The following is a 52682-nucleotide window of genomic DNA, read 5'->3' on the forward strand; positions in this document are numbered from 1 at the left end:
AGATAGTGGCTCCCGAACGAGAGAAACCGCGAAATGGAAGACACAGCCCCTGCACGGCGCCAATCCATGCCGATTGGCGCAGGGTGAGGTTATCGATCCCCCGATCCTGGAGACGGGAAGACACAATGATCAACAGGCCGGCTGCAGCCAAGGCAGCGGCTATCAGACGCGAGTTGCCAAACAGATGTTCGATCTCGAAATTCGATGAATCAGCTACCACTACGTGCTTAATGAATTGCAGCAGCGCCACCCCCACGATACCGGTTGCGAGCGTTGCAACCAGTATGCACAGGGCGTTAGTGCGAAATGCCTGCCCTGAACTGAAATAGGTGGTGCGCCACGATTTCCAGAAATAGGCAATGACCGCGAACATCGTGCCGGTATGCAGCATGACCAGCAAAAGCGTCATTTGAGGCGCCGTTGGATCCAGCCCCATCAGCTTCTCGGCCGCAATGACATGGGCCGAGCTAGATACCGGCAGGAGTTCGGCTGCCCCTTGAATGACGGCAAGGACAAGAATCTGTAGCAAGTTCATCTGTGTGGCTTAGCGGTAATCTAAAATTGAAGCACGGGTGTAAAGGGTAGTACTTGGTATCGTTCAACTTGACTCGGCGCCCGACCGGGCGCACCGACTTTGCGTCCTGGTGGCCCCCAAGAGACAGATCACGCCAAGTGAAATCGCTACATCAGCCAAGTTGAACGCGGGCCAGTGCCACGCTCGCCAATAGAAGTCCAGATAATCGACGACCTGCCCACGCCCCATCCGGTCCGCTGCATTGCCGAGAGCGCCCGCGAGAATCAGCGCATAGGACACAGATTCCAATCGAGGCAACTTGCGGCGGAGCATCCAGATCAACCACGCAGATGCGGCGAAGGCGAGTGCGATCAAGAAATATCGTTGCCAACCGCCGGCCCCGGCCAGAAAGCTGAACGCCGCGCCAGGATTGCGCACATGCACGAGATTGAAGAACGGTGCGATCTCCAAACGCGTGCCGAGCGGTATGAAGACTGCCACGCCGAGCTTGACGGCTTGATCGAACAGCGCGATCAGCCCCGCCAGCAACAGCCAGCGCGGCCACTCGTCTGTTCGTGATGAATGAAGCATGACCATGGCGCAATCAAAGAGGTCCTTCCAGAAGCTTTTGCGGTGTCACGGTTGTCGCTGGTTGGAACTTCCCAGTCATTTGCGCAGCAACCTCAGCCCATTGCCGACCACCAGCAGGCTGGCGCCCATGTCGGCAAACACCGCCATCCACATGGTGGCCTGGCCGGTAAAGGTCAGCACCAGGAATACGGCTTTGATGCCGAGCGCCAGCGCAATGTTCTGCTTCAGAACACCCGCCGTAGACCGGGACAGCCGCACAAAGGCCGGGAGCTTGCGCAGATCGTCGTCCATCAGCGCGACGTCGGCCGTTTCGATCGCCGTGTCCGTCCCGGCGGCCCCCATCGCGAAACCGATATCGGCCCGGGCCAATGCAGGCGCGTCGTTGATGCCATCGCCGACCATGCCGATGGTCCCCTGTGCGGATAGCTGCTCGATTTCGCGCTGCTTGTCTTCCGGCAGCAGGTTGCCCCGAGCTTCGTCGATACCGACCTGCTGAGCGATCGCCTCTGCGGTATGCGGGTTGTCTCCGCTCAACATCAGGGTTTTGATGCCCAGCGCATGCAAGTCCTTGATCGCTTGGCGACTGCTGTCCTTGACGGTGTCGGCCACACCGAACAGCGCGCGTACGCCGTCCGGACCGATCAGCATCACGACCGTTTTGCCCTGAGTTTCAAGCGCGGCAAGGTTGGCTTCCAGCGCCGGCGAGCACACCGCGAGTTCCTCGACCAGGCGATGGTTGCCCAGGTGATAGAGCGCACCGTCGATATAACCCCGGACGCCACGCCCGGGCAAGGCCGCAAAGTCGGTAACGTCGCGCAGGGCTCGACCTTGGTCCCGCGCCGCGCGGGCCACCGCCTGGGAGACTGGGTGGTCGGAGCGAACCGCCAGACTGGCGGCGAGCCTCTCGGCGGCCGAAGTGTCCGCACCGCTCCAAGCCACGACGTCGGTCTGCGCCGGCTTGCCATGTGTGATGGTGCCGGTCTTGTCCAGCGCCAACCATTTCAGCTTGCGGCCTTCCTCGAGATAGGCCCCGCCCTTGATGAGGATGCCGCGCCGCGCGGCGGCGGCCAGACCGCTGACAATGCTCACCGGCGTCGAGATCACGAGGGCACAGGGGCAGGCGATCACCAGCAGCACCAAGGCCTTGTAGATCCAATCCAACCAGGAGGCACCGAATAGGAGCGGCGGGAAAATCGCCACCAGCAGCGCGACCGCAAACACGATGGGCGTGTACAACCGGGCGAACTGGTCAACGAAACGCTGCGTAGGTGCACGACTGCCTTGAGCGGCCTCCACAGCGTGGATGATGCGCGCCAGCGTGGAGTCGCTTGCCGCCGCGGTGACACGGTACTCGAACGACCCGGACTCATTGATGGTGCCGGCGAACACCGGGTCGCCTTCAGCCTTCTCGACCGGCAGGCTCTCGCCCGTGATCGGCGCTTGATTGACGGAGGAGCGCCCCTGCAGGACCGAGCCATCGAGCGCGATACGCTCGCCCGGCTTGACCCGCACCCGGCTGCCAACCGCAACGGTCTTGGCATCAACGTCGGACCAACTCCCATCGCTACGCTGAACCGTGGCGGTCTCGGGCGCGAGATCCATCAGACCACGAATCGCGTTGCGAGCGCGGTCAAGCGAGCGGGCTTCGATGACTTCCGCCAGCGCGAACAAGACCATCACCATCGCCGCTTCTGGCCAGTGGCCGATCACCATCGCGCCCGTGACCGCAATCGACATGAGGGCATTCATGTTCAGGTTGCGGTTCTTGAGTGCGATCCAGCCTTTCTTGTAAGTGGACAGCCCGCCGGTCAGGATCGCGGCCAGCGCCAGGATCACCACCACCCAGTGATTGCCGCCGTTGAGCCAGTAGACCACTTCTGCCAGCACGGCGTTCGCACCGGCAATGGCAAGCAGCCACCATTTGGTGGGCGCAGCATCCTGGACGTGAGCGGGTGCGGCAGCAGAGGTGTCACGGACCTCGGCATCGAAACCGAGCGATTGAATGGCAGCCAGCACTTGCGGTAGCGCGTCCGCAGCGTGCTGAACGGCGAGTGTGCGCTGTACGAGATTGAACTGCATGCCTGACACGCCGGGCATACCCGTCAGCTTGCCGCGAATCAGCGTTTCTTCTGTCGGGCAGTCCATCTGACGAATGGTCAGGACCGTGCTCTGCCCGGCGGGGCTTTCATCCGCGCGAACCGCCCGCATGCCGATAGCTGAGAGCGCCTGGTCGATCGGCGCCGGGGATGGCAGCCGGTGCTGGACGGCCAGCGAACGCTGCATCAGGTTGAACTCAAGGTTGACCACGCCCGGCAGCGCCGCCAGCTTATTGCGAATGAGCGCTTCTTCCGTCGGGCAGTCCATGTTGTCGATCCGGTAGCGAGATCGTTTCAGGTCGACAGCCGCCGTATCGCCGTCCGCCGGCGTCACCATGTTGGCGGCAGCACAACCGCATCCCTTGGAGCCGCAATCACTCACAGCATCTCCTTGTCGCTTGAAATGGATCGGACTCAAGTACACACTCTATAGTTACTATAGAGTCAAGATCTCCCTGTCCGACATCATGAGCATTCAGATTGGCGAGCTAGCCAAGCGCACAGCCTGCTCGGTTCAAACCATCCGGTATTACGAGCGCGAGGGCCTCTTGCTCCCGCCGGACCGCAGCTCGGGCAACTTCCGGCTGTATGGCGAGCGGCACATCGAGCAACTGCAGTTCATCCTCCACTGCCGGTCGCTGGACATGCCGCTGAACGACGTGCGGACGCTCCTGCGCTACCGCGAGCGACCAGACGAGGATTGCGGCGCGGTGAACACCCTCCTAGACAAGCACATCGAGGAAGTCGAGCGGCGTATCGACGCGCTGACGGTTCTAAAGCGCCACTTGTGCGTTCTGCGTGAAACCTGTTCCGATGGGCGAGCCGCTGAAGCCTGTGGAATCCTGCAGGGGTTGTCCGACGGCGGCTGCGCATGCGCTGGAGACGTCACGCACCCGCACTGACACGGGGGGGTGTGGCGAGGTGGGTTCGCAGCATGACCGCACCTCGGCCGCTTGTTTTTCGGTCAGCGCGATATCCGCGTCGCGAAACATGAATTACAATCATTCTCATTTAAAGCCATTTCTCCCGCTTCGCCGGTAGGCTCTTCATGCAACTGCAGCGCGTCGTCTCCCTCATCCTGTTTTACCTGCTGACATCGGTCTCAAGCGCGTACGCCGACACGCTGTCCACCCAAGACAAGACCAAGCAAGTCTGGCAGTTGCTCGACTATCTGGCGGTCGATTATGGTCGCTCCGTCAAGGACGGCCAGGTGGCCAATGCCGACGAGTACGCCGAAATGCAGGAGTTTGCGCATGCGGCGGAACGTCAGATTGCCGAGTTGCCGGCGGGGCCGCAGACGCAAGCCTTGCTCAAGGATGCAGGGGCATTGCGCACGCTCATCGCCGACAAAGCCGCACCCACCGTCGTCGGTGAACAGGCACATAAGCTCGCGGACAGCTTGCTGGCCGCCTATCCGGTGCCGATGGCGCCCAGCAAGGTGCCGGACCTCAAGCACGGGGCCACGCTGTATCAAAGCCAGTGCGCGTCCTGCCACGGCAGCTCCGGACACGCAGATGGCCCGCTGGCCGCCAAACTAAGCCCGCCGCCCATTGCCCTGGCCGACCATCAGCGGGCCCAGGAGCGCAGCGTCTTCGCGCTCCAGCAGATCATCACGCGCGGTGTTGAGGGCACCTCCATGCCCAGTTTCGCGCAGCTCACTGACGACGATCGCTGGGCGCTGGCTTATTTCGCGTCGACCTTGTCGTATTCCGATGCGGATCGGCAAGCCGGCGCCAAACTGTGGGCTTCCCGCCCGGAGCTGCATAGCGCAGTGCCCACACTCGCCAAGCTCAGCCAGACACCCGAGGCGTCGCTCGCCAAGACAGTCAGCCCGGATGCGGCACGGCAATTGACGGCGTATTTGAGAAGCGCGCCGGACGTGCTGAGCGCCTCCAATACAGACAGTCTCGCGATCGCCAAGGACAAACTGAAAGAAAGCGTGGCCGCCTTCGGCCAGGGCGATAAGGCAACTGCCTCACGCCTAGCGCTTTCCGCCTACCTCGATGGCTTCGAGCCGGTTGAACCCGCCTTGGCCGCCAAGAACCAGGCACTGTTCCAGGACATCGAAAAAACGATGGGCCTGTATCGCAACGCGATCACTACCGGTCAGGCCGAGCAGGTACGGGACATCGCGCAGCATCTGCAGACGATGCTGACTGAAGCCCAGGATGCACTGGGTGGCACTAACGATCCGCTCTCTACGTTCCTGGGCGCCTTGACGATCCTTCTGCGTGAAGGCCTGGAAGCGCTGCTCGTCGTGGTCGCCATGATGGCCTTCCTGAAGAAGGCCGAACGCACCGACGTGCTGCCGTACGTCCATGCGGGCTGGATTGTTGCGCTGGCCGCCGGTGGGCTGACCTGGGCCGTCGCTACCTACCTGGTGGACCTGAGCGGTGCCAGCCGCGAGATGACCGAAGGCTTCTCGGCAATCTTTGCGGCCGTGGTCCTGCTCGGCGTGGGCATGTGGATGCACCAGAAGAGCCTGGCCGGCCGCTGGCAGGCCTACGTGAAGCAGAAGCTGTCCTCCGCGCTGAACAAGCGCTCGGCGATCATGCTGTTCGTGCTGTCGTTCGTGACGGTGTATCGCGAGGTGTTTGAGACCGTGCTGTTCTACGCCGCGCTGTGGAGCGAAGGGAACGGCATCTACCTGCTGGCCGGCTTGGGTTCGGGGATTGCGATCCTGGCGGTCATCGCCGTCGTTCTGCTGCGCTCCTCCGCGCGCCTGCCGATCCGCCAATTCTTTGCCTTCAGTTCGGCCTTGGTTGCTGTCCTGGCGGTGGTGCTGATCGGAAAAGGGGTCGCTGCACTGCAGAAAGTCGGCTTCCTGCACATCACGCCGATTTCGATGCCACGCATCGACATGCTCGGCATTTATCCCTCCGTGCAGACGGTAATCGCACAAGTGGCGATCTTGTTCATTATTGCGCTCAGCATCGCGTATAACCTACGATCGCAGAAGGCATCGAGCAAAGCGTAGTCCCCACCTGTATTTGACAGTTCAATGGCGGATATCGACAGGTATTTGCAGGCTGCGACCCGCGATCACACGCGGCGCAGCTATCAGTCCGCCATCCGTCATTTCGAGCGGGAATGGGGTGGCTTCCTGCCGGCCAGCGCTGACAGCATCGCGCGCTATCTGGCCGAGCACGCGCAGGTGCTCTCCATCAATACACTGCGCCAACGGTTGGCTGCGATCGCGCAATGGCATGTTGCGCAGGGCTTTCCCGATCCCACCCGAGCACCGCATGTCCGCAAGGTGCTCAAGGGCATTCAGGCACTGCACCCAGCGCAGGAGCGGCGTGCCAAGCCGTTGCAGCTCGCCCAGTTGGAGCAAATGGTTGCCTGGCTGGATACGCAGATCGCCGCCTCGTCTGAGGGCAACGCCCATCAACTCCAGGTGCATACCCGCAACAAGGCGCTGGTGCTGATCGGCTTCTGGCGGGGCTTCCGGTCGGACGAACTGAGTCGGCTGCAGATCGAGCACATCACGGTGGAGCCCGGCCGGGGCATGACGATTTTCCTGCCGCGCACCAAGACGGATCGCAACCATGTCGGCACGACCCACAAGGCGCCCACGTTGTCGCGCTTGTGCCCAGTCGCCGCCTACGAGGCCTGGCTGGCGGCGTCCGGCCTGACTGAGGGCCCGGTGTTCCGCAGGATTGACCGCTGGAGCCGAATCGCCACCGATGGACTGCAGGCCAGCAGCATCGTGCCTTTGTTGCGCGCGCTGCTCCATCGCGCGGGACTGCCGCAATCGGACCGCTACAGCAGTCACTCGCTGCGACGCGGCTTTGCAACCTGGGCGAATTCGAACCAGTGGGATCTCAAGATGCTGATGGAGTACGTCGGCTGGAAGGACGTACGCTCGGCCATGCGCTATATCGACGCGGCCGACCCCTTTGCACAGCATCGGATCGAAGCAGCGCTGTCGGTCGCACCGCCGCCGGGCATTGCAGGCTGACAGGTTCGATCAAGCGGACCTCTTCAATTGCTTTGGCGAAGCGACCTTGCATGACCCGCTAACGGGCACGATTGGGGTTGACTAGGGCGCATGAGACGTGACGCCGCACCCGCACCAAGTTGTCCGTCACGCTTGGCTTGCGCGTCGCCGAGGTGCCGCCTCCAACAATGCGTCCTGGTACTGGTGGATCGGGAAGCTCAGAATGCCCCGGAAATTCACATGTGCGAAGTGTGCCGGCCCCATGCGTCGGAGCCAGTCATCGTCGACGCGTTGCCCCTTACCGCGCCATGCGTCGACTGTGACTTGCATCCGTTGCGTGTTCCAGCCGATCACCAGATTCGTCAGCAGCGTGAGCGATCCGGAAATCGCCATCATCTCGTCCTGACGCCGCCCACGATCGTGCTGGACTTTGCTGGAGTAGATGGCCCGCTGGAGCTGGTGTACCGATTCGCCACGGTTGAGCAGCGTGCGCAGCTCCCGCCGAAACTCGCTGTTGCTGAAGAAATCGCACAGGAACAGCGTGCGCAACAGCTTGCCGAGGTGATCGGCTGCCCGGTGGATCGGGTCGCCCTGGGCAGCACTGCCAAATCGCTGCAGCGCCACGATTGCGCTCACGCGCCCAGAGTGAATGGAGGCCACCAGGCGCAGCAAACCATCCCAGCCTTCACGGATCGCCTTGGGCGAGATGTCGAGCGAGACGGCACCCTCCAAACCGTCTGGCACCTGCAGGCCGCGCGGCAGGTACAGCTTGCGCTCCGACAGATTGCGCAGCCAGGGACACAGATCGAAGCCGAGCAACTTGGCTACCGCCATCCCCACGTTCGTGTATCCATGGGTATCCACGGCAAGACGGAGCAACCCGCCGTCGGCGCGGGTCTCGTTGTGGCGCATCACGCCTTCGATCGCAACGCCAGTCTGGCGCTCGTTGAGCACCATGGGCTGGTTGTAGACGATCCCGTGCTGGTCCAGCACGTGCGTATAGATCCCGACAGCATGGGTGCGGCGGCGTGGGTCGGCGCGAGCGTAGAACAGGTGGGGTGAGGTATCCAGGCTCATCGAATCGCTCGACGCCAGTTGCCCCGTTCCCCACAGCTCGGTGATCGGGTGCGTGCGCTGGAATTCCACCACCCGCTCGTTCGCACGGCGCAGCCGCCCAGGCATCTCCAGGGCGCGCATCGCGGTTGAGACGTGAGCGGGGTCCAGTTGCGGGATCATGGCCGCCACACCCTTGGCATCCAGTTCGGTGCCGTGGGCAATGAGCCCTGCGTAGAGCGCGATCAGTTCTTGCGAGTCTCTGGCCTTGCGGGCCAGCAGCACTTCACTGAAATTGGTACGCGCATCCATCTCCAGGATCATGTCGGCAAACTGCGCGTTGCCGATGTCCTTGAACAGCAGATCACGGGTGCGCGTGGGTATGCCGTCCGTGTCCGCCGCTTCGAGCGGCGACTGATGGAGCACGCCATTTGCATCAATGGTGAAGTGGCCGGCTTCGCGGGCCTCGTTCAGTGCGGCGAGACTCGCTTTCAGGTGGTCCGTCAGCCGGTTGAGATAGGTGTCCGCTTGGCTCGGCAAGCCGAGCGAGGACAGATACCGGTCACGTTCGGCATCCCACTGCGCAGGTGGGATCAGCAACTGATCGCGCTCACGGAACGACAGGCTGTGGTTGATCCACACCGTGCCGCGGCGCAGCCCTCGGCGCAAGCCCAGCATCGCGCTGGCTTCCATGGCGCGCATCGCGCGCTGACGGTCTTCGCTGTTAACCAAGTCGCGCCAACTGGCACTGACTGGCACCTGGCAGTCGGGCGGCAACTCCGTCGCCCCTCGATCATGCAATCTGCCGACGAACTCTAGCTGCTGCACAGCAGGATCGGCGCCGTTGCTGGCAAACTCCAAGCCGCGCAGAGCAGTCAGGAGATTGCGGATACGGTGTGGGTCTTCGGTGAGCGTCTCTCGCACACTGGCCGCGTGGCTCGCGGGTGGTTTGGTCGAGAAGCCCTCCAGCAACTTGCCGATGTCGGCCAGCCGGTCTTCCGCTGAACGACGGGTATCGTCAACCAGCGCTTTGATGTCGACCAACTGCTGCCGGTATTCAACCGCCGAGCGCACTTGCTTGGCCGTGGTCTTGTTGTAAGCCCGGCGGACCAGGTCGGAAACGCGCCGCCCGGATTGGTAGGCCATCGCATCCGTCAGCTCCAGCAGGGTCACACGCAGGAAGAACACCAGTTCGATCGTGCGCGTGGAGGTTTTCAGTTCGCGGACTTTGGCGGGGCGGCGAGCCTGGATGCGCTGGCCGTAGGCGCGCTGTTTTTCGATGGGGACAGCATCGAATGCCCAGGTATGTGCGCCGAGATCCTTCAGGAAGCGGATCTTGTCCAGCGTCTCGGTCATGGTTGACGGGCTGTGCCGGGCTGGTGGGGTCTTGAGCCATTCGAGTATGGTCGTACCCGATGTTGCATGCTGAACGAACACAGCCGCTTCGGCCTGTGCGATCTGCGTTAGCGGAACAACCGCCTCAATCATGGCCAGCAATTCGCGCTCGATGCCGGCCCAAATGGAGCGGGCAATATCCAGCAGTGCGCGGGTAGAAGGGATCAGAATCCGTCGCTCATACAGCCAGAAGTGAGCGTGCTGGAGCAACTCATCGATCGTCAGCGATTCGGCGGCATCCTGCCGCATCCAGGCTTCCAGCCCAGTCCACTGGTCGCCATCAAGCCGCGTCAGGCCAAGGTAGTCGCATGCCCAAACCTGATGTTCGTAAAGGGTCTTGTATCGCTGATAAATGGTGCGCAGCGAAGCAATGGTTGGCGTCGACACCCCCAGCCTTGCGCCGACATAGCGCAGCAACTGCCGGGGAAGGGTGTTGAGTTGGTCGAGGGTATGACCGCTGGCGCGAAGAAAGACCAGTTGGATGGCGGCTCCTGCGCGGCCGTCACGCCGGAATTTCTGGTTGATCGCGAAGATATCGCTCTCGGTCAGCGCGAAGTAGCGGTCGACGTCGAACTCTGACAACCGCGTGGGCAAGGAGTCCTTTCCCACATAGCGAAATTCCAAGCCCGGCATCTTCAGCCCCCATCAAGGTGGCGCGATCCGAAATCGCGGGCGAACATCGTACTCCTGAAGTCACTTGAGGACAGCAGACAATTGTCGACAAAGACCTGGGAGCCTTATGAATAAAGGCCTTGTGGGGAAACCGCCAGATTTTGCACGAAAAGTACGATTACCCCTGAACGGGTGACGTGCCAAGCGCCTGGATGTGGACATGCCGTCTACAAGCGAATCCATGTCGTCCGTCACGACGGTCTTGTCAGAGTGTACGGGTCCGATTGCTTTGATCGCTTATTCAGGCACATAACCAGGGCGAGTTCTCCTCGCTATGGCAGCACCATTGGTCGCTTGCTTAGTGCTGATGAGCGGCAGATTCTTGCGCAGAATGCAGAACAACTGGTCGCGCGATTTGAGGCGGAGTTTCAGCATGCGCAGGAAAGGTTGCGCCGCCACTCCCGCGGAGCGCGCCCGCTTGTTCAGTCCGTGCGGACAGGCGCAATGTTTATTGCGAGGCCGTCGGCTGCGCGTGACGTGCCGGCACCGGGACCAACAGCCGCAGAACTGGCGGCTGTCGAGAGCGAAGCAAAGCAGTTGGTGCGGGCAAGGTATGGTGTTGATCCTGACGCACCAGGCTGGCAGGGACTCGTCATGGCATGCCAACGCGAGTTGCTCGCAAAGCTGGCAGATACAGACGCCCTACGGGAACGGACCTCAACGATGGACGGGACGGGCAGTCGAGAATGAACAACTGCTTCCGTCCACCAGCACGTCGATGTGCCTGACAGTCGAAATGTGCTCTATGGTTAACATAATATACATTATGCGCGTCAGGACGGTAGGTTTACGGCTGTTGCGTTGCTGGGCGCTCGAGGCTGCTCTTTGGCGCTACGCTGACCTGGTTCACCGCTTCAGCTGCTCAAAATGGCTTAGTAAGTCAGATGGCAATGACTGCTTGATCGAGTTGAGACGGCCTGCAAAGTATCTCGCGTCAAAGTGAGCACCAAGTTCGCACAGGGCTCTGCACACATCCCACTTCTTTGTTTCAATGGCTTTTGCTAAGGGCGTGGAAAAATCAAGTGCTTGCACATTCAGGTCCGCGTATCTTGTCGACAATAAAAACACTGTCTTCTGTTCAAAGCCTGTCGGCTTGTAATCGTCCTCGCACAAGTGCCACAGAAGGTGTGTAGCAGATTCCTCTGAAAACTCTGGTTCGTGCTCAGTAATCAGGTGGCATAAGAGATCAAATCTACTGGCAATGGCAAGGAGATGTTCTAGTTCCACGCCGTCACTGTCGAGATGGTTTACGAGACTTGGTCGGTCGCTAAGAAAATGGACCGCTGCAGCCAGCATTCGCCTATCCAACAATTCTCGGTAAAGCACCGAATCGTCTAACGCCCTTCCGGGCTCCTCTACAAGTTGCTCCACCGCTTCCAAAGCAATCGTCAAGGCGGACTGCAGCGCAACCATTGGTGAGGACTCAGCGGCAATCACAACATCTCGCAGGTCGTCCGCCAATTCGTCTACTGCCTGGCTGTCATCTTCCTCTTCGAGGCCTGCTCTGAGATCCCCCATATGCTCATGGAAAGCAATAGCAAGCAACTGCGGCCCCAATACCTGCATATGCGGTTCAATCCACCGATTGAAGATGTCTGCCGCCCACCGCATCCTTTCTAGAACACTGAGGTTTTCGTTCCATGATCGAATTGCATCACGAAGCTCGGGCTCACGCTCCACGACTGCACTCAGGAACTCTGATTCCATTAACTCGCCGGGGCTAACTTCCAACTTGATCTCGCCCGTATCGATTTCGGCAACTAAGGCCCCAGGCAACCCAACGATAATGTCGCCTTCCGAGTCAATATCCTGACCAAGAAGAACTCCCCACTTGGCCAGATTTGGGTCTGCAAGTGGCGCAAGGGCTGCAAATGCGTCGAAGATGCTAGCGAACCTTGCAATGACTAAAGAAACCGTATCGTGATCCTTCGGTGGGATGTAACTGCTGACCTTCCATAATGTGTGATAGGGCCCCTGGATTGCGGTCTTGCCGTCCAAGGTTATGGCGTTCACGCACGGTTTAGACTCCATTCCGAAGCCTGCCGCCGACAATACACCACTGTCCAAGGCAAACGCCGCCTCTGACGTGGAAATACCGCCGATCATGCCCACGCTCGAAAACATCTTGGTGATGGCGAGGATCTCGCTGTCGGCACGCGCTCGATCAGACTCCTCGCGAAAGGCTGGATCAACTAATACTGCGATACCGTTGACGAGCGCAAGATCGAGTGACCGCTCCTCCAGGATGGCCTGGACTCCGGAGAAATCGGCAGCAATTCGGCGGATCTGCCCCGGATTTTGATGAACCGGAAGTCCTGTACTTCGAAGCCGCCTTCCTGGTTCATGGCTTCCAACCAAGAATCGCACATGCAGCTGAGCGTTGCCGAGTAGAAATGGCAGTGAAAGCAACCACTCGCCTTGATCGGGGAAAAAGTGATCTCCAAGGAGAGCGATGGTTAGCTCAGATTTCTGAGCGAGCCCGGGCCTGAATGTCATTATCCATAGTGCAATCGCAACCGGCAGCTCCATAGCAGCCATTGCGGCTTCAAGATCACGTTGCTCCACTGGAGGCCAAACTTCTGCCAAGTACTGCAGCGTCAGGGACTCTAATGACTGGTGCTTTTCAAGAGGGCTCATCGTTCGGATCAATAGTCTAGGATGCTGCTTTGAAGTTCAAAGTCGAGCCGTGAGAGTTTGCAGCAACCAAGCGTTGCTCGGAAGCATAGTGACAATCCAGAGCATGCCGCAAGAGTAATCGTGTCGCAGAACCTCGAGCGATGCCAACGCTATCGTGCGTCCCTAACTCAGGGGGCTTGAATAGGAGCAACCGGTTCCATGATCTGGAGTCCAGATTCATCGACGTACAACGACTCTCGTCCACTTCGCATCTCAAATTTAGGTGATTGACCAGTCATGATCCTGTTCGAGCTAGCACAATTCTCTGAACTCCCCTCGTTGCTAAATGACGAAACGCGCGCGATGTCGTTGTACGTCATGCAAAACATGCACGGGCTGATCAAGATCGGCCGTAGCGGCAATCCAGCTCAGCGCCAGCAACAACTGCGAGTGGTCGGCCAGTGTGCGATTAGCCTTGTCGCTGTTTTTCCTGGCGCTGGCCATTTCGAGGAGCTCGCTCACTCGCAACTGAGGAAGCACCGCGTTGCATTCGAATGGTTCCGAGGCGACCGTCTTGCTCGTCGAGCCGTCGAAGATTTGTTCGGTGAACAGTTTGTCTGGCCCTTTGAATACCAACAGGATGCGGCCACAGCTTGGATCGAACGCCAACTCGACGCAGGTGTAGATCGCTACTGGCGCCGCAGGGAGCGACGAGTGATCAAGCTGCTGAAGTCCGCTGCGTTGGGGATCGGCGTCTGTGCACAGTACGGTGATGGTCACTACCAGCTTGACGCGGACATTGGCTTGCTACAGGGCTACCCGACCGTCTGTATCGACTCGCGCAAGGGTGAAACGATCGTTACCGGGCAACGGGACGGCGATCGCAAGCGAAGCGAGGTTCCCCGATACACCCGCTCGATGGACGATGCACAGACCCTATGGCTACCAGACGTCGTAGTCGAACACCAGGCCACCTATAGGAGGCCTGTCGACTGTTGTCTCGCCGCGCTTTGTGATCGTTGGGCACTTGATGTTGAGCGCCTTGCGCCAGCAAGGGCTTGGAAATAGGCCGCGCGGAGTTCATTGGCTCGTCGCTTCGCACCTGCCCCTATGCTTGGTTGCGGGTGTTCAGCCGCGGAGCGGCGCAAGGTGTCTAGAGATTAAGCCTGCCCGTTAATTGCATTTGGTGTGCGCAGGGGGTATAGACGTCTACAGCGGCGACAGCCGATTCATTGCGCCTGGCTGTCAACTTTTTGCTCGACGCATCGGATTCCCGGCGGCTTCATCTAGGAGCCCAACTTGACTCCTGTGAATGCCACCTGGGCTTAAACAGGGCGCCGATCTTCCGTGGCCCATAACCCGCGTCGCCGGGCAATCCGAAACAGCTGGTAGTCGGTCTCCAGGCCCATCCAGGAGCGCAGATCGTTCTGACTGGTGTTCGCCACCAGGTTTCTGAGCGCGAAGGTATTTCTCAAGATCGCTGCGCCTTTGTCGGCGCCGGCATAGCCAACAGCGACGAGTGCGGTGCTAATCAACGAGTACACGCTGTTCTCAGCGAGAGGCTCATCGATTGGATCCGGATTCAATCCGCCCGTGCTGGATGGAAACAAGAAGGTCCAGTCGTCCCCGCGAAGATGCAGGCACTTAATCCAGTCGGCCAACGGCTCTACGCACCATTCAGCCAGCGGAACGTCGTGCACTTTTCGCGAGCCGCTAGGAGTGGCTGGAGTGACCAGGCGTTTTTTTTCACCCTTGGCCAAGTGAACATCTTGCAAACGCATATGAATGCCTTCGTACAGCGTCAGGCCGGCACCCGCAAACAACGCCAACATTGCCCGATTCCTGCAAGCGGTCCAAGTGTCGGTTGGCATTTGGAGAATGTGTCGCCGTAGATTTGCATCCTGCTCCGCATCAAGACACTCCGGAAGCTTGTCGGCCGACCTATCAGCACCTCGCTCACTAAACTGCTTGAGCAGTTCCGACGAAGGGTTCGAATCACGCAACCCAAGCGAGACAAGCTGATCGATCACGTCACTGATCAAGCGCACATAACGCTGGGACGTACTTCGATTCGGCTCACCGGTCCCTGCACTGTTGGTGAGCGACGCCAAGAACAATTCGATTTCTGCGCTACCAACGGTGAGTACCGAGAGAGGAACCTCACGCGCATATAGAAACTTCAGGAACTTGCCATACATGGCTAGCCGCTGCTTCCGCGTTTGATCGCTCAACGCTTTGCCGTTGGCATTGCAAAGCTCACTCTGCCACTGTTCGAAGGCGGCGGTGCTCGCTGAATCCCAATTCAAAGTCTGATCGCTCATTGCTCTCGGTTTCCGTCTGTGTTCGAGGCGGCTGAAAACGACGCTTTTGGACTAAGCTCGATGCTGAAGCAGTTGCTCAAGCCTTCCCGGCACGGCGCCCTTGTCGACACCCTTCGGAAGGAATGCGTCTGGATCGTTCGCAGCATCTCGCAGGCAGGCAACTACCTCATCAACCTCCGCGGGCCGATTCTCCAGCTTGCATGTCATAGCGAGTCCGACAAGCAACGCCCGATCGTGTTCGGGCAGGCTGTCGATTGCTGGTAACACGAGTTGCAATCTTTCCTTTGCTCGCTCCCCTGCACTACTACCGGCTTGGTGCCCCAAGAACGCGCCACCAGCTGTCAACAGGACAGCAAGAGCCAGGAGTCCTTTCCATTTCGATCGAATACTGTTCCACATAGTGCGGTCACCGCCTAAGAGCCGCCGGCCGTACGCTCAGCAGCGAAAAAAATATTCCGTTAGGAAAACACGTACACGTTGAAGAACTGACCAACCTTGCTGACGTCACGTTCCACCACAGCCGTTCTCAACATTTCAAGATGCTTGGCCATGGTCTCTAGTGAGTAGGCCGAGAGCCCAGGCTGCGCTTCGTCAAGTCGATCTTGATGCGTTTCGCGAAGATAACCTGCGTCATGCTCAGTTTCATCGAAGGGTTGCGCGAGCTCCTTCAGCGCGCGCGCTGCGATGGTCAGAACGCCAGGGGCACTAATCACCATCCCCCCTCCCCTGTTCGGACGACGTGCCGCTTCCAATAGAAGTTCTCCCAGGGCACGCATGTCAATGTTTCCGTTCCCACAAGCTGCTCGCGAATCCGTGCTTACGTCACTGGGAAGGCGCGGATGTTCCACTCCCTCGAATACACCAGGTGGAGCGTCAGGCCAATCCCGCCGGATTGCAGCGAAATCGCCCTCCTGCCAGCAGCGTAAGAACTCAATGCCTTCGGTCGTCTGCACTGCAAATTGAATCGCTGCAGTAGCGGCGCTGTCAGACTCAGCCATATTCTTCCTCTCCTCTATTCGCCAGCTGCAAGCGCAGTGCGAGCGGGCCCCTGTTCTTTGAAAGCTGGTTTTGGGCGAATCGGAGATTCGCCTCAGCTTTGGGTTACAAGCGCCTGTGCGTATATAACCCACCTTGCAGTAACCACTCAATCACCCTAGTGGAATCTCGGCACCGGCCGCAAACACTGCTTCGTAATCACCCATACACCGCTTCAAATTCTGCCTGTCAACTACGCGGATGCAAGTCTACTCAGCGCTGCCTCCGAAAACCCTTCGGTTCCTGTCAAGAATCAGCAGCGCTGGTGGCTAGGAGCTGACAATCTATTCAACCCTAGCCTGGTGCCCTACACTTCGTCGCGCAACCGCGTCGATTACATCGAGGAGCGTATGAACAGGAAGGATCTGGCCAAGGCAATTGCGAACCACAGCAACACTTCTTCAGCGCAAGTCATCCGCTGGTTGGACGCATTTGAAAAGGTGGTTGCCGATGCTGTTGCAGGGGGCGACGTTGTACAGATCATGGGCTTCGGCACGTTTTCGGCTACACGACGACGCGCACGAAGCGGCCGCAATCCTGGTACCGGAGAGAAGATTCAGGTTCCGGCTGTAACAACCGTTCGATTTTCCGCCGGCAGCCGTTTCAAGCAGGCTGTAAACCGCGAGCGGAATTCACCGTAGACAATTTTGTCCACGTGCTTATGCGGCCCAGCCAGCGCGAACATACCGGCGAGCCGATTCCTCGCTCCCACGAACGACGACTGACTCGTCGTTCAGCATTCCCGGGATGTCGTAATGCTCGACGAAGTCCGCCAGGCTCTCACTGAGTTCACGGTAGTTCACGCGCCTGGTGTCCAGGACATCGAACTTGAGTATCTCGCCAGCGTAGGAGCCCTCAGTGAGTTCCGCGCCAGCTCGTTCGATATCAGCAAACTTCGCCTCGATGACTCTCCCGACGGCGAATTGAATTGCTTCCGCATCGAATTCGGACGTGAGTCTTCGGGTACTCTCAGCAGTGGCGACTCCCTCAAGCGATTTGAGTACGAAGACGAGCGAAAACGACGGCGGAGTATCCGCCTCGTCGTGCCGCGCGATGATCCTGCCCCAGTCCATTGAGACCGTTGCAGCCGGCTGGCCAAGCTCGGCAAGGAGCCCCTGGCGACGTGCGTCATAGGAACGATGTCCTTTCCGAATGCCTAGGCACTCGAGTTCCTGAACGACAATGTCATCAAGCAGGAACTGAGGAAGCGCAATCTGTGGCCAGCGCCTTATGTCTTCGGGTTTCAGCCCATTGCGAATGAGTTGTGCAGCTTGCTCACGCGATTGAACACGGATCGCCATGTCTCTCCTGGGCCCTTAGCCTTGTACTGGTCTTTGTCTGTCGCCCCACCCGAGGGAGGCCGCAAGTATCTTCTCACCGGCTTCTTCCCCCTGCCATCTCGAAACGCGTCGTATTGGCGGGCTTTTTCCAACTGCAGTAGCACACACCTTTATCGATCTGGCACGAGAATGAAAAAAGGCCACCCCGGGGGGGGGGTGGCCTTGTTCACGCTAATACGATCAAGGATGCAGTTAGATGCATCCGTCGCAGGACTGCCGTCCTGAAGGGCAAGCGCTGCTTTACTGCGTCACCGGCAGTTCCCGACTGGGGATTGCCAATCCACGCTTAGGCGGAACCTCGCGCAACTTTGGTAGCACCAAGACGTTGCCGCGCCTCCGCGCAGGCGTCTGCAAGCAAACCGCGGGACAGCCCTTGGAAGTCAGTTTGCCCGACTAGATCCTCCCACCGGCCGCTCGATGAATGTCCGCCGCAGTGTGCAGAGCCGACTTCGATACCGGCATGCTCGATCACAACCGACACAGCGACTGCGCTGGAACGGCCATTGGCGAATTCGAACAAATCAATGACGTCGAAAAGCGCTTCGCCGCTCTCAGGGGCCGGGAAAAACTCGTCACGGTCGACGATCACCTTCGCCGTGATGTCCCCGATCTCCCGGCGCACCAGCACTTCAGCGCCATAAGGCGATGACTCGAGTATGGCGTACCCTTTGTTCCGTAGGTCCATTGAGACATTGACGATGTCTTCCTTGACCGACGAAAGCAAGAGACTCATGGCCTTATCCTCGGCCAGTGTGAGCTCCGTATCGAAACTGCGGTCAGCCTCCATCGAGTTCTCGTGCACATAGTTGCTACTACGCAGTGCAGAGATGCTGATCGTCTCACCCTTGTCGATCGCGGAGAGAGCGAGCCCAAGAAATACCGGGCGGTCGCGCAATAGCCGCTTTGCGACAACACGATCAGCAATCTTGCCAGTGAATCGCATGCCGTCACCCTGGCAGTGCGAAAGGCTCCACAGGATGTCATCGATCGGGTACCCCAAGCTCGCCAAAACGAACTGGAAATATTGCTTGATGATTTCGTTCATGATTCCGAATCTCCAAAACAATAGGGGCCGACGATCGTCGGCCCCCAATATGCACACGGGTTACTTCACATAGATCGCGTCACCGAACATCGCTGCTGCCGCGAGCAATGCCGGGAACGCGAAAACGACGAGTACCCCACCAAACACATGCACGTTCATTCACTTCTCCTAGAAGAGGCGAAGACATGCTCCCCGATGCTGGGGAACAAAGTCCCCGCAACGGGTTGAAAAATGTCATTAGAGCAGCCAGTTCACGGCCCCTTGGAGGGACGTAACCGTGAACACCAACTGCATCGCTAGCAGGCCGAACGCCCGCTTCTTCAGCGCGAACACGATCCAAAGGACGTTGGAAACGAGCCAGATAACCCAGCCGTAGGCTGAGTACGCAGACTTCTGCGCCAACACCTCCGCACCAAGTACGCCTAGGCCGGCTCCGCACCACTCAACGAGCAACAGCGGCCGCGCCCAAACTTCCGACTTCCACAGCCGAAGCCGTTCACCGATCGACCGCATCAATTGTGAGGTCATCGAGCGGCAAGCCCCAGGATCTCCTCATCAGAGAGCAAGGGAACGTCGTCATATGCCTCGATTGGGATGAATGCATGGATCTCCGCAGTAGTCTGCTCGGGCATGCTCTCCATCGACATGACAGTCGTGGGTTCCGAGAACTTGCCCGGTCGACGAGACTTGGCCACGCCTTTCTGAGCTCGCAGTTCTGCGCGCTGGGCACGCTCAATTCGGCGTTGCTCTTTCACATACTGCTTCTCGAACGACTTGCAGACCGTCGCATAGAAAGGGGCCGGATCGTAGTTCGGAACATCCATTGCGACCGTCGAAACCGTAAAGAAGTCTCGTCGATTTGATGGATTGCGCCGCGCCATTTCTGCTTCGAACGCCGACTCCTTCACCTTGCCCCTTGGGGGAGTTTGAGTAACAGGCATTACGCCTCCACGAAGTACTCGGCGAAAGGAGACGTCGGGACCATCTTGGTGAAGCCCTGACTGGAGAACTTGGTTTCGTCCAGCAGAAGCGACTCATCAACATGTGCCTCGAGGTCTTCTAGGTAGTGAAACCGGAGGAAATCGCCTTCCGGCTTCACGATCCCCTTGTCACCGATGACCTTTCCGAACTTAAAGCCCATAACGAGGGTTTCGCCCTCGGCGTAGGCCCTCAATGCTGCGTTATGGACATCCTGAAACTGCATGATCTTGATCCTCCTGTGTACGCCACAGGCAGACCCACTTCCCGCACGGGAAATGTGTCTCCCGTGGGGATTGACTGAATGCGTCAGCTCGCATCTCGGACATTTCGTCCAAAATTCCTTCCCGGCATTTTTTGCGCCTGTTGCCAGACCGGTTTGCCAATAGCCCTCGCTCGAAGGTCATTGGCGAACCCGGTCGAGGGTTCGCGGCAAGTCTTTCCGACGTCGCGTGTCAGCTCGTCTGGTTCAGTTCGCTACCCGGACGAGTCTCCACGTAGCGCGAATATGAGCCGTCTCCATTGAGAGTGCGCATGAACGCCGGCGCCGGACCATAGAACAGCTCCATGTGGGCAAGCTCAGCGGCGAAACAGAAAGCCGTCGGACAGCTGACAAGGATGCAATCACCCTCTGCGTAGGTGAACACCTTCCGCTGAATGACGTTGACCCACACGCCAAACCATTCGGCGTCCTGATCGGTCGAGTACCGTTGGTACTCACGCAGCGTTGCGTCGAACGTGAAGCTTGAGCTTGGCCTAAACCAGCGCTCGACCTCGTTGCCGCGCTGATTGGTTTCGCGCGGTGCGGACTTCAGTGCACGCTTCAAATGTCGGAGGCGTCGCTGGCCACGCGCGTAACTCAAACGAGTATTTGGTACACCAGGAAACCAAGGATAGTCAGCGCGCCGGCGGTACAGCTCTTGCCGGGCCAGTAGATCGTCGATCAAGCCCTGCAGCTCGGTCTTGTTGAGGCGGCGGGAACGGCTGCACAACCGCTTCGGTTTGCTGCTGAAGGAGTTATGAATTGAAGGCATGGTTTCTCGCTGGAAGATGCAGAGAAAGCCATACCCAGCGCGGGAATGGCTTCCCCGCTTGGGTGATGTAGATGCGATGCCGCAAAACAAAAACTGAGTTTTTCGGCGTGCGACGTGAAACTGCAGAAACTGTCGGCCGCGCAGCAACCTACAGTCTTAGGCTAGTGGCCCTAGCTGGCATGACGAGCGTCGTCGACACTCACTATGAGACGAGGATACCTCACCCTGTTCACGGGCGTCAACGAATTGAGTTCCTGTTAGGAAGCTCTATCGCGGCGCCAACCTGGCGGACAAGCCGGCTTCTGAACCGATCGGCTCGACGCTGCAGCAACGAAAGCCCCCCCTCTTTAGTTGGGTGCGCGCCGTCAAAACTTAGTTAACCGGTAAATATCGCTTAATACCGTCTTAAGCATCTTTTATTTCTGGACGAAAAAGGTGTAGATAACCTTATTACCCCCCTCCACCGGGGTATTAAGTTTAGTCTCGATAAGCTCGATATTTCGATCTATTAACATTTCCCTGGAATCGTGTTGATACCCAGGAGCCCCACTTCGGTGGGGTATCGAACCTAGCGGTAACTGAAAGGCAGGCCTCAAACACGGAAGTTACAACATTCGTCAAGTCGCGCAACTCGACGTTGACCCTATAGCGGTTGGAATACCCCCCAGCTTGGAAGCCGATTCGATGTTTCTCATCGAACGGCAGGCTGACAGAATCAGCCCATGATCGCATCTGAACTGTTCTTCATGGGCTTGATGGATGTCTCCCTGGATTCACGGGAGGGATATCGGTCGATCTTCCACTATTGGGAAAGCGAAAAGTACCGCGGCGTTGATGAAGTCGTGCGACAAGAAATTCTTGCCGCTCCGACATTGCGTGAACTCAGGAAGATGCTTCGGCGGCTACCTGAGACGTGGCGCAAAGATTGGAAACAAGTGCGCGGGCGGGTGTTTAGGAGTGCTCTCTTGTATGCGGTTGAGAGCCACCCCGACCTGCAGAATGAACTGGTCGAGCCCGGCAGCCTGATCGAAGCATGCAGTAGCTGGGGAATTCCAGATGCCTTCGTGATGAACGAACTCAAAGCCGTTCGTCAGGAGATCGAGAGTCCTTTCAGATTGTTGGCAATTGGGTCCGTCGACGCACCACCCGAACACGTTCAGGTAACGCTTGAGCGATTGATTGGCAAACGCAGCGACTGCCAGTACGTGACCTTTGCAGGGCGACGAATGGATGTCGGACTACATCTTTGGGCTGCCCAGAAGATGTACCCCATTCATTACGTTAGAACGAAGTTGAACAGTGGAATCGATGGACATGTTGTACAGCAACTCATTGCCAAAAGCACGCACGTTGTCTTCTTCACTCGTGAAGGCACAGCTCCTGACGCGGATTACATCGAACGAGCTCGACGGCAAGGCTGCTCGGTTCGACTCTCCCAGTACGCCCCGCCTAACGTTGGTCGATCCGTCACCGCAACGGGTGCCCGCACTGGACGCTCAGCCGCTGCCGGCACGTCCAGCACAACAACGCAGCGACGACCTCTTCGAGTCGTTCAAAAGTCGGGGGTTTAGTGTCTTGCGCGAAAGCGAAAGCGCTATCGGCCTGATCAAGCACGTGCGCTCAAAGGGCCGAATCGCCTACACGATTGACCTCACGATTAGCCTCGATAGCAGCGCGACAACGATTGCTGCCGAGGGCGCGTACTGCCTTGCGCTTGAGGATGACATGCAGTTTATCTGTCGCTCCTTCCCGCTCGAGGCGCCGGCCCGCGAGATCGAGGCCTATTTCGCCCGCGAATACGACCCGCAAAAGCACGCTCCGCTGGATTGAGTTCGCTTGGGCGGCAAAATCGCCTTCTTCCATCGGTGCATTGAGCAACAGCCTTCTGGCCAAACCGATGAGAGGATCATTTGTCCGCCAATCCTGAAGTCCGCATCGGAAGTCTCCGCATAAGACTCGCTGCCTTGCGCGAAGCGCCGGCACGCTACTCACACGCGTTCGCAGAGGCGAAAGTTGATCCCGGCCATGGCTGGTGCCTCTGTGGTCCAGTTCCCCAGCGACTGGTGATCCGACGCAAGTCAAACAGTGGCTCGGCTGCAGTTTTCTTCTTGGCCGGCTGGCCAGATGAAGGTGAAGCTCATGACGTTCTGAGCTGCCCCTTCTACAAGGAACCGGAGCATGAGTCGGGGCAGTCTTCCGAAAGCAAGTCATGCTTTTCTGAAGACGCAGACGGGACGTTCCACATCACTCCGGCCTACTCGGTGTCGCTCAAAATCAATGCGGCGACGCGCACCCCGGATCCCATCGAACAATCTGACAAACCCTCGACATCGACACGCGGATCCACGCTTCTCGCCACGCTCCAATATCTTTGGAACAAGGCGGGGCTGCATCGCTGGCGAGCAGGCTGGGAACGAGATTGGGGCCGAGTGCGATACGAACTGGAATTGACCGCGCAAACTGGGAAAATCGGGAAGCGCTCACTGCCTGACGTTCTGTACATTCCTCCACGATACTCGCCGGCATCGGCCGACCGGAACAAGGAGTTACTGAACGCTCGCCTTGAGCCGCTCTTCACTTCCACGAGAGCCTATCTGGACGCCCAAGCCAGGCTTGCAGCCGGCAAGTCGGCGACGGCCGTCAAGGAAACGCTCTTCATCATTGCTCCGCTCAGATCGGTCAAGCCGGGAAAGTACGGCAGCCATGTACTCCAACTCGGACACATGGGCCAACCGGTGTATTGCAAGGCGCCCCTTTTGGCGCGACTGGAACGAAGGTTCGGCCGGGTGTTGAACACACTATCGAGCGGAGAAGGCCACGTTGTAGGCATTTTCCAAGTCGAAGGAACGACGCACGGGAATCTACAGCTGATAGATGCCGGCCTCTTGCGCGTGTCGACTCGGTTCATCCCGGTGGAATCCTCGTACGAGGAAACGGTCGCAGACGCACTTGTAGCCGCCGGCCGCGACTTCACCAAACCCATCCGCCTTGAGATCAGCGACGACACCTTAGCCGGAAAGGTGCTCCCCGACTTCATTTTGTACGACACGTCCGCGCGCCGATGCTACATGGAGATTTTCGGGGTGCAAGGGCGCGAAGACTACGATGCGCGCAAAAAAGAGAAACGCCGTTTCTACGAACAGAAGGGTGTAATGCTGTGGGATTGGGATCTTTCCTCGACTGCTGAAATGCCCACACTCCCGACTCGAGTCGAGGGACGCGCAAGCCCCACCTAGGGAAGGAGCGTCGCCGGCCGCCTGGGCCGGTGTGGGGTGCTGCAGCATAGCGTCCTACTCGCTCTTGCACTCCCATTGCGCATTCGCTACAGTTGGCTCGGGCCTATCGCCCAGGGCCCTCGCCCCGAGTTGCAGCCGACTCCAGAGACGCGACCAAGTGTCGCGAAAAGCATTTCGATCGACAAGTGATCTCCATCGTGGGGCTTCGCTTCGTAATCGGCTGAAAGCGAAGAACAAGCGGAGATTTCTATGTCGTTCCAATTGCGCCGTCGCGCAGACCTTCGGGCGAGCATGCTCGCCATCAAATCGGCAATCGCCGAGAACATCCCTGTCAAGGAACACCATCTGAATGAAGCGATCGCGTTCGGCTATGGCCTGCCGACGTACGCATCGCTGGTTGCCTCCCTTGCGTCAGGTCACACTTATGCGCCAAGCGATTTCCGACACCTCGCATTTCTCGAGCACTTGGAGACGTTGTCGGACGACCGCCCTATGGCTGAGTCCGCCGCCGCAGCCGCCTGCGGTATCACTATCCAAATCGACATCACCAAACGCTCGCCGGAACGCCAACGCTCTGACGACTATCTCGACATCGCATACGACGTTGATCTGATGGTGAACGGACTGTCACCCGAATCGCTCGAGGCCTCCCCCACCTTTTTGGTCCCGTCGAATTTCGGCGGGCCACACATCCGCCTTGCGTCTGCTTCGACGCACAAGGTAGACGGTGAGTTTGCCGTTACGCGCAACCGCAACAAGCGCGACCTGGTGAGCGTGAAACTGATCCGTGGTCAGTGGGCGGGCGGTCTGTTCCTGGACATTCGTCCAGATGCGGACGCTGCACGCTACCTTCGCTCTGCCAAGGCGGCCCTAGTTCGGGAGATCATTCAGGTGGTGAATCCATGGGTGAACTGTCGAATTTTCCGTCCGGACGCGTACGATTACGGCGCGTGGCGCGTGGAGATGTCGCTTGGCCAAGCTGGTTTGGCCGCTCTCGGCTCCTCGCGGTTGGTGTTTGACATTCCCCGTCACCAGGAGCGCCTGGTCGTTCCCGACAAGGAATATCTGTTCGACATCAACCCTGCTCAGGCGAAGCATCTCGGACAGTTCCAGGACGGCATTTGGGCCGCTGATGTCTACTCGAACGGCATCTCTGAGGATGCCAACGATGTGAAGATCGACCAGCTTCGCAAGCAGTTTGTGCGCAGCGTGTACCAGAAGCTGGCGCCTGTTTAGGCTTGGCGCCAGAACCCCCGCTCACTGGCCAAACCAGCCGAGCGGGGGACGGTTCGGTCAGCAGGTACGTTGCGAGCCTACGCCTTTCGATGCATCTTCTGGCGTCTATTGTCGGTCGTACAATGCGCTGAAAGAGCCAACGGAGCGGCAATGAAAACCTCGACGACTTCCACCGGCGCCGCAGTGGCCATAGGGGTTCTTGCCATAACTGCTCATGCCCAGAAGATCCCCCCCGCGGACGTCTATACGCCTCCGGCTGGGTTCATCTCCGGAAGCCGTTTCGAAGCGTTACCCGCCCCGGCTCGGCTGCATTACCTGGAGGGGTTGATGGACGGCTTCTTGTTCGCACCGATGCTTGCAGCTCGAGGCGACCTCGACAACACGCGCACACAGAAACTCAGCCAATGCAACGAGGCCATTGGACTGACAGACGTTCAGCTACTCAAGATCGTCGACGAATACATGGCGAAGCATCCGCAAGAATGGGGGGCGCCGATGCATGACTTAGCCTATTCGGCAATCGGTCAAACTTGTTCAAAGGTCGGGCGCTCTATCTACTAGGCATGAAGGCAGGAAGCTCCTCCGAAGCCTTTCGAAGCTGCGGAGAATCACTTTCGGGGTGCCGATTGACCCGGGCCTTTCGATCGCCCAGCACTACATCAGCCAATAGGGGATATCACAGTGGGAGAAGCAAAACAGAAAAGGCTGCTGGCCGCAAGCGGCCAAGAAGCCAAAGCATCAGCAGTTGCGGGCCCCTGGCAACTAAGCGACTCGAATACACAACTCGAACTCGAGGCCTGGTTCAAACAGCGCGGCATCGACCCTTCAAAGCCCGGATTGCATGACACCCCGGCGTTTCTCGTCGCAGAAGCACAAGCTCCGGCGGCAATGAATCTCGTTGCTCGACTTGTCGAAGCAAGAAGCTACTCTCCTGACGAGCTAAAGCACGCTGAGCACAGGATCCTGGTGGCTGCGAGTGCCATCGCAAATCGTGTGGCTCGAGATGGCCGCCCTGGATTGTGCGTTACCGCGTCGAGCGTTCTCTCGAGGATTCTGGACGAGCTTCACGTCTGGAACTACACGGCGAAGAGCAATCTGACCATTCACTTCCCACACTCGGTATCGGCTAGGCCCCGCTACTTCTACTCCATTGATGAAGGCAACTTCATCGCACCTCACGCAATCGTGGTCGCCCCTCCATTCGCGGTGGTAGACGTCACCGTGAAGTACCAGGCATACGACAACCCTGCGATGTCGGCATATCTACCAGAGGTGGCAGCTTCGAAGGATTTTCGCCCATACAAAGTCAACCCCGATGAGCTAGCATCGCCCGTGGCACGCGCCCAACTTAGGCAACTAGGCATGACTGTTGAAGCTTTTATGACGCGCATGAGGTCCTCCACGGTGGAGCTCATGAAGCAGTTGCCACCGCGCGAAATCGAACTTACCGGCGGGCGCCTGGGTTACGCGGTGATGGGCGTGGCGGGCTACCAGGAACAACTCCGTGATCTTCCCTCCAACGCCATGATCGATGGAATGCTGCCGATGGAAATTTTCGAGAAGGACGTGCTGCCAAAGATCTGAATTCACGCAGCATGATGGCTCCCCACCGTCGCTGGCCGGGTGCAAGTCAGAAGCCTATTGCTTGGCAAGCCATTCCCTGTATCGCAATTCGAGCTCATGTTTCACGCCTGCGATCTGCTGCTGCACGGGTCGAGCGTCAGTACGAGCCTCTGCCACGCGCTGCGCTGAATTGATCACCTGCCATGCCGGGTAGTCATGGAAGGGGTTCAGGCCCATCAAATTGCCGTCGAGGCCATTCGGAAGCGGCGGCAGTATCTTCAGGCGGCAATAGAGAGCGCTCGCACGCTGCAGATCCCAATCGGATTTGTAGAGCAGCAACGCACTGAGCGCCAACAGTGCGGGTCCCATCGGCCCCCATTCGGTAGGATGCTTGTGAACTATCGCCGGCGGTTTCGATCCTGGACCGAAGAGATGGGTGGCAGCGAAGCTGGAAAGCTTACAGGCAGCCTCATACTTGTCCTGCAGACACGACGGGTCTAGCACGACCTCTCCGGCATACTGAGCCAACAATCGCAAAGGACGTTCGATCGACTGGCGCCTATAAAAGGCCCACGGCACACCTAGGCTGAATAGATGCTCGTTGCGACGTGCCCATTCGGCTTTGGCTGCAGCATCCCAATCAAAGCCAGGCAACGCGCCATGCTCCGGCGCGAATGGCAAGTTGCCGGGCGTCCATGCGCGCGTTGCCTGCATATCGACGCACCATTCGAGCAGCTCGGGCGTGACGTCGAGCGTTATAGCGTGAGCCTCTTTTTCCCGCAGGAACCATAAGCGCATGTCCCGCATGTCGGACTGACTGAATAGGCCCGCCGTGATCCCGCGGCATACCAGATCACGAATGGCCTTTGTGAGTGCCGTCTTGTCGCTGCCGAAGTCGGTCCGGTACTCTGCGCCTCTGACCTTCTGCTCGTCAAAGTAATCGCATAGCGGACTGTGAGGATTGGCGCCGTCTGCCGTGCGAAAGCGGAAGTGGCCTTGTGCGATCGCCTTGCCTGTACTTTTCGAGCGCGCACCTCTCACCAGCCTCGCGCCTTGCGCCCCGCAGCAACTGCATTCAATGTCGCTAGCTGCCTTCGATCGGACCTCTGGCGGCATGTTGACCAGTTCGGGATCGTCCTTGGCTTGATATGCGTTGAGCGCGAGCCATTGCTCTAAATCGAGCTCTCGCCGCGCCTCCCTCGAATACGCGGTGATTGGCATGGGGCCTCTCCTTGTGTCCGCTGTGCAATGAGTGCTTGGTTCGCTTCCCGGCAGGGGATTCCAGCCGAAAAGACGACAACCAGAATTTTCCCATGACAGCAACGGCTTGAGCCGCCTTGCTTCTCACTTTTCTGTGATCGGCGCCAAGGCCTCAGAATTGAAGCAATTCCCAGCCGTCCTCGGCCGCCATGTCACGCCTTGAACTCTTGAACAGCATCGTGTCGATCGGCTCACCGTCTTGACGGCAGCGCTGCAGGAAAACAGTAGCACCCAAAACGAGCAGGATCTTGCTGATGCGGCCGCAGTTTGGACCTCGTGTCTCGCGCCAGATTTGCCCACGCACAATCTGCATTCCTGACACCCCGATTCCTAGGTTGGAGGAAACTCCTGGAGTACAGTCTCCGTGCTTTCGATTCAGGCGCGCGGGTACAGAATGAGAAAGCCAACGAGGGTTGTGGCAACTCCGGCCCCGCCGAAGGAGACAATCTGCTCGAGGCCCGCACCGACATACGCCAGCGCCCCTGTTGCGAGCGCCGAAATGATGGCCGGAGGGGCGACAAAGGCCCAAAACGTCGATTTCCAAAACCTTCGGCGGCTCTCAGCCAACTGCCTCGCTGCCTCTCCGCTGGCCAACATCTGCGCTTGGTGCTCCAGCAGACTGGCATACAAGCGCTGTGCTTGCTTCGTTTCAAATTTGACTGCCGATCTCATCGTCTCCTCCCTACTTCGGATAGCGGCCAGTGAAGGCCACCGTCGCAAACCGCTTGGCGAGAGGCCAAGACGCCACGAAGTAGCCTGCAAGGCCAAGGCAAAGGGGAACGGAAGATCCAGTGACAAACGATCCCAAGGCGCCGGCGATCGCAAGGATCACACCTACTTTGAAGCCGCGTAGGCTGCGCGCGTCGGAAACTCGTTCGATGACTTTCATTGCTGATCTTTCCTAGGATTGGTTGGGTGCTGACTAAACATGCATTGGTCAATGCCGTTCCGCGAGGCGCCTCGCACCATTGCAACGGCCGCTACCATCTTCATCTCGATCAACGCTTTTCTGTCCTCTTGGCGTCTGCAATGTACTCGCCATTTGCACGCTTGAGCCGAAGCACTGGAATGCCATTTCGCTCTTGGCGGTCGACGGACCAGACCTCGGATGTCCGAGCCCCATCCGAACCGTAAAGGACGACGGGCACTTCTTGCGTGTTAGGTCCGATCACTACACAGCCCGAACCGTCCACCGGATGGCCGCCCATGAACCAGAGATGCGTTGAAGGTGGCACGGGAACACGAGGGCACAAATCGCTCCCCATCATGAGCCTATCGTGCCCGCCCACCTCAACCTGGTATCCCGGCGGGATCACGGTTGTCACGCTCGGCGCCCCCGCAGCTTTGTATGCCGCGGCCCCAATGTCGGTAAGCACACCCGCATTTGCCGCTATCGTGGATATGCATGCAGCCATGGCTACCAGCACATCGGCCGCCTTAAGATTCCGATTCATGTTGGACATTTCCCTTCCCATGATCTTTCCGCGTTACAGATCGGCAGCCTGAAAAATTGGCCGCATAACCTGCAAAGGCAGGAACCTGACGCCGCGTTTTCTGGCTTCGGCTGTCACCAACTCATGTCGGTTGATTCGCTTAGGATCGGCTGCAGAGTTTGCCTTGCGCGCGACCCGCAACAAATTTTCAGCAAACTCCCTTTCCAGCTTGTCTTGATGCTTTGCTAGTGCCCCGGATGATCCTTTACCGTGCGCGGCAATCTGAAGTTTGCTCATTCCTAGACGTGCTCAGGCATCTTGCGACGCCTCCATCGCACTTCCGTTCTAGTGGTTGAAAATCGGTTCGATGACCGCATAGAGTTCCGCAGCCTCCCTGCGGAGGGCTGTGCGTTGAATGTCTGTCATCTGTTCCCAGGTTCGCGTCTTGCTCGATGCAGTGAGTTCAATCCCGGATGCTTTGAGTAGATCTGTTCCTGGGTCGAGAAGTGCCTCGAGATAACCGAGCACAGCGTCGCAAAATGTCTCACCTCCGCCGCTACTGCGAAGATCGAGGCGATGTTCCTCCAAGCCAATATAGAAGCGCTCAGCGGCCGCTTTGTCGGCGCTGGAAATCGCGCAGCCAAGCGCGGCTAATTCCTCGTGAGGAAATTCCTTCAGGAGGAGGGAAGCTAGGACCGGGGAAAGAGGCCGTTGTATATCGATCATGGAGCGCTCTCCTCGAGTCTCAGTGGCAACGCACTTCATTCGAACGGGCGTGCTTGCTTTCGCTTGACCAAAGAAACGAGCGTGCCAGCGGGCTGGCTGGAAATCCGAGTCTCCGCCAGCTTCATGGTCCAAGCATCGTAAGCTCCGTGCACAGTACCGCCCGCGTCTACCCATCCACCTGCTGGCCCCATCAACTTCACGTACTCGGGCGCTTTGCTGACCGAAACCGCGCGGTCACTGACAAGCAGAACGTCCCCCAATGTCTCGGCGGCAAACGGTGTGTCTGTGAATCTTGACGCTATGAACTTGGCCTGTGTGCGACTACCGGTATAGCTCGTCGGCACATTGAGCTCAGCCACGGTGCGAGCGTCATCGAAATCGCAGGCTGTGGCAAGTTCAGATGAAATCGCCCAACCTGGTGCCTTGCACGGGTCTTGTCTTGCGTCTGCTGGTGCGAGTCCCAGAGCAATCAACAAAGTCAGAATTGCAGTCATGATTATCCTAGCCGTTGAGGCCTCGCCTCTCGGTTCAGCGGTCTGAACCGACTTGCTTAATTGGTGACGTCGTCATCACCGAAAAACCGCAGCGGGATCCACTTCCCTATTGGGCTTCTGCGCATCGACCAAGAGGGATCCTTCCCTGTCTGCTGCCGGACGTGATCCCCATAGGAGAGCCAAGCAGTCCCCCCTGTCCAGAAACCAAGCAGAAGAAGCAAAAAAGGTAGAACCGGCAAGGTCGCAAGAACCACAGCGCAGAGGATCGATGCGGCACTGGCGAACGCAAAGACTGCCGCAGCCTGAACGCGTGCCCCTGAAAGGTCAGCGTACGCTTGAACGGACTTAGTCGCCGGCGCGACTGCAGCCAAATATTTCCCACCCGAGTCATCAAAGACTCCGGCGGAAATCTGCAGTTCAGCGCGCACTTTATCTGGACCAAAAGTCTTCGCGAGTCCGACGACACCGCCCTCTTCCCTCATCAAAATGACGAATCCGGCATCGATACGCGCAGCGTGCCAGAGCTCTGTCAGGGCATCCCCTCGGGCCCAGCCAGGCGAACGTAGAACCCCTCCGGCCTGCATCTCGCTTTCAAGTGCGGCCCAATCCGGAAGGCCAAATCGGTGCGCCATTCGATCGCGCTCCCTCCACCACGGCCTCGAACTGAAATCTATCTCGTCCATGTTTGTTCCTGTCACCATTTCATTTGCGGCGCGGCCGGTGAACACGACGTGCTGGTCTGGCTTCCACCTTTCCTCGCTGGGCTCCGCGGAGATCTTTTGCCCCTTATGATGGGCCGATATGCCCTGAGGCCGGCCAGTGGCACAGCCTTTCTCGAAAATTTCTGCAGCTGCAATATCGTTTTGCACGGCTCATCTTGTTATTCCTGCCGGCCGCGCCTGGCGCGGTGAATCACCGCTTCTGCGACGCGCGCCCTATCTATGGCCTCCTTCGCTGCAGAACTGGCGGTCCGGCTCGCTACCGAAGCCATGATGAGCGGCAGATTGTCGTCGTCCAGATATGGCTTCAACTCGGCGAGCCTGCCTCTGAGATGGTCGAATTCATCCATTCAAGTTACCAATCAATGAAGGCGGGCATCGTTGCGTTCCACTGTCGTTTTGGACCACGCTTCCCAGGGAGATAGCCCGCGAGTTCCGGTAGACGAAGGTCACGCCTTTCTCTTACCGATTGCGGCGGCTGAGCACCACATGCTGATCGGGCTGCTCCCCGTCTTTTGCGAGTACGGCGCAGACCTCGTATCGCCCTTGATTTGTGGGGAAAATCAGCGGACTTTGAGTGGCTCCGCCCTTGTAGTAGACCTTCGTTCCTGAGTCTGGACGCTCCTCATTACCGACGTGCGCACCGGGCGGGAGATCTATCTGGACAGTCATTCCGGGAACTACACGCACGACAGCGACGGTGCCTTGTGCGATGCGTTCTGCGCAGCGTGGTTCACCGGCATGGCTCACCACGCTGAGCGTTGCGCTGGCAAGAAGAAGCGACATTTTTGCCTTCATGGCTTTTTCAATCATTCGAGGGTCAACCGGCAGAACTCTTCGATCAGCACCATCACCAGCAAACAAACGCCGATACCAAGCGGCGTGCTCAGGAGCACCACGATGTTACGTGACAAGCCCCACCCTAAAAGCTGAGCCAGGGCAAAACCAGATGCGCTCACGAGGATGCAAAGGACGGCGGCCGCAAGGGGACCGCGTTGGTATAGAAACAGCTTCATCTTCTCAGTCATGATCTTCCATATTTTCGACCGGTGGATAGACACCCTATTGGGGCGCTGCTATCCGAACTGCCAAGTCGATTCCTTCACAGGGGAACGTCATGGAACCTATCGAAATCAGGTCCGCCCGAACGTCATGAAACGTAATGAGGTGCGAAGACACCTAATTTGCGAACGGGTTCATTGCACGAACCACAGCGCCAACAACCTCGGCTCGAAACTCAGAATACTCAGCTGGCCACTTTCGAAAGCAACGTGCCGCAAAATCATCGTCGCGTTTGGAATTCGGCTTCCCACGCTTGCTGTTCTCCAAGATCGGCCGCAAGCGCGCCTTAGTCGTTTCGTCCATCCTTCTTCCTATACGGTGTTGAACGCGCCTGGCTTCAAAATCAAGTTCATGAAATGGTGCGTCGACAATTCAACACGGCGCTTCTTGGGCCGTTTCACGACATCGAAGATACCCTCTTTACTTTCAATTACTAGCCCGCAATCGAGGGGAACTTCAGCAGCGTCGATGATTCCAGGGGGAGCGGCGTAGTACATCACCTCAGAGATCGCGGCATAGCCACCGCGTTTCTCTGGCTTCGCCAAGTCGGATAGGAAATCGGACCGGCTGATCTTGACCTCATGCACACACGGATTGATCCGCTTGGCATCGTAGGTCTTCGCCATCGAAAACACGTCGGGGCGGATCGCCTGGCGCGCTCCTGTGGGAAGCTCAATGAGTAGCTCAATGTTCTCCCACGTTACGCGACTCTGGTCCCTCAGCCACGCGGCCAATCGGCCTGAAAGCTCATGATGGGGTTTCCGCCGCGTGATTTCGCGCTGTTTTTCCTCATGCAACTCTAGCTCCCCCGCATGAGTGATGACGAATTGAGCCCCGCCGAACTGGCGATCTATGCGAGCGATGAAGCCTGCAGCGACAAGGTCCAAGTCAATGTTGTCGGCAAGGCTCGCTGAGCCGTGATGGCCGCACCTGAAATACGCTCTCAGTCGACTGTAATGCTGTCGTGTCATCGTCGCCATGGCCCGAGGCATTTCTCCAGCGGTTTTGACGGTAGCAACCCCTAAAAGCTCAGTCTTCTCGATCGGATCTCTCGGCACTTTCAATGGAGCGAATGAATCAAGCGAACACGGACATATGGGTCGGTGCAAGTGTCGAGGGGTGGCCCGTCACGAATTTGCCAACAACAGATGCCCCACCTTGGCCTTCTGCGCTGCTGACGCCTCTTTATCTTGGGATTCAACTACCTGTCAGAGAGGACCACCATCCTCTGACTCTTTCACAATGTAAAAGTGATCCCCCATCGGACGGACAGATTTACCCGGGATGTGGGCGGAAAGCATTTCTCGGTCGGTCGGGTCATACTTCAGCGTATAAGCGACACCTGCTGACAAAGGTGCGGCGTCAAGCCCCCAACTCCAACTTCTTGCAAGAGACCCTGTCGCACCTGCAGTGCGTATCTCGTTCTCGTGCGAATACTTAACAAGTAGGAAGTGGATGCGATCGGGGTCTAATCCTGCTAACGAGAGCGCGAGGATCAAACTCCCAGACAAAAAGGGGGCGAGAAAGATGGACGCTGCACTTCGCCATCGGCCTTGAGTCGCATTTCGGATGGATCCGGCCAGCCAATACCAAGAAAGCGGCAGTAGGAACAGGACTGATACCACGGCGATGCAGGTCACAGCCTTACCTACTTCCCATAGGCCGATGCCTATGAATAGGAGGCACGACCACAACAAGAAATGTCGACTGCAAAATTTGTCATGGTTATCCGTCCCCCGACCTTTCGGAAGGTGCAATTTGGCGCACGCACGCACATCGTCTGCACCTTGGCGCCGCACCTCTGCCTCTCGCTTAACCGTCATCATTCGCTCAATGCGCGTTCTTTAGCCGGCCTGTAAGGGGCGCTTCCCACGCTAAGAGATTCTTCCATTCTGAGCCCCCGACGATTGTCGCCACAGCGCAGCGACATCGATCAAGAGCTTTCCGTTCGCTACTTGTGGGCACCGGACTGTTGAAGTGCGGCCAATTCGGAGAGCTTCGCCAGAATCTGCATATTCGTGATGTTCAGTTGATCCAGCTTCTTCTCAATACGCTCGCTGTCACTTTCGACAACGTACTGCCACGTCCCTGGGGCGCCTTTGGCGGAGCCAAAACACTGCATCATTCGACCGTTGGCGTCGGTACTGATGCTGCCGGCAGAAATCGGGCCCGATGCAAGGTCGCAATGACTTCCCTGAATAGGGACTTGCTTAATCGCCATCGCTGCGCCGGCCGCATTGGCGACGTTGATGCTTTGACCGCCCTGTGTTGTGGCTGTCGGTGTGCCAATGGCATTGATGGCCTTGGCTTCCAGATGTGCCGATTGGGTGGCCGTTTCGGCTTGCGCGGTTGCGGCACAAACAGCAATTGCGATCAACAGGAGTTGCTTCATTTTCTTGTCCCTTGTGAAGGTGTGTGTGATAGAGCTGAACGACCCACAGTTCTCTTGCATGGCGACTCGGGTTCTACTTCTTTTGTCAGCGGCGGAAGACGTGATACCTGGCGGCCGTAACGCAGGCCACAACCACTGAAACTGCACACATGCCCAATGCGAGCCTGTAAAGGGCGCGCGCCTCAACCAGCACCTGTATCGCCTTTTCATTGACCCCGCTTTCAGCGATGCGTACCAAGTCATCGAGGCTAATGGCACTCATCAGTGCCCAGATCAAGAGGGCAGCGCCGAATACCCATCCAGAGACAAAAACCATCGCCGTGAAGGCGATCTTCTCTGACGGCAAGCGCCGTTTCTCTCTTCTAGCCCTGGAACGCTCTCTGTTGGGCCCGATCGTGCGGCTTCCATCGGGGCCAAAGGTCTCGATCTCGACATGGGGTCGAGGTTGTGGTTGTAGATTCCCCATACTGCTCCCAGTCCTATGCGTTGCGAAAAAGAGCCTTCAAGCCGTGTACCAGCAACCGGTTGCGAATCGCGGCGCAACGGGCGCGCGACAGCGGCGTCAGTCGTTCGTCGTCCGCAAGGCGCATGAACCCGTCGAGGGTTCCATATGAAGCCAACACTGCCATGTTCAGCTTCAAGTGGCCCGTCTCGCGCAGCTCGACCAGGGCGGGGACTAGGGCCTCAAGTTGGTCGTCGATTTCCGCGAGGTGATCCAAGCTGTCGCCAACATGCGCGCTCATCTGGCGAAGAAGCTCCGCCAGCGTGTCCTCCGAGGCGCAGGCCAAGGGATTGAAAGCGATCGAAGGCTGGTTGCGGAGAACTTTGAACTGCATTGTCATTTTTCCTGCTAGCCAGCGCGGTTCGCCCGGGTGGTTGAAGTTCGCACCGTCGCGACAGCGGCGGTCGGGAGCAGTGAGCCGGCTCGGCGCACCGCAACCTTCACTTTCCGCGAGCCGTGGCGTCGCATGCGCTCTAACTGACGTAGCGCGCGATGTTCGAAAATCAGCACCATCGAGTGGCCCTTGTCAAAGGTGAAGACCTTTCCGCCACGGGCGCGAATCTTTTGCGCCATCACTTTTTGAATTACGGTCATGTTGTCGCCTTGCTCTTCCCTTTTTCCCGATCTGGTCGCAGATGGGTCCTAGGACCAGGAGCGCCGAATGATTGCTCGTCGCTTTCCTTAGATTGCTTGCAGCTCACTGCGATTCCGGCCATTTGAGCCCCCAGGCCTGGCAGATTGCGAGAAGGCGTGCGTTGCCGTCAGGGACCAACTTATAGAGGTCCGCTTTACCCCACCGTAGCGCGTCCAAGCACAACAGCATGTCATCACTGATAGTCACCTCCACGGCACGGAGATCGAACGGGTCCAGCGGGAAGGCCTGACCATCGAATGTCGATGCAAGGAAGCGCGCTACGGTGTGGACCTGCCCAGCGCTGCTGCTTTCGGCCAAACGCATCAGTCGGTCATACGCTTGGGCGGCCGATGCCTGAACCTTGCTTGCGCGCTCCGCCCATTCACGTTCCTGCCTGTCCAGCTCTTCAAAATTCATGGCTACCTTTTTCTGGTTAAGACCGCGGGACCCGCCCATGCCGATCGACAATTTCGATATCACGCGTATCGCCCTTAAGTCGGAAGCAAAATCCGACTCGCCAGTCCAGCGACGGACCAAACGCGTCGATCCAATTGCTTGCCCCCTCTTTCGATCGGAAGCCACGTCCGAAGTGCGTAATCCCACCTTGACGGACAAACCAACGGCACCTCTTCTGTACCGGAATGGCTTCGATATTCTGCATAGGCATCGCTATTTTCCGAAGGCTAGTGCTTCAACGCAATCTTTGCGTTTCGATTGCTAAGGCCTCTTTCGATCTCCGTGATGCTCGCCTTGCGCAACGCACTGGTGTCTGATCGTGCCGTAAAGACAGTCTGATAGATGGCAGTACCAGCGTCGGCAGTACGACCCATCGTTACCTCGTGGGCAGCCGCGTCTGCGTCATGATGGCTTTGGTCGTTTTTCATGTTCCTTGCCAAATAGCTCGGCTACCGGCCGGTTTGGAGCTGCTGCAGACAATACTTCCGTTCAATTGCGCGCTCCCACAGCAATTCAACAACGATGATCGCAGCGGCGACCGGGACGCCTATCCACCACGACAACCCGACGTATTTGCAAGAACCCAATACGGTGAGCGCGGCCACCATAGCGACTACATTCACGACCATCGTCCAGCCAGGCAGATGCACCTTCTCTTGTCCTTTTGGCACGTCTGAATGTTCTTGCCCGCGTGTCAACGGAACGAAGAACAAACTCCAGACGATGTAGGACATAAGTGCGATGCATCCAAGAGCTGCACCAACGAACCAAATGTCGCCAGCGTTTTGGGATAGGTTGTTTAGCGGGTTAATTGGCATGGCTTTTCCGTGGTCAGTTCGAGCCTGGCTCGTGGCCCAGACTGAACCTATCGTCTTCAGCGTTTTGGATAACCTTCGACTTCCACCAAACCCTCACGGAAAACCGCAAAGTGCTACCTTCGTCATCGATCATCATCTGATAACCAATGACTTCAAAGTCTTCCCCTTTGCACTCGGGGAGATCGTGCTCGACTTTCGCATTGAAACGTTTGTTGGCCGCGTCCGGCTCGATCTCGAGTCCGCCAAGCCCATGGATATGTGCAACCGGAACTCCAACCAGCCGCAATTTCTCGTAGGTGTCGAGCACTGCATGCTGAATGTCGATTCCATTAAAACTCTCGGGTGCACTGCCACCAAGAATTTCTCCGCGAGGTACGCGGCCGCCGAATGTGCAATCTCCGAACGCAGAAGCCTTCGCCCGACTCTGTGGCGCGGTACCAGCCACGATCAGCGCTTTCCAGGCCTCGCTAAAGCGCGTATCAAGCAATGCAAGATCTCGCTTCAGAACTGAGTCGGCTTTTTCTCGGCCCTTAGCGAGATTCCGAGTCGCCTCGCCTGCATCCTTCTCAAGAACTGACAGGCTCTGGGCATGGGCGGCGTGTGCGCGCTCCCTCAAACAGGCAATTTGATCGTCAACCATTCCGTATTCTCCGATTTCCCCATCAATCCCTCTCTCTTGCCGCCATGCGGGATTCCACTGCTCGCTTGGCTGTCTCGCGCGTCTTGAAATGGCGGGCCGACTGTTCGCTGACATGCGTGGATTGGTCGGAGACATCCCACAACTGACCATTGCACCAGCTAGCCGACCAACCGCCGGCTCCCAACCGTCGGATCTGGACGACGAGGCTTCCGTCAGCGTGCCCTGCCGATCCATTCGGTGCGTCTGTCCACTGAATCATGGCGACAGCCTTCCCTAACCGCTATTCGGCGAAAACTTCCTGCAAAGTCTGCAGGGCGCTCAACATCGTTTTATCGGCAACAACGCCCTCTTTCTTAACGAGGCGCACCTTATCCACAGCGCGTATCTGGTCCAGCAGGATCAGTCCACTCTTGCGCAGGAAGGTGATCGGTACACGGAACGGTGCGGGGCGGCCTTTGCTAGTCATCGGGGCAACGATGACAGTGCGCAGGTGATCGTGCATCTCGGGAGGCGAGACGACCACACACGGACGGGTCTTTTGGATCTCACTTCCTTTTGTCGGATCCAGGGCGACGAGCCAGATATCTCCGCGCGCTACCACGTCAGCTCCGCGTCATCTGCGTTGGAGAATTCGCCCATCACGAGCACATCATCATCAGCTGCAGCGACAGCGTGGCTGGCCTCGGCCCACCCCTCGCGCGGCTTCTTCTTCGGCTTGCGAATCACCAAAGCATCGTCCTCCACTGCCATGTCCACTTCATCCTCCAAACCCAGCTGGGCAAGAATGGGCTTGGGGATCAAGACCCCCTGTGAATTGCCCATCCTGCGAATCGTTGCTTTCATAATCCCACCGTAAGCACAATGTTATTCCATTGCCAAGGGTATGGCAACACAATGTTATTACACCGTTTCCGCCTTGTCTGCACCGCCCTTATTGGCATCGCATCCAGCGCAAGCGGCATGCAGATCTCGCAGCGATACCTCCGCGTATGGCTCGATATGCACCTCCTCGCCATGCGGGGCGGAGTCCGAAATGTTTCGCTGGTATGCCCGCTAAAGAGCATGGCGCCAAACAGAAAGCTTGCGCTATGCCGTCACAGCTCGTGTGGCATGCTGGCACCCAAAACCGGAATCAGGAGGCGGCATGACGGCAAGTGACGACGATTGGAGTGGCGCGGCGTACGCGCAAGACAGCCGTGGTGGAGACACTTTGGCAGCGCACCTACAGGCGGCCGGAATTCTTCCCCCTGGGCACGTCATCGTGAACGTGCAGATCTACCTGAGAGCAACCGTAGCGCCTGACGGCGTCGAAGGGCCTTACCTTACCGTCATGATGTTTGACGCATCAGGGAGCCGCGATCCGGCGGCGGCTTATCGTCAGGCAATCGCGGATGGTCAACGGATCTTCCCGATCAAGCACGTCCAGGTGAACGACGCGATGATCGAAGTGTTCAGCGACCTAATGCTCGATCTCACGCCTCGCGGCTTCGATGTTCCCCCTCAGGCGCCGCAAACGATGGTCTACAAGGCTTAGAACAGTTCACCGCTTTGCGTAGCGGCGTCTAGCTCGGGTTTTGCGCCGCGCGGTGCGCGCGGTGCCGGAGCTGTATCCATCAACTCCGCCGGGTACAGCGTCAAAAAGCTGCGCGCCGCCTCAGGATCTCGGCAGTGCAGCCAGTCGTCCCAGCGATTGCGCGGCACGATAACGACACTGCGCTTTTCTTTCCCGGGTGCGTGCATGCGGCGCATGATCGGATGCTCGTCAGCGTTGACCGTCAGCATCGTGAAACTGTTGCTTGCCGGCGTATTGTCGGCCACGCGCCCCTCCCAGGAACGCCATAGCCCTGCGATCGCAAAATCCGCCTCGTCCTTGAGCCAGATTCGGTACCGCGTGCTCTTCTTTGGATCGGCCTCGTAGCAGGGCTCAAACAGGGATTGTGCGGGGACCAAACATAGTTGTGCAGCATGCCAATACTTCGCGAAAGTCCGTTTCTGCCCGACAGTTTCCGAACGCGCGTTCGTTGTATCGAAGCTCACTCCGGCGGGCTGGCGACGTTTCGGCACGAACCCGAAGTTGGCCAGCACGCATTCACGCCCGCCGTCGGCCGTGTTGCGCACTATCGGCGCGGCATAGTCTGGCCAAGTCTCGCGCGGATACTCGTCCTCGCCGGCAGAGTCCACACGATACAGGCTACGAATAAGGTCGATCTCTGACGGCTTGTAGTTGTTGCACATTGAGCGCGCTCCCGTTTGCGTCGATGTCGTACGACGCATTGCTGGCAGATGCTGATCTTAAGCTGGCACAGCATAGCGCCAGCCCCGGGCCTGCTATGTGAAACTTGTCGTGGTTCGTCCGTATGGGCGACTGTCGCGTCCCCGCTAATCGCGGCGGAACACCCGTTGATTGCGCTTCTTGGTGCTGTAACGATAACGCCGCTTTTCCTTGATGATGTGCAGCGACGGCAGATTTTCCTGAAGGCACACCTCGCCGTCGAGCACCCGCTCCAGCTCGTCCAACACATAGTCGAAGCCACCCGGAATGAGTTGGTCTTTCAGGCCACGCGCACGGGCCACAGCGCCGGCGGTTTTCACCACGACGTGTAGGCAGTAAATCTCCCACACCAGACGGCGGACACCCACCGTCGGGTTATCGGCGTAGATGGCGCGGATTTCGGCCTGGGTAAGTGGCGGATAGCGCTTCCGCTCGGGATTCTGCATTTCCATGTACCTGTATATTTATAAGGGGTATCTATTTAGCTCCAGCAGCCCCATTGATACTGTGATTGTCGTTTTCAGAAGACGGCTGCACTGAACGTCAGAAGCCGACTGCACTATAGCAGCGGAGGGGTTGGATCCATCAGGCAACGACGGGCTGCTGCCGGCCATCAGCGGACGCAGGGAGGACTTTCCGCAACCGGCCGTTCGATGCGGCACCGATGGCCTTCGCGCAGGGGTAGTGAATCCGCCAGGATTGACTTGCGCTGCCCTACCTCTCACTAGTGAGGGGCGGCAGCGCATCAAGCGGTGAGCGCACTCCGGCACCGCCAACTTTCAGCACATGCGTGTAAATCATCGTCGTAGAGACGTCGGAATGGCCGAGCAGATCCTGCACGGTTCGAATGTCGTAACCGCTGCGGAGCAAGGCCGTCGCGAACGAGTGGCGGAGGGTGTGCGGTGTGGCGGGCTTCGTGATGCCTGCTTGTTCTACGGCACGTTTGAAGGCGCGCTGAAAGGTCTGGTCATACATGTGATGGCGACGCACGACACCGCTCCGTGGATCGGTCGAATGCGTGTGCTGCGCAAAAACCCAGAACCACGGCCAGGAATGCCCGGCGCGCGGATACTTCCGCTCAAGGGCGTCGGGAAGCGCAACGCCGCTGCGGCCCTCGGCCTGGTCCTTCAGCCACCATGCCCGTGCACGCGACAGCTGCTCGCGCAGGCTGGGTGCCAAGCTCTCGGGTAACATCAAGGCCCGATCCTTGGAGCCCTTGCCCTCCCGCACGATGATCGTGCCGTGATCGAAATCCAGATCCTTGACCCGCAGTTGCAAACCCTCACTGATCCGCATGCCCGTTCCATACAGAAGCTGGGCGAACAAACGATGCTCGCCTTCCAGAAAACCGAGGATGCGAACCACTTCATCCGGGGTCAGCACCACCGGCAAGCGCCGCGACGGCCGAGGTCTTCCGATCTCCTGAAGCCAGGGCAGATCCGTGCACAGCACCTTGCCGTAGAAGAACAGCAAGGCCGCCAATGCCTGACGATGCGTGGAGACCGAAACCTTGCGCTCGTTCGCCAGCCAGGACAGAAATGCCTCGACTTCGCTGCTGCCCAAGGTTGCCGGGTGACGCACACCGTGGAAACGGATGAAGGCACGAACCCAGTGGACATAAGCCTGTTCGGTTCGTAAGCTGTAATGCAAGTAGCGTATGCGCTCACGCAACTGGTCCAGAACCTTGACCGAACGCAGCGGTGGTAACGGCGCAGTGGCGGTTTTCATGGCTTGTTATGACTGTTTTTTTGTAAGGGGTATCTATTTAGCTCCAGCAGCCCCATTGATACTGTGATTTCATCCAGCAATGGTATCCGATTGGCTCTCCCCGGTGTTCTTGCTCACGACATCCCCATACGTCACTGGCGGCGTAACCACCGCTTGCTGCAGGCGCATGCGCGCGGCGACGCGCTGCAGGCAAGCCAAGTCGTCATGCCAGGGCGCAGCGCCGGCACGAAACAGCACCACGCCAAGACCGGTGGCCGCAGCTACCTGGTCGAGTTGCTGGGCCATGGTGGTGAGCGTGGCGTCGTCGCCGAAGTCGGCGCTGAACTGCACGGCAAGATAGCCCTGCGGGAACGTGCGCAACACCTGTGCCATCTCGCCACCGGCTGCGTGCTGACGTATCCGTGCGTCAAACAGCTCGGCCACCATCACCGCCGGGTCGGGCAGCAGATGCGCGGTGATGCCCGCTGCCGCCAGATGCGCCAGGGTCTGGCCATCGCGCACGCTCACTGCATCCGCCGCCTGCAGGTTGGCCAGTACCTCGGCACGCAGCGCCGGTTCACATGTGTCCAGCTGCACGCCACCCGCCGCGAGATAGGCCACCCGTGTCAGCGCGGGAAAAAGCGAGCGCGACAGCGTGTAGGGCGCCAGCGCCGCGCTGCCCACCATGCGCTGCACCCAGGCCGCCTGCTCCAGCGGCCGGGCTTCCAGGTAAGCGAGGGTGGCTTGCAGTTCGTCCGGTGGCAGCAGCATCACGGCCGCCTGCCAGGCGCTGCAGCTGAGGATTTCGCCCCCGACGTGGATCAGCGTGGCCGGGTGAGCATCCCAATCGGCAGCCAACTGCGTCAGGGCCTGGACCTGATGGCCGCCGTCGGCGCGCAGGTCTCGGTTGGCCAGGCCGGCGAACACCAGTTCCTGCCCCGGCAGCAGCGCCGCCGCGATGTGCGCCAACAGCAGGTCGCCGAAGTTGTGGCGGTCGAAGGCACCGAACAGGATGATGGGCCGTGTCATGGCCGCATCGTAGGTCATGGCATGCAAAAGCGCCGCCACAGTGGCGCGCGCGTCGGCGCGAAACTAGGCGGCTTCTTCTGGGGAGGCCAGCAAGACCTCGATACCAAGGGCTTCCAGTGCCTGGCGTGTTGCGGGCGCAATGCCGGTATCGGTCACGACCCGGGTGACACGGTTCATTTCACAGATGCGGAAGATCGCCTGCGAGTTGAACTTGGATGAATCGACGAGCACGTTGACGGTCTGGGCAGCCTCGATGAAGGCGCGGTTCATCGCGGCTTCTTCCGGCGACAGCATGCCGATGCCGGCCGGCGAGATGCCGTGCACGCCGAGGAACGCGGCCCGCACCGTGATGTCGTCGAAGCTGCCCGGCGCCGGCCGGCTGACCGAGGTCATCTTCCTGAAGTCCACCATGCCCGGCAGCAGGTAGACCGCGGCGTTCTGGCTGCGTGCGAACTCCATGGCCACTGTCAGGCCGTTGGTGACAACGTGCAGGTTCTGGTGGCCGCGCAGCGCCTCGGCCAGGTGGCGCGAGGTGGTGCCGCCGTTGACCAGGATGCAGTCGCCGTCCGACACCAGTTGCGCCGCCAGTTCCGCAATGGCGCGTTTTTCACGGAACTGCTCGCGCTCGCGCTCGGCGTAGCTGATGCTCTCGTAACGCGCCCAGCCCTCGGCAATCACCTCACCGGAGACAGCGCCGCCGCGCGTGCGCTCCAGCAGGCCGCGTTCCTGCAGCTCGATCAGGTCGCGCCGGATGGTGATGGGCGAGGTCTGGAAACGCTGTGCCAGGGCATTGACTTCGACGATGCCGCCGCCCTGGACGAGGGCGACGATTTCCTTGTGGCGTGCGGCTTTGAGCATGGGCGGCGGGGCAGTTCAGACGGTCAGATCGGGCCGTGCAAGGCCCGGGCGTACGGCCACTATAGATTCAGGCTGAGTCATCAAAATGACACCTTCTGTTCATAACATGGCTAATATGAACAGAAACGATCATATCCGAGCAGTCGTCTTCGATGTCGATGGCACGCTGCTCGACACCCTGCCTTCCCTGGCCGCGGCGGCCAATGAGGTGCTGGCCGAAGCCGGGCTGCGCACGGTGCCGGCGGACCGGTTGCGGCCGGCGCTCAGCGAGGGATTGGGGCCGATGTTCCAACACGCGCTGGCATTGCAGGCCGAGGCGGCCGCGGCCGAGCAGGCCAGCGCCCTGGAGGCCAGCTACTTCACCCGTTATGCGCAGCACTGGCTGGCCCAGGCCACGCCTTACGCCGGTGTGCCGGCCCTGCTGGCGGAACTCAAGTCGCAGGGCCTGCTGCTTGGCCTGTGCAGCAACCGCGACCGGCCTTCCATTGAAGCCCTGCTGGCCTGCACCGGGCTCGACATCGGTTTCGATGCCGTGGTCGGGCTGGGTGATGCTGCGCGGCCCAAGCCGGCGGCCGACCCGCTGCTGCGCGTGCTGCAGCAGCTCGATGTGCCGGCCGCGCAGGTGCTGTTCGTCGGTGACTCGGCCATGGATGCACGCTGCGCCGAAGCCGCCGGCGTGCGTTTCGCGGCCCACCGCGCGGGCTACGCCGGCCAGCCGGCCGACCTGCTGCCCCAGGTGACGGGCTTCGACCACTACGACACGTTCACTCCCTGGCTGCTCGGCCAGCTGTCCAACGTCCTGACCTCTTCTCCGGAGAACTGCCATGCCTGACATCCACATCCACGGCCTGAGCAAACAGTTCGGCGCCACCCACGTGCTCAAGGGCCTGGACCTCACCGTGCGCGACGGCGAGTTCCTCACCCTGCTCGGCTCCTCGGGCTGCGGCAAGTCCACCCTGCTGCGCCTGATCGCCGGCCTGGACCAGCCCGACGCCGGTACCCTGCACCTCGGCGAGCGGGACCTGTTGCCGCTGTCGCCCGGCGAACGCGACTGCGCCATGGTGTTCCAAAGTTACGCCCTCTACCCGCACATGACGGTGGGCGAAAACATCTGCACGCCGCTGCTGATGCGCGGCCTGAACTTCTGGCAGCGCCTGCCGGGCATGCGCTGGCTGCTGCCGGCGGTACGGCGCCAGCATGCCGCGGCCGAGGCCAGCGCACGCAAGGTGGCGCAGAGCCTGGGCATCGACGCGTTGTGGGGGCGCAAGCCGGCGCAGCTCTCGGGTGGCCAGCGTCAGCGCGTGGCCTTGGCGCGCGCCATGGTGCGGCACCCGGCGGTGTTCCTGTTCGACGAGCCACTGTCCAACCTCGACGCCAACCTGCGCCAGGCCCTGCGCGCCGAGATCCGGCAACTGCACGACCAGCTCGGCGTCACCTTCATCTACGTCACGCACGACCAGCACGAGGCCATGTCCATGTCCGACCGTGTGGCCGTCATGCGCGAAGGCCGTGTGCTGCAGCTCGGCACGCCGGACGAGATCTACCGCCAGCCGGCGCACGTGGAGGTGGCGCGTTTCGTTGGCGCACCACGCATCAACCTGCTGCCGGCCGAAATTCGCGGCGCCGGCATCTGGGTGCAGGGCCAACAGATCGGTCATGTGCCGCCGGGCCAGGAGGGCGCAGCCTGCCAGGTCGGCTTCCGGCCGCAGCTGGGCCTGCAGGATGATGACAAGGGGCTGGCGCTGCAGGGTCGCATCAGCGGCGTGGAATACACCGGTGCCGAACTGATCGTCACCGTGCAGCTGACGCAAACCCAGGCCCAAGCGCAGGAGCAGGTGGTCTTCTGCCTGCCGGCGCAGCAAGCCGGGCTGCGCGTGGGGGAGCCACTGCAGGCCTGGGTGCCGTTGGCCCAGCTGCACGTGTTCGGCGCCGACGGCCAGCGTCTGGCGTTCGAGCCGCTGTCAACGCAGCCAGCGTCTGGCGTTCGAGCCGCTGTCAACGCAGCTGGACGCAGCGGCCTGAAGGCACGGGGCTGACCATGCGCGTGCATCCGCTCAATACCCTGCTGCTGCTGTCACCGGCCACGGTGCTGCTGCTTGTGTTCCTGCTCGGGCCGGTGGCCGTCGTCGCCATGCTGTCGCTGACCGACTGGCAGTTCGGCGCCGCCACGCTGAACTGGGTCGGCCTGGCCAACTATGCCGAACTCTGGAGCGACCCGGTGTTCCGCCAGTCGCTCGCCAACACGCTGCTCTACCTCGTGCTGGTGACTGCCGGTGCCGTGGCCATCGGCCTGGGGACGGCGCTGCTGATCGAATCCGACACCCAGCTGCGCGGCTTCTACCGCACCGCCTTCTTCATGCCGGTGGCATCGACGCTGATTGCCATGGCCGTGGTCTGGCAATTCCTGCTGCACCCGAGCGCCGGGCTGGTGAACCACATGCTGCAGTGGGTCGGCCTGCAGCCGCAGGACTGGCTCAACAACCGCCGGCTGGCGCTGTACTCGCTGGCGGCCATTGGCGTGTGGCAGATGGCCGGGCTGGCGATGGTGCTTTTTCTTGCCGGCCTCAAGAGCATTCCGCAGGACGTGCGCGACGCGGCGGCGCTCGACGGCGTGACGCACCCGTGCGAGCGTTTCCGCCGCATCACCTGGCCGCTGCTCGGGCCAACCACGCTGTTCGTCGTCACCGTCTGCGCCATCCGCGCACTGCAGGTGTTCGACACCGTGCACGTGCTCACGCGCGGCGGTCCCAACAAGTCGACCGAGGTGCTGCTGCACACCATCTACGCCGAAGGCTTCGGCTTCTTCCGCATGGGCTACGCCAGCGCCATGACGGTGGTGTTCATCGCCGGCATCTTCTTCCTGACCCAGGTGCAGCACAGCGCCATGGAACGCAAGACCCACTACGCCTGAAGAACGCCCGATGATGCTCACCTTCTCCGCACGCACCTTCCTCTTCCGCGCGCTGCGCCACCTGCTGCTGATGGCGGGTGCGCTGGTCTTCTTGGCGCCCTTCATCTGGATGGTGCTGACCTCCCTCAAGCCGATGGACGAGGTGTTCACGCGCGAACTGACGTTGTTGCCCACGCGGCTGGCGCTGGTGGAGAACTACACCGAGGCGCTGACGCGTGTGCCCCTGCTGCGTTACCTGTGGAACGGCCTGCTGGTCTGTACCGCCATCCTGGTGCTGCAGATCGTGGTGCTGCTGCCGGCGGCCTACGCCTTTGCCAAGCTGCAGTTCCGCGGCAAGACCTGGGCCTGGCGCCTGGTGCTGCTGGCGCTGATGATCCCGCACCAGGCCACGGCCATTCCGACCTATGTGATGCTGCACCACCTGGGCATGCTGAACACCATGTCGGCGTTGATCGTGCCGTTTTCCATCTCGGCCTTCGGCATCTTCCTGATGCGCCAGTTCTTCCGCACCGTGCCGGACGACCTGGTGCACGCCGCGCGCCTGGACGGCATGAGCGAGTTCGAGCTGGTCTGGCGTGTGATGTTGCCCACTGCCGTGCCGGCGCTGTTTGCCTTCGCCATCTTCTCGGTCGTCTGGCACTGGAACGATTACTTCTGGCCGCTGCTGGTGATCTCCTCCCCCGAGCTGGCCACGCCGCCGCTGGGCACCATGTTCTTCCGCAACGAGGAGGCCGGCATCAACTACGGCCCGCTCATGGCCGGCACCGTGCTCATCACGGCACCGCTGCTGCTGCTGTTCATCGCGGCCCAGAAGCGCTTCATCGAAGGCGTGACGCTGACCGGCGTCAAAGGCTGATCTTTCCTCTTTCCGTTTCCCTTTCTTTCTCCCTTCATCCATCAAGGAGTGCATCCCATGAAACGAGTTGTCCTGAAATCCATCGCAGCCGGCGTGCTGCTGGCTTGCGGCTGGGCGCATGCGCAGCAGCCGCTGGAAATCGTCGTGGACTACCCCTACCCGGAAATCTTCAAGGACGTGCACGAGAAGATCGCCAAGGACTTCATGGCGAAGTACCCGCAGTACAAGGTGGTCTTCCGTGCGTCCACGCCGGGCTACGAGGAAGCTACGCAGCAGGCGCTGCGCCAGGCGGTTACCAACCAGTTGCCCGACGTGTCTTACCAGGGCCTGAACCGCCAGCGCGTGTTCGTCGACCGCGGCATTGCCGTCGACATGACTCCGCTCATCCAGGCCGAGAAGGACTGGGGCAAGATGGGTTACGACAAGGCGCTGCTCTCGCTGGGCCAGATCGGCAGCAAGCAGGTCGGTATCGGCTTCTCGCTCTCCACCCCCATCGTCTACTTCAATGCCGACCTGGTGCGCAAGGCCGGCGTCACTCCCGAGCAGTTCCCCGCCACCTGGGACGGCATCGTCGAGGTAGCGAAGAAAGCCAAGGCCGCCAACCCCGGCACCCACAGCCTGCACATGGACTGGGAGATCACCGGCAACTGGATGTGGCAGGCACTGGTCTTCTCCAACGGCGGCACCATGCTGACGCCGGACGAGAAGAAGGTGGCTTTCGACAGTGCTGCCGGCAAGACCGCCATGCAGACCTTCGCCAAGGCCGTGAACGAAGGCGAGATGCGCAACATCTCCTTCAGCAACGCCAACCAGGACTTCATCACCGGCAATCTGGCCGTGCTGGTCACCTCCACCTCGCGCCTGGGGCTGACCACCAAGCAGGTCGGCAAGCGCTTTGACCTGCGCACCGCGCGCATGCCGATCGAGAAGAACGGCCGCCTGCCCGCCGGCGGCAATGTGGCAATGCTGTTCGCCAAGGACCCGGCCAAGCAGAAAGCCGCCTGGGAATACATCAAGTTCGCCACCGGCCCGCAGGGCGCCACCGTCATGGTCAAGGGCACCGGCTACTTCCCGGCCAACGCCCTGCCGGCCAACGACCCGGCCCTGCTCAAGCCCTTCTACGAGCAGAACCCCAATTACCTCACCGCCATCAAGCAGCTGCCGGTGCTGACCGGCTGGTATGCCTTCCCGGGTGAGAGCGGCCTGAAGATCACCGACGTCATCAAGGACCACATCCAGACCGTGGTGGCCAAGGACGTGGCCCCGGACAAGGCGCTGGCCACCATGACGCGCGACGTGCAGGCCCTGCTACCGCGCTGAAGAGGAGAGACCGCATCGTGTTCAAGTTCATCCACATCACCGACACGCACCTGGTGGCGCAGGGGCAGGCGCTCTACGGGCTCGACCCGTACCGCCGCCTGGCCCGCTGCATCGACAGCGTGATCGCAGAGCATGGCGACGCCGCGCTGTGCGTTGTCACCGGCGACCTGGCCGACACCGGCCACCCGGACGCCTACCGCCAGCTCGCGCAGCAGCTCGGCCGCCTGCCCATGCCGGTGTTTCCCATCCTGGGCAACCACGACAGCCGCGAGCGCTTTCGCGAGCACTTCCCGCAGGTGCCGGTGGACGCCAACGGCTTCGTGCAGTACGAGGTGGCCATCGGTGGCTACCGCGGCCTCTTCCTCGACACCAACGAACCCGGCGTGAGCCACGGCGTGCTGTGCGAACAGCGCGCGCAGTGGCTGGCCGAGCGGCTGGCGCAGAGCGACGAGCCGGTGCTGCTTTTCATGCACCACCCGGCCTTCGCGCTCGGCATCCCGTCCATGGACCGCATCGCCCTGCTCGACCCCGCACCGCTGCGGCGCGCCCTGCAGGGGCAGGAGCACCGCATCCGCCACCTGTTCTTCGGCCACGTGCACCGGCCCATCTTCGGCTCCTGGCTCGGCATCCCGTACTCCACGTTGCGCGGCACCAACCACCAGGTGGCGCTGCGGCTGGACGACACGCCCAAGATCGGTGGCAGCCACGAGCCGCCACAGTACGGCGTGGTGCTGCTGGGTGAAGACACGGTCACCGTCCACGTGCACGACTTCCTCGACCGCAGCGAACGCTTCTGGCTCGGCGAGTAAGGCGGGGCATCGGCGCTGCGGCTCCGTGCTGGTTGGGGCGGCCAAGACGGCACCTGTGGGTGCTGTCTTTTTCCAAGTCAAATCGGTCGTTTGGGCTTTTTAAATAAGCGCCACCAGCTATCAAAACAGGAGCGGCTCTGGGATGTGCGACGATCCGGCAGGGCCCGCCCCGTCGCGAGCTCCCTTCGGAGCCCAACATGCAGAGCAAGACCTTCACCAACGGGCGCATCCGCCGCGCCGACTACGACGCCAGCACCCAGCAGCTCGAGCTGCACTGGGACGACAAGACGGTGCGCGCCTACAAGCACGTGCCGCAGGAAGTGTTTCGCCGTCTGTGCAGCGCGCCGTATCCCACCACCTATTGGGAAGACCGCATTGCGGAGGAGTATCCGAAGGGCACGCCGATGAGCAAGAACACGGGTGCGGAAGATGCGGCTCAGAAGTTCCGGGATCTGTTTGGCGGCGGGGAATGAGGCCTCGCGATTCAGCCGGCACGCGCGTTCCTGCGGTTGGCAGGGTCGGTGATGTCATCACGAAGGCCGGAGGCTGGCGGCATTTCAGCTATAAATCAGGCACTCGACAACAAAGCGGGCGGCCGGCATGAGGTCGCCGGTTCCAGGCGTTCCGTACTTCGCGGTCCGCATCACGTCGGGCGGCCATCCGCCCTCATGGAGTTGCAATGTCCATCAAATCCGTACGGATAGGAAATTCAACCGCATGAGGCCAAGTATGGCACGCGTTTTGGGCCTCGAAACACGTTCGACACAAGCAGTTTGAGCGCTCGCTTGCCGCTCAATGGCAAGAGCTTGGGAGGCAATATGCGTTTGGGTCTGGCGCGCACGCAGCTACTCACCGCAGCGATTGATACCGCCGCTTCACTGGGTCACCAATTGACGCGCTGGTCCACCTCGTAATCGGGTGCGGGTTGAGCTGCCAGATCCCAATCGGGCTCGCCTTGCACCCCGTCATCCACCGGCGCGTCGCAGTCCTCCCACAGCGGTGGCCCGCGTGCCGGGGTTATGTGCGGTGGCTGCGAGTCCACCCCGATGTGGTTCAGGATGTGGCGGATTTCGGCGCTGTGCGTGATGAAGGCAATGATGCGCATTTGCCCCCCGCAGTTCGGACACAGCAGTGGGAAGACCTCGTAGATGCGGGCAATCAGCACCGCCCATAGGTAGTGCGCTGGGCGTTTGGGAGGTGCTGCAGGTTCTGGTGTGGGTGTGGCCGCGTTGCCCGGCGCCGCCACCCCAGGTACGCCCACGCCCACGCCCGCGCCAGATTGTGCAGTCTCGACCGTGGCTGGTTGCGCCGCAGCAGGCTGGGCCAGAGCCGTCACCGCCTCCCTCAGCGGCGAGTTCGGTGCCAGCACGCCAAAGTAGCGGTGCCGGTGGGTGCGTGGTGGGGGTACCAGGGCGGCAATGCGGTCGATGAGCTCCAGCGGTGTGAGGTGCAGTTCGTCTGCCTTGGCACCGCGCTGGTCACTGGTGGGCTCGCTGCGTTGTTTGGCACAGCGGTACACCAGTTCGCTTCCCTCTTTGCGCAGTCGATCCATGGAAAACGGTGGACGCGCGCAATAGCGCAGCAGCCGCTCCAGCGCAGCGCGGTCGTGGGCTTCGATGCAGACACCGGCGTCCACCGAGAAGCCGCTGTGTTTGTAGCCCAGCAGGTCTTTGGCGTCACAGTTCTCCAGCAGGCCCCGAGCAACGAAGGCGCGCAGGATGCGTTTTTGCAGTGTGGTCTGCACTGGGGCCACGGTAGCCGCATCGATGCCGGTGGCCGCGTGAAAGATGACACCCGGCGATGAGATTCGAGGGGTCGCATCAGCATCGCCCTCGCCCTCCACTTCCTCAAACACCCCGTCCACCACACAAACGTGGAAGTGGACGTGTTCATTGAGGCTGGAGCCGAATCGGTGAATGAAGGCGATGGCACCGATGTGCAGGCCTGCCTTGTCCATATGGGCCGCACCGGGGCTGTGGGTCTGCAGAGTTTGTGCGATCACCCGCAGAAAGATGCGCAGCACCATGCTCAGCACCGCTCCGTCGCGTTGCATGAAGTACCGCAACCTCTTGGGCACGGAGAGCACCCACTGGCGCACCGGCAGGCGGGGGAAGACGTGGTCGCTCAGGTGTGCCGCCGTCTCCACCATCCGCCGCGTGGTGCACGAGGGGCAGACTCCCCGGCCTTTGCAGGAGAAGGCTACAAAGTAGTCGTGCCCACAGTCGCCGCAGCGAGCGCGGGCAAAGCCATGGGCAAAGATGCCGCACTCAAGATACTTGGCAAACGCTTTGCGCACGAAGGGCTTGGGGGTGTGGTGGTCGCCCTGGCCGTCGAACTGACCCGCGCTGGCCAACTCTAGCCAGGTCTCGTAGTGCTCGGCTACCGTTTGGTAGAGCAGCGTGCGTTCGGGGTGGCGTGGGTTGTAGAGCTTGGGCTTGGAAGTGGCTGACATGAATACTGTACAAATGCAAGGGGTATCTATTTAGCTCCAGTGACGTGAGAATAGCTGGATGGAAACCCAGATGCTAACGCCAACTCCTGGAGGGGACTACCCCCGCACCTGGAACGAATTTCTTGACTGGTTTGCCACCGAAGAGGCTTGCCAGGCGTTCCTGGAGAAGCTTCGGTGGCCCCAAGGCTTCGTCTGCCCGCGTTGCGGCAACGCTGGCGATGTGTACCGCGCCAGCCGCACCCGCCTGATGTGCCGCTCATGCCAGTACCAAGGCACAGTGACATCTGGAACCATCTTTGACAAGACGCGCACACCGCTGCGTGTCTGGCTGGCTGCAGCTTGGTACCTGACCAATCAGAAACAAGGCGTGAGCGCCCTGGGGCTGCAGCGCGTATTGGGTTTGGGGAGCTACCAGACCGCCTGGACCATGCTGCACCGGTTTCGACGTGCCATGGTCCGCCCGGGCCGGGACAAGCTCAAGGGGCTTGTGGAGGTGGATGAAACGTACCTGTCCATCACGGATCGCAAGAATCCCGCCACCCCTGCAGGGCGCAAGAGCAGCACCACCAAAGTGTTGATGGTCATGGCGGTGGAGATCGTGGAGCCCAAGGGGTTTGGGCGCATCCGGTTACGCCGCATTGACCGAGACGCCGCCACCCACGTAATC

General features: G+C 59.9%; 60 protein-coding genes and 1 pseudogene (1 of these 61 only partly in view). 21 read left to right on the forward strand and 40 right to left on the reverse strand.

All coding sequences use genetic code 11. From position 1 onward, the window contains the following. The 3 genes from DOD19_RS27100 to DOD19_RS27110 all read right to left on the reverse strand — a co-directional run. Positions 1–535: the 5' portion of an undecaprenyl-diphosphate phosphatase gene (locus DOD19_RS27100; RefSeq protein ID WP_024979358.1), read on the reverse strand. Its footprint begins 314 nt before the window's first position; the window shows 535 of its 849 coding nt (coding positions 1–535); it begins with the start codon at positions 533–535; the stop codon falls past the left edge of the window. Between the two features lie 63 nt (positions 536–598). Then, positions 599–1111: a signal peptidase II gene (lspA, locus tag DOD19_RS27105; protein WP_064809139.1), complete on the reverse strand. Its 513-nt coding sequence runs from the start codon at positions 1109–1111 to the stop codon at positions 599–601. 69 nt (positions 1112–1180) lie between these two features. Beyond that, positions 1181–3538 (reverse strand): heavy metal translocating P-type ATPase, encoded by a 2358-nt coding sequence (locus tag DOD19_RS27110; RefSeq protein ID WP_231973577.1) that lies wholly within the window; start codon positions 3536–3538, stop codon positions 1181–1183. A gap of 130 nt (positions 3539–3668) precedes the next feature. Here DOD19_RS27110 and cadR point away from each other — a divergent pair, with 130 nt between their 5' ends. The 3 genes from cadR to DOD19_RS27125 all read left to right on the forward strand — a co-directional run bounded on the left by cadR (position 3669) and on the right by DOD19_RS27125 (position 7162). Next, positions 3669–4103 (forward strand): Cd(II)/Pb(II)-responsive transcriptional regulator, encoded by a 435-nt coding sequence (gene cadR, locus DOD19_RS27115; RefSeq protein WP_024979355.1) that lies wholly within the window; start codon positions 3669–3671, stop codon positions 4101–4103. A 146-nt stretch (positions 4104–4249) separates the two neighbouring features. After that, positions 4250–6178, forward strand: a complete 1929-nt coding sequence (locus tag DOD19_RS27120; RefSeq protein WP_024979354.1) for a cytochrome c/FTR1 family iron permease — start codon at positions 4250–4252, stop codon at positions 6176–6178. Between the two features lie 24 nt (positions 6179–6202). Beyond that, positions 6203–7162: a site-specific integrase gene (locus DOD19_RS27125; protein WP_045220193.1), complete on the forward strand. Its 960-nt coding sequence runs from the start codon at positions 6203–6205 to the stop codon at positions 7160–7162. A 126-nt stretch (positions 7163–7288) separates the two neighbouring features. Here the strand turns inward: DOD19_RS27125 and DOD19_RS27130 are convergent, their stop codons facing one another. Together DOD19_RS27130 and DOD19_RS27135 are read right to left on the reverse strand one after the other, a co-directional pair. Beyond that, positions 7289–10222, reverse strand: a complete 2934-nt coding sequence (locus DOD19_RS27130; RefSeq protein ID WP_024979352.1) for a Tn3 family transposase — start codon at positions 10220–10222, stop codon at positions 7289–7291. Positions 10223–11107: 885 nt separating this feature from the next. Continuing rightward, the gene (locus DOD19_RS27135; protein WP_024979351.1) at positions 11108–12898 is read right to left on the reverse strand and encodes a hypothetical protein; all 1791 of its coding nucleotides are present in this window, start codon (positions 12896–12898) and stop codon (positions 11108–11110) included. Positions 12899–13174: 276 nt separating this feature from the next. Between DOD19_RS27135 and DOD19_RS27140 the strand changes: the two genes are divergently transcribed. Continuing rightward, the gene (locus tag DOD19_RS27140) at positions 13175–13945 is read left to right on the forward strand and encodes a GIY-YIG nuclease family protein (protein ID WP_024979350.1); all 771 of its coding nucleotides are present in this window, start codon (positions 13175–13177) and stop codon (positions 13943–13945) included. A 257-nt stretch (positions 13946–14202) separates the two neighbouring features. Here the strand turns inward: DOD19_RS27140 and DOD19_RS27145 are convergent, their stop codons facing one another. Continuing rightward, positions 14203–15198 (reverse strand): site-specific integrase, encoded by a 996-nt coding sequence (locus DOD19_RS27145; protein ID WP_024979349.1) that lies wholly within the window; start codon positions 15196–15198, stop codon positions 14203–14205. Positions 15199–15258: 60 nt separating this feature from the next. Between DOD19_RS27145 and DOD19_RS27150 the strand changes: the two genes are divergently transcribed. Beyond that, entirely contained in the window at positions 15259–15462 is a 204-nt protein-coding gene (locus DOD19_RS27150) for a hypothetical protein (RefSeq protein ID WP_024979348.1), read from the forward strand. A gap of 194 nt (positions 15463–15656) precedes the next feature. On the opposite strand, the gene DOD19_RS27155 is transcribed toward DOD19_RS27150, so the two are convergent. Then, positions 15657–16196 carry a hypothetical protein gene (locus tag DOD19_RS27155; RefSeq protein ID WP_024979347.1) on the reverse strand — a complete coding sequence of 180 codons (540 nt, stop codon included), beginning with the start codon at positions 16194–16196 and terminating at the stop codon, positions 15657–15659. A 387-nt stretch (positions 16197–16583) separates the two neighbouring features. On the opposite strand from DOD19_RS27155, the gene DOD19_RS27160 reads away from it, so the two are divergent. Continuing rightward, positions 16584–16874: an HU family DNA-binding protein gene (locus DOD19_RS27160; RefSeq protein WP_080693743.1), complete on the forward strand. Its 291-nt coding sequence runs from the start codon at positions 16584–16586 to the stop codon at positions 16872–16874. Positions 16875–16892: 18 nt separating this feature from the next. On the opposite strand, the gene DOD19_RS27165 is transcribed toward DOD19_RS27160, so the two are convergent. The 6 genes from DOD19_RS27165 to DOD19_RS27190 all read right to left on the reverse strand — a co-directional run bounded on the left by DOD19_RS27165 (position 16893) and on the right by DOD19_RS27190 (position 20630). Next, positions 16893–17534: a hypothetical protein gene (locus tag DOD19_RS27165; RefSeq protein ID WP_024979346.1), complete on the reverse strand. Its 642-nt coding sequence runs from the start codon at positions 17532–17534 to the stop codon at positions 16893–16895. A gap of 325 nt (positions 17535–17859) precedes the next feature. Further along, positions 17860–18618, reverse strand: coding sequence for a hypothetical protein (locus tag DOD19_RS27170; RefSeq protein ID WP_024979345.1), 759 nt, complete (start codon positions 18616–18618; stop codon positions 17860–17862). Between the two features lie 237 nt (positions 18619–18855). Continuing rightward, positions 18856–19146, reverse strand: coding sequence for a hypothetical protein (locus DOD19_RS27175; protein WP_024979344.1), 291 nt, complete (start codon positions 19144–19146; stop codon positions 18856–18858). Continuing rightward, positions 19143–19559, reverse strand: a complete 417-nt coding sequence (locus DOD19_RS27180) for a hypothetical protein (RefSeq protein WP_024979343.1) — start codon at positions 19557–19559, stop codon at positions 19143–19145. The genes DOD19_RS27175 and DOD19_RS27180 overlap by 4 nt, the downstream gene beginning before the upstream one ends. Continuing rightward, positions 19559–19822 carry a hypothetical protein gene (locus tag DOD19_RS27185; protein WP_024979342.1) on the reverse strand — a complete coding sequence of 88 codons (264 nt, stop codon included), beginning with the start codon at positions 19820–19822 and terminating at the stop codon, positions 19559–19561. The genes DOD19_RS27180 and DOD19_RS27185 overlap by 1 nt, the downstream gene beginning before the upstream one ends. Before the next feature lie 229 nt (positions 19823–20051). Next, a complete protein-coding gene (locus DOD19_RS27190) occupies positions 20052–20630 on the reverse strand; it encodes a hypothetical protein (protein ID WP_024979341.1) in 579 nt (192 codons plus the stop codon). A gap of 722 nt (positions 20631–21352) precedes the next feature. On the opposite strand from DOD19_RS27190, the gene DOD19_RS28100 reads away from it, so the two are divergent. From DOD19_RS28100 to DOD19_RS27215, 6 genes are all read left to right on the forward strand, one after another. Beyond that, a complete protein-coding gene (locus DOD19_RS28100; protein WP_231973456.1) occupies positions 21353–22201 on the forward strand; it encodes an NADAR family protein in 849 nt (282 codons plus the stop codon). 4 nt (positions 22202–22205) lie between these two features. Next, positions 22206–22460 (forward strand): hypothetical protein, encoded by a 255-nt coding sequence (locus DOD19_RS28105; protein WP_231973457.1) that lies wholly within the window; start codon positions 22206–22208, stop codon positions 22458–22460. Positions 22461–22594: 134 nt separating this feature from the next. Beyond that, a complete protein-coding gene (locus tag DOD19_RS27200) occupies positions 22595–23866 on the forward strand; it encodes a DUF1173 family protein (RefSeq protein ID WP_231973587.1) in 1272 nt (423 codons plus the stop codon). Positions 23867–24115: 249 nt separating this feature from the next. Next, complete coding sequence (locus DOD19_RS27205) at positions 24116–25102, forward strand: hypothetical protein (RefSeq protein WP_024979338.1); 987 nt, start codon at positions 24116–24118, stop codon at positions 25100–25102. Between the two features lie 150 nt (positions 25103–25252). Further along, entirely contained in the window at positions 25253–25663 is a 411-nt protein-coding gene (locus tag DOD19_RS27210) for a hypothetical protein (RefSeq protein ID WP_024979337.1), read from the forward strand. Positions 25664–25783: 120 nt separating this feature from the next. Beyond that, a complete protein-coding gene (locus DOD19_RS27215; protein WP_231973459.1) occupies positions 25784–26686 on the forward strand; it encodes a hypothetical protein in 903 nt (300 codons plus the stop codon). A gap of 54 nt (positions 26687–26740) precedes the next feature. Here DOD19_RS27215 and DOD19_RS27220 read toward each other — a convergent pair whose 3' ends face one another. The 21 genes from DOD19_RS27220 to DOD19_RS27330 all read right to left on the reverse strand — a co-directional run bounded on the left by DOD19_RS27220 (position 26741) and on the right by DOD19_RS27330 (position 38644). Beyond that, entirely contained in the window at positions 26741–27886 is a 1146-nt protein-coding gene (locus DOD19_RS27220) for a hypothetical protein (protein WP_048932977.1), read from the reverse strand. 151 nt (positions 27887–28037) lie between these two features. Then, positions 28038–28238 carry a hypothetical protein gene (locus DOD19_RS27225; protein ID WP_024979651.1) on the reverse strand — a complete coding sequence of 67 codons (201 nt, stop codon included), beginning with the start codon at positions 28236–28238 and terminating at the stop codon, positions 28038–28040. Between the two features lie 62 nt (positions 28239–28300). Then, positions 28301–28597, reverse strand: coding sequence for a hypothetical protein (locus tag DOD19_RS27230; protein WP_024979650.1), 297 nt, complete (start codon positions 28595–28597; stop codon positions 28301–28303). Between the two features lie 10 nt (positions 28598–28607). Beyond that, a complete protein-coding gene (locus DOD19_RS27645) occupies positions 28608–28814 on the reverse strand; it encodes a hypothetical protein (protein ID WP_048932976.1) in 207 nt (68 codons plus the stop codon). 598 nt (positions 28815–29412) lie between these two features. Further along, the gene (locus DOD19_RS27240) at positions 29413–29655 is read right to left on the reverse strand and encodes a hypothetical protein (protein ID WP_024979648.1); all 243 of its coding nucleotides are present in this window, start codon (positions 29653–29655) and stop codon (positions 29413–29415) included. A 48-nt stretch (positions 29656–29703) separates the two neighbouring features. Beyond that, positions 29704–30084 carry a hypothetical protein gene (locus DOD19_RS27245; RefSeq protein ID WP_024979647.1) on the reverse strand — a complete coding sequence of 127 codons (381 nt, stop codon included), beginning with the start codon at positions 30082–30084 and terminating at the stop codon, positions 29704–29706. 35 nt (positions 30085–30119) lie between these two features. Further along, complete coding sequence (locus DOD19_RS27250; RefSeq protein WP_024979646.1) at positions 30120–30578, reverse strand: hypothetical protein; 459 nt, start codon at positions 30576–30578, stop codon at positions 30120–30122. 56 nt (positions 30579–30634) lie between these two features. Then, positions 30635–31447 (reverse strand): hypothetical protein, encoded by an 813-nt coding sequence (locus DOD19_RS27255; RefSeq protein ID WP_024979645.1) that lies wholly within the window; start codon positions 31445–31447, stop codon positions 30635–30637. Between the two features lie 11 nt (positions 31448–31458). Next, complete coding sequence (locus tag DOD19_RS27260) at positions 31459–31647, reverse strand: hypothetical protein (RefSeq protein ID WP_024979644.1); 189 nt, start codon at positions 31645–31647, stop codon at positions 31459–31461. A 112-nt stretch (positions 31648–31759) separates the two neighbouring features. Then, complete coding sequence (locus tag DOD19_RS27265; protein WP_152543768.1) at positions 31760–32110, reverse strand: hypothetical protein; 351 nt, start codon at positions 32108–32110, stop codon at positions 31760–31762. Continuing rightward, complete coding sequence (locus DOD19_RS27270; protein ID WP_024979642.1) at positions 32107–32325, reverse strand: hypothetical protein; 219 nt, start codon at positions 32323–32325, stop codon at positions 32107–32109. The genes DOD19_RS27265 and DOD19_RS27270 overlap by 4 nt, the downstream gene beginning before the upstream one ends. Positions 32326–32670: 345 nt before the next feature. Next, the gene (locus DOD19_RS27275) at positions 32671–33339 is read right to left on the reverse strand and encodes a hypothetical protein (protein ID WP_231973461.1); all 669 of its coding nucleotides are present in this window, start codon (positions 33337–33339) and stop codon (positions 32671–32673) included. Positions 33340–34310: 971 nt separating this feature from the next. Then, positions 34311–34751 carry a hypothetical protein gene (locus DOD19_RS27285; RefSeq protein WP_024979640.1) on the reverse strand — a complete coding sequence of 147 codons (441 nt, stop codon included), beginning with the start codon at positions 34749–34751 and terminating at the stop codon, positions 34311–34313. A gap of 85 nt (positions 34752–34836) precedes the next feature. Then, on the reverse strand, positions 34837–35097 hold the full coding sequence (locus tag DOD19_RS27290) for a hypothetical protein (protein WP_048932975.1): 261 nt from the start codon (positions 35095–35097) through the stop codon (positions 34837–34839). A 133-nt stretch (positions 35098–35230) separates the two neighbouring features. Further along, the gene (locus tag DOD19_RS27295) at positions 35231–35593 is read right to left on the reverse strand and encodes a hypothetical protein (protein ID WP_152543767.1); all 363 of its coding nucleotides are present in this window, start codon (positions 35591–35593) and stop codon (positions 35231–35233) included. Between the two features lie 8 nt (positions 35594–35601). Further along, entirely contained in the window at positions 35602–35847 is a 246-nt protein-coding gene (locus DOD19_RS27300) for a hypothetical protein (protein ID WP_024979637.1), read from the reverse strand. Positions 35848–35950: 103 nt separating this feature from the next. Then, positions 35951–36367 (reverse strand): hypothetical protein, encoded by a 417-nt coding sequence (locus DOD19_RS27305; RefSeq protein ID WP_051541601.1) that lies wholly within the window; start codon positions 36365–36367, stop codon positions 35951–35953. 425 nt (positions 36368–36792) lie between these two features. Beyond that, the gene (locus DOD19_RS28110; protein WP_231973463.1) at positions 36793–37077 is read right to left on the reverse strand and encodes a hypothetical protein; all 285 of its coding nucleotides are present in this window, start codon (positions 37075–37077) and stop codon (positions 36793–36795) included. A gap of 97 nt (positions 37078–37174) precedes the next feature. Further along, positions 37175–37801: a hypothetical protein gene (locus DOD19_RS27320; protein WP_024979633.1), complete on the reverse strand. Its 627-nt coding sequence runs from the start codon at positions 37799–37801 to the stop codon at positions 37175–37177. Between the two features lie 280 nt (positions 37802–38081). Further along, positions 38082–38402 (reverse strand): type II toxin-antitoxin system PemK/MazF family toxin, encoded by a 321-nt coding sequence (locus DOD19_RS27325; RefSeq protein WP_024979632.1) that lies wholly within the window; start codon positions 38400–38402, stop codon positions 38082–38084. Then, positions 38396–38644: an AbrB/MazE/SpoVT family DNA-binding domain-containing protein gene (locus DOD19_RS27330; RefSeq protein WP_024979631.1), complete on the reverse strand. Its 249-nt coding sequence runs from the start codon at positions 38642–38644 to the stop codon at positions 38396–38398. Before DOD19_RS27330 ends, DOD19_RS27325 begins: the two co-directional genes overlap by 7 nt. Positions 38645–38945: 301 nt before the next feature. Here DOD19_RS27330 and DOD19_RS27335 point away from each other — a divergent pair, with 301 nt between their 5' ends. Then, on the forward strand, positions 38946–39335 hold the full coding sequence (locus DOD19_RS27335; protein WP_024979630.1) for a hypothetical protein: 390 nt from the start codon (positions 38946–38948) through the stop codon (positions 39333–39335). Here DOD19_RS27335 and DOD19_RS27340 read toward each other — a convergent pair. The 5 genes from DOD19_RS27340 to DOD19_RS27365 form a co-directional block, all read right to left on the reverse strand. Next, on the reverse strand, positions 39332–40036 hold the full coding sequence (locus DOD19_RS27340) for an SOS response-associated peptidase family protein (RefSeq protein ID WP_024979629.1): 705 nt from the start codon (positions 40034–40036) through the stop codon (positions 39332–39334). The two genes, DOD19_RS27335 and DOD19_RS27340, sit on opposite strands and share 4 nt — an antisense overlap. A 144-nt stretch (positions 40037–40180) precedes the next feature. Next, on the reverse strand, positions 40181–40519 hold the full coding sequence (locus tag DOD19_RS27345) for a hypothetical protein (protein ID WP_152543766.1): 339 nt from the start codon (positions 40517–40519) through the stop codon (positions 40181–40183). Positions 40520–40787: 268 nt separating this feature from the next. Next, entirely contained in the window at positions 40788–41801 is a 1014-nt protein-coding gene (intI1, locus tag DOD19_RS27355; protein WP_000845048.1) for a class 1 integron integrase IntI1, read from the reverse strand. Positions 41802–41870: 69 nt separating this feature from the next. Beyond that, positions 41871–42809, reverse strand: a complete 939-nt coding sequence (locus DOD19_RS27360; protein WP_124383998.1) for a polysaccharide pyruvyl transferase family protein — start codon at positions 42807–42809, stop codon at positions 41871–41873. Between the two features lie 63 nt (positions 42810–42872). Then, positions 42873–43667: a DeoR/GlpR family DNA-binding transcription regulator gene (locus DOD19_RS27365; RefSeq protein ID WP_066705054.1), complete on the reverse strand. Its 795-nt coding sequence runs from the start codon at positions 43665–43667 to the stop codon at positions 42873–42875. Positions 43668–43782: 115 nt separating this feature from the next. Here DOD19_RS27365 and DOD19_RS27370 point away from each other — a divergent pair, with 115 nt between their 5' ends. From DOD19_RS27370 to DOD19_RS27400, 7 genes are all read left to right on the forward strand, one after another. Beyond that, positions 43783–44499: an HAD-IA family hydrolase gene (locus DOD19_RS27370; protein WP_066705053.1), complete on the forward strand. Its 717-nt coding sequence runs from the start codon at positions 43783–43785 to the stop codon at positions 44497–44499. Beyond that, positions 44492–45703: an ABC transporter ATP-binding protein gene (locus DOD19_RS27375; protein ID WP_112189110.1), complete on the forward strand. Its 1212-nt coding sequence runs from the start codon at positions 44492–44494 to the stop codon at positions 45701–45703. The genes DOD19_RS27370 and DOD19_RS27375 overlap by 8 nt, the downstream gene beginning before the upstream one ends. 2 nt (positions 45704–45705) lie before the next feature. Next, positions 45706–46578, forward strand: a complete 873-nt coding sequence (locus DOD19_RS27380; RefSeq protein ID WP_066705051.1) for a sugar ABC transporter permease — start codon at positions 45706–45708, stop codon at positions 46576–46578. A 10-nt stretch (positions 46579–46588) separates the two neighbouring features. Beyond that, positions 46589–47434: a carbohydrate ABC transporter permease gene (locus DOD19_RS27385; RefSeq protein ID WP_066705049.1), complete on the forward strand. Its 846-nt coding sequence runs from the start codon at positions 46589–46591 to the stop codon at positions 47432–47434. 57 nt (positions 47435–47491) lie between these two features. Beyond that, positions 47492–48754: an ABC transporter substrate-binding protein gene (locus tag DOD19_RS27390; protein WP_066705047.1), complete on the forward strand. Its 1263-nt coding sequence runs from the start codon at positions 47492–47494 to the stop codon at positions 48752–48754. 17 nt (positions 48755–48771) lie between these two features. After that, the gene (locus DOD19_RS27395) at positions 48772–49563 is read left to right on the forward strand and encodes a phosphodiesterase (RefSeq protein ID WP_066705045.1); all 792 of its coding nucleotides are present in this window, start codon (positions 48772–48774) and stop codon (positions 49561–49563) included. Between the two features lie 197 nt (positions 49564–49760). Beyond that, on the forward strand, positions 49761–50036 hold the full coding sequence (locus DOD19_RS27400; protein ID WP_066705043.1) for a KTSC domain-containing protein: 276 nt from the start codon (positions 49761–49763) through the stop codon (positions 50034–50036). 410 nt (positions 50037–50446) lie between these two features. On the opposite strand, the gene DOD19_RS27405 is transcribed toward DOD19_RS27400, so the two are convergent. Further along, positions 50447–52015 (reverse strand): IS91 family transposase, encoded by a 1569-nt coding sequence (locus DOD19_RS27405; protein ID WP_112189113.1) that lies wholly within the window; start codon positions 52013–52015, stop codon positions 50447–50449. Positions 52016–52073: 58 nt separating this feature from the next. On the opposite strand from DOD19_RS27405, the pseudogene DOD19_RS27410 reads away from it, so the two are divergent. Beyond that, positions 52074–52682: pseudogene (locus DOD19_RS27410) on the forward strand (IS1595-like element ISCsp2 family transposase); the annotation flags it as partial.

This window comes from Ralstonia sp. GX3-BWBA, from assembly GCF_003290055.1.
GTDB classification, from domain to species: domain Bacteria; phylum Pseudomonadota; class Gammaproteobacteria; order Burkholderiales; family Burkholderiaceae; genus Ralstonia; species Ralstonia holmesii.

Coding starts and splice junctions, on each gene's coding strand:
- lspA (WP_064809139.1), bottom strand. CDS start 1,111: ATGGTCATGCTTCATTCATCACGAACAGACGAGTGGCCGCGCTGGCTG.
- DOD19_RS27110 (WP_231973577.1), bottom strand. CDS start 3,538: ATGGTGACGCCGGCGGACGGCGATACGGCGGCTGTCGACCTGAAACGA.
- cadR (WP_024979355.1), top strand. CDS start 3,669: ATGAGCATTCAGATTGGCGAGCTAGCCAAGCGCACAGCCTGCTCGGTT.
- DOD19_RS27120 (WP_024979354.1), top strand. CDS start 4,250: ATGCAACTGCAGCGCGTCGTCTCCCTCATCCTGTTTTACCTGCTGACA.
- DOD19_RS27125 (WP_045220193.1), top strand. CDS start 6,203: ATGGCGGATATCGACAGGTATTTGCAGGCTGCGACCCGCGATCACACG.
- DOD19_RS27130 (WP_024979352.1), bottom strand. CDS start 10,222: ATGCCGGGCTTGGAATTTCGCTATGTGGGAAAGGACTCCTTGCCCACG.
- DOD19_RS27135 (WP_024979351.1), bottom strand. CDS start 12,898: ATGAGCCCTCTTGAAAAGCACCAGTCATTAGAGTCCCTGACGCTGCAG.
- DOD19_RS27140 (WP_024979350.1), top strand. CDS start 13,175: ATGATCCTGTTCGAGCTAGCACAATTCTCTGAACTCCCCTCGTTGCTA.
- DOD19_RS27145 (WP_024979349.1), bottom strand. CDS start 15,198: ATGAGCGATCAGACTTTGAATTGGGATTCAGCGAGCACCGCCGCCTTC.
- DOD19_RS27150 (WP_024979348.1), top strand. CDS start 15,259: ATGCTGAAGCAGTTGCTCAAGCCTTCCCGGCACGGCGCCCTTGTCGAC.
- DOD19_RS27155 (WP_024979347.1), bottom strand. CDS start 16,196: ATGGCTGAGTCTGACAGCGCCGCTACTGCAGCGATTCAATTTGCAGTG.
- DOD19_RS27160 (WP_080693743.1), top strand. CDS start 16,584: ATGAACAGGAAGGATCTGGCCAAGGCAATTGCGAACCACAGCAACACT.
- DOD19_RS27165 (WP_024979346.1), bottom strand. CDS start 17,534: ATGGCGATCCGTGTTCAATCGCGTGAGCAAGCTGCACAACTCATTCGC.
- DOD19_RS27170 (WP_024979345.1), bottom strand. CDS start 18,618: ATGAACGAAATCATCAAGCAATATTTCCAGTTCGTTTTGGCGAGCTTG.
- DOD19_RS27175 (WP_024979344.1), bottom strand. CDS start 19,146: ATGACCTCACAATTGATGCGGTCGATCGGTGAACGGCTTCGGCTGTGG.
- DOD19_RS27180 (WP_024979343.1), bottom strand. CDS start 19,559: ATGCCTGTTACTCAAACTCCCCCAAGGGGCAAGGTGAAGGAGTCGGCG.
- DOD19_RS27185 (WP_024979342.1), bottom strand. CDS start 19,822: ATGCAGTTTCAGGATGTCCATAACGCAGCATTGAGGGCCTACGCCGAG.
- DOD19_RS27190 (WP_024979341.1), bottom strand. CDS start 20,630: ATGCCTTCAATTCATAACTCCTTCAGCAGCAAACCGAAGCGGTTGTGC.
- DOD19_RS28100 (WP_231973456.1), top strand. CDS start 21,353: ATGATCGCATCTGAACTGTTCTTCATGGGCTTGATGGATGTCTCCCTG.
- DOD19_RS27205 (WP_024979338.1), top strand. CDS start 24,116: ATGTCGTTCCAATTGCGCCGTCGCGCAGACCTTCGGGCGAGCATGCTC.
- DOD19_RS27210 (WP_024979337.1), top strand. CDS start 25,253: ATGAAAACCTCGACGACTTCCACCGGCGCCGCAGTGGCCATAGGGGTT.
- DOD19_RS27220 (WP_048932977.1), bottom strand. CDS start 27,886: ATGCCAATCACCGCGTATTCGAGGGAGGCGCGGCGAGAGCTCGATTTA.
- DOD19_RS27225 (WP_024979651.1), bottom strand. CDS start 28,238: ATGCAGATTGTGCGTGGGCAAATCTGGCGCGAGACACGAGGTCCAAAC.
- DOD19_RS27230 (WP_024979650.1), bottom strand. CDS start 28,597: ATGAGATCGGCAGTCAAATTTGAAACGAAGCAAGCACAGCGCTTGTAT.
- DOD19_RS27645 (WP_048932976.1), bottom strand. CDS start 28,814: ATGAAAGTCATCGAACGAGTTTCCGACGCGCGCAGCCTACGCGGCTTC.
- DOD19_RS27240 (WP_024979648.1), bottom strand. CDS start 29,655: ATGAGCAAACTTCAGATTGCCGCGCACGGTAAAGGATCATCCGGGGCA.
- DOD19_RS27245 (WP_024979647.1), bottom strand. CDS start 30,084: ATGATCGATATACAACGGCCTCTTTCCCCGGTCCTAGCTTCCCTCCTC.
- DOD19_RS27250 (WP_024979646.1), bottom strand. CDS start 30,578: ATGACTGCAATTCTGACTTTGTTGATTGCTCTGGGACTCGCACCAGCA.
- DOD19_RS27260 (WP_024979644.1), bottom strand. CDS start 31,647: ATGGATGAATTCGACCATCTCAGAGGCAGGCTCGCCGAGTTGAAGCCA.
- DOD19_RS27265 (WP_152543768.1), bottom strand. CDS start 32,110: ATGATTGAAAAAGCCATGAAGGCAAAAATGTCGCTTCTTCTTGCCAGC.
- DOD19_RS27270 (WP_024979642.1), bottom strand. CDS start 32,325: ATGACTGAGAAGATGAAGCTGTTTCTATACCAACGCGGTCCCCTTGCG.
- DOD19_RS27275 (WP_231973461.1), bottom strand. CDS start 33,339: ATGGCGACGATGACACGACAGCATTACAGTCGACTGAGAGCGTATTTC.
- DOD19_RS27285 (WP_024979640.1), bottom strand. CDS start 34,751: ATGAAGCAACTCCTGTTGATCGCAATTGCTGTTTGTGCCGCAACCGCG.
- DOD19_RS27295 (WP_152543767.1), bottom strand. CDS start 35,593: ATGACAATGCAGTTCAAAGTTCTCCGCAACCAGCCTTCGATCGCTTTC.
- DOD19_RS27300 (WP_024979637.1), bottom strand. CDS start 35,847: ATGACCGTAATTCAAAAAGTGATGGCGCAAAAGATTCGCGCCCGTGGC.
- DOD19_RS28110 (WP_231973463.1), bottom strand. CDS start 37,077: ATGTCCTACATCGTCTGGAGTTTGTTCTTCGTTCCGTTGACACGCGGG.
- DOD19_RS27320 (WP_024979633.1), bottom strand. CDS start 37,801: ATGGTTGACGATCAAATTGCCTGTTTGAGGGAGCGCGCACACGCCGCC.
- DOD19_RS27330 (WP_024979631.1), bottom strand. CDS start 38,644: ATGAAAGCAACGATTCGCAGGATGGGCAATTCACAGGGGGTCTTGATC.
- DOD19_RS27335 (WP_024979630.1), top strand. CDS start 38,946: ATGACGGCAAGTGACGACGATTGGAGTGGCGCGGCGTACGCGCAAGAC.
- DOD19_RS27340 (WP_024979629.1), bottom strand. CDS start 40,036: ATGTGCAACAACTACAAGCCGTCAGAGATCGACCTTATTCGTAGCCTG.
- DOD19_RS27345 (WP_152543766.1), bottom strand. CDS start 40,519: ATGCAGAATCCCGAGCGGAAGCGCTATCCGCCACTTACCCAGGCCGAA.
- intI1 (WP_000845048.1), bottom strand. CDS start 41,801: ATGAAAACCGCCACTGCGCCGTTACCACCGCTGCGTTCGGTCAAGGTT.
- DOD19_RS27360 (WP_124383998.1), bottom strand. CDS start 42,809: ATGACACGGCCCATCATCCTGTTCGGTGCCTTCGACCGCCACAACTTC.
- DOD19_RS27365 (WP_066705054.1), bottom strand. CDS start 43,667: ATGCTCAAAGCCGCACGCCACAAGGAAATCGTCGCCCTCGTCCAGGGC.
- DOD19_RS27370 (WP_066705053.1), top strand. CDS start 43,783: ATGAACAGAAACGATCATATCCGAGCAGTCGTCTTCGATGTCGATGGC.
- DOD19_RS27375 (WP_112189110.1), top strand. CDS start 44,492: ATGCCTGACATCCACATCCACGGCCTGAGCAAACAGTTCGGCGCCACC.
- DOD19_RS27380 (WP_066705051.1), top strand. CDS start 45,706: ATGCGCGTGCATCCGCTCAATACCCTGCTGCTGCTGTCACCGGCCACG.
- DOD19_RS27385 (WP_066705049.1), top strand. CDS start 46,589: ATGATGCTCACCTTCTCCGCACGCACCTTCCTCTTCCGCGCGCTGCGC.
- DOD19_RS27390 (WP_066705047.1), top strand. CDS start 47,492: ATGAAACGAGTTGTCCTGAAATCCATCGCAGCCGGCGTGCTGCTGGCT.
- DOD19_RS27400 (WP_066705043.1), top strand. CDS start 49,761: ATGCAGAGCAAGACCTTCACCAACGGGCGCATCCGCCGCGCCGACTAC.
- DOD19_RS27405 (WP_112189113.1), bottom strand. CDS start 52,015: ATGTCAGCCACTTCCAAGCCCAAGCTCTACAACCCACGCCACCCCGAA.